The organism is Streptomyces sp. NPDC097617 (assembly GCF_044761485.1).
Lineage (GTDB): Bacteria > Actinomycetota > Actinomycetes > Streptomycetales > Streptomycetaceae > Streptomyces.
In genome coordinates this window covers 1-57671 of record NZ_JBIWCL010000014.1, presented here as the reverse complement: position 1 = coordinate 57671, position 57671 = coordinate 1, and the positions used below count along the sequence as shown (strand labels likewise).

Here is a 57671-nt window from a genome sequence, read left to right as displayed (position 1 = left end):
GGACGGTGAGCTTCTCGTAGTGCCATGTGGTGTACGAGAGCCCGTGCCCGAAGGGGAACAGCGGGGTGACGCGCTGGGCGTCGTACCAGCGGTGGCCGACGTGGACGCCCTCCGAATACTGCTGGCGTCCGCCCACCCCCGGGTAGCGCAGCGGGTCGCCGCCGACCGGGGTGGCCCGCTCGTCGGCCGGGAAGGTCTGGGTGAGCCGGCCGCCGGGGTCCACGTCCCCGAAGAGGAGGTCGGCGGTGGCCCCCGCGCCCTCCTGGCCCGGGTAGTACATCTGGAGGACCGCCCCGGTGCGCGCGAGCCACGGCATGGTCGTACTGGAGGAGGTGTTGAGGACGACGGTCGTACGGGGGTTGGCCGCGGCCACCGCTTCGATCAGCCGCTCCTGCCCGCCCGGCAGTGCCAGGGAGGTCCGGTCCCTGCCCTCGGTGGCGTCCTCGTAGGCGAACAGGACCACGCTGTGGGCGGACGTCGCGGTCCTCACGGCCTCGGCGAGGTCGGCGGCGCGGATCGCCCCGGTGGTGTGCCGGAGCCGGAACCGCTGGCCCTTGTCCCCGCCCTCGGCCGTCACGGCGAGCCGGTGGGTGCCCGCCGTGAGCGCGAGGGTGCGGCGGCGGACGCTCATCCCGTCCGGTGCGGAGCCGAGCAGCCCGCCGGCGAAGTACTCGGCCACACCCTGCCGGACGGGGAACAGCTCCTCCCCGTCGAGGCGCACGACGGGCCGCTTCCCGGTGTAGTGGACGAGCAGGGTCCACTCGTCGTCGGCCGTGAGGCGGAACTCCCCCTCGTGGCTCCAGACCCGCCCGGGGGCCACGGCCCGGTCGTCCAGACCGGCGGCCGGGGTCAGCAGCTTGGCCGGGAGCGGCCGCCCGTACACGTCCTCGCCGAGGGCGTAGTGCACGGCCGCGCCGTTCCCGGCCCGCTTGCGGATGGCGGTGAGCGGGGCCGCGGCGCCGTCGGGGACCACCTGCGCGCTGCCGCCGCCACCGACGAAGGGCACCTGGCCGGTCGGCCCGATCACCGCGATCGAACGGGCGGCGGCGCCGGTCAGGGGCAGGGTGCCGTGCTCGTTGCGCAGCAGCACGGCACCGGCGGTGGCCACCTTGCGGGCGGTCCGCGCCCCGGCGGCGGAGTCGCGCGGGGGCCGGGCGGCGGGCCGCGCCGCCAGCAGCCCGAAGCGGTCCATGGCGGCCAGGATCCGATGGACGGCGAGGTCGACGGCGCTCTCGGGTACGGAGCCGCCGCGCACCGCCTCGCGCAGCGGCCCGCCGAAGTGGGTGCCGCCGGGCATCTCCATGTCGAGTCCGGCGCCGATGGCGGCGACGGTGCTGTGGGTGGCGTCCCAGTCGGACATCACCCATCCGTCGAACCCCCAGCTGCCGCGCAGCAGTTCGTCGAGCAGCGGCTTGCTCTCGCAGGCGTGGACGCCGTTGACCTTGTTGTACGCGCCCATGACGGCGCCCGCGCCGGCCGCCACGGCGGCCTCGAAGCCCCGTAGCTCCGTCTCGTGAAGGGTCTGCTCGGCGGCGATGACGTCGACGGTGTCGCGGCCGTGTTCCTGGTTGTTGAGGGCGAAGTGCTTGACGGTGGCGATGAGGCCCTCGTCCTGGATGCCGCGGATCATCTCGCCCACGAGGTCGGCGGTCAGGTGCGGGTCCTCGGCGAAGGTCTCGAAGTTCCGGCCCGCGTACGGAGTGCGGATCAGGTTCACCATGGGGGCCAGCAGGACGTCCTGGCCGAGCGCCCGGCCCTCGCGGCCGATGACCCGGCCGTACTCGCGGGCCAGCGCCGGGTCGAAGGCGGAGGCGAGCAGCACCGGCGCGGGCAGGGCGGTGGCCGGCCTGGCCACCCGTACCCCGGCGGGCCCGTCGGCGAGGCGCAGCGCCGGGATCCCCAGGCGCGGTACGCCGGGCACGTAGCCAGCCTGCCCGAGGGAGGCGGGGTCCCGGGCTCCGTGCAGCAGGGCGGTCTTCTCGTCGAGGGTGAGCCGCTCCAGGAGGGCGTCGATGCGGGCCGCGCCCTTGGCCTCGGTGGCCGGTGCGGCGGGGGGCGGCGCCTCGGGGGCCCCGGCGCCCGGCGGTACCCCGGGTGCGCAGGCGGCGGCGCCGACGGCTGTGCCCGCCGTGCCCGCCGCCGCGATCAGCCGCAGCGCGGAACGTCTGGACACGGCCTCGCTCATGGGCGCTCCCTGCGGCGTGGATCGGCGGGAGCGGCCCGCGCCGGACCGCTCCCGCGCCCACTGTGCGCCGCCTGCCCGCCGGGTCCGCCGAGACGCGCCACCGGGGCGCCCAGGTTCAGCCCTCCGGCAGCGGCGGAGCGGCGTCGGCGGCGGGCCGACCCGGGTCGGCGTCGGCGGGCGACGGAACCCCGCGCGAGGCCGGCCCGTGGCCGTGGCCGCAGCCGTTGCCGTACGGCTGCCGCTACGCGTTGGGGCGCAGGGTCCAGACGACCGTCATCTCGCCCGTCACGGCCTCGTCCTCGCGCTGGATGGCGATGGTGACGGGGAACTCGGGGCGGCCGCCCGCGTCGAGTTCGGCGACGACCTCCGCGGCCGGGCGGCCGAGGGTGGCGGTGGCGGTCACGACGCCCTTGGCGAGCTTCTTGTAGCCGATCTCGGCCCTCACGGCGAGCGGTACGGCGCGCGAGAGCTGGTCGCCGAAGGCGGCCAGGACGATCGCGCCGCTCGCGGACTCGGCGAGGGTGAACATGGCGCCGGCGTGCGGACCGCCGACGTGGTTGTGGTAGTCGGGCTGGTCCGGGAGCCGGACGACCGCGCGCTCGGGGGTGGTCTCCAGGAACTGGAGGTTCAGGGTCCGGGCCATCGGCACGGTCGCGGCGAGAAGTTCGCCCACGTTCATCTGATCTGCGCTCATGAAACGCGATGTTACCCGCGAGTAGTACGGGTTGGCCAGAGCTCTGCCGGGGGCGGCCGTGGCTCCCCGGAGCATGGGCCACTATCGTTACCGGCCATGTGGCCAGGACAGCAGCAGCCGCCCGGGGGCGAACAGAACCCTCAGGACGCGCAACAGAACCCGTACCAGCAGCAGCCGGGGCAGCCGGGGCAGCAGCCGAACCCGTACCAGCAGCAGCCCGGTTACGGATACCCGCAGCAGCCGGGGTACCAGCAGCCCCAAGGCGCCCCCGGCCAGTGGGGCCAGCCCCAGCAGCCCGCCCCGACCGGCGGGAGCCCGTACTCGACCAAGACCGTGGCCATCGTCGCCGCGGCCGCGGTCGTCGTGGCGGCCGCCGCGACCGGCGCGTTCGTCCTGACCCGGGACGACAAGAAGACCGAGGCCGACGGCAAGCCGTCGGCCAGCCCCTCGGCGCCGGCCTCCGAGGCACCCACCCCGGCCGCCGGCAGCGCGAACCCGAGGGCCGGCGGCAGCGCCCAGGCCGTCATCCCGGGATGGAAGGTCGTCGTCAACACGAAGTACGGCGTCAGCTACGAAGTGCCCCCCGAGTGGAACGTCAACGACTCCGGTGTGTCCCTCTTCTACGAGGACGAGGTCAAGAAGGACGGCAAGCCGGTCATCACAATGTCCGGGACCGCCACCCTCAAGGAGGAGTGGTGCACCTTCGACAAGGACGCGGACGGCCGGGTCGAGAAGTTCTCGGTCGCGGACGCCGGCGTCAAGGGCGCCCAGGGCGCCAAGGACACCGCGCAGGCGGCTACCGACAACACAGGCACCTGGGTCTGGGCGGGCTTCGCGCAGAAGGAGCCCAAGGGCACGGTCAAGGTGACCGACCCCAAGGAGTTCACGACCTCCTCCGGCCTCAAGGGCCACATGGTGGTGGCGACCGCCGCGAACGTGAAGAAGGAGCACAAGTGCTCCACCGACGGCAAGGCGGTCGGCTTCGCCTTCAAGAACGCCACCGGTGACTTCGCCAGCTTCGCGCTCATCAGCGCGGCCGGTGTGAAGGACGAGGTCGGGACCGACGTCACCGACAAGGTCCTCAGCTCCATCCGGCTCACCACCCCGTGATCCCGCGCCCCGGCCCGGGCCGACAATCCGTTTGGATTCTCGGCCCGGGCCGGGGGATAGTCCGGTGGTGAGCACTCCCCGCACCGCAGCACCCCGTTCGCCCGCGAACCGTCGCCGCCCCGCCTGGGCCGGCCGCAACTACAGCCTGCTGACGGGTGCGGCGATCGTCACGAACCTCGGCAGCCACGGAGCGCTCATCGCGGCCGCCTTCGCGGTCATCGAGGCCGGCGGATCCGGCGGCGACGTCGGCCTGGTCGCGGCGGCCCGCACGCTGCCGCTCGTCCTCTTCCTGCTCATCGGCGGCGCCGTCGCCGACCGGGTGCCCCGCCACCGCGTGATGGTCGCGGCCAACGCCCTGAACTGCGTCTCGCAGGCCGCCTTCGCCCTCCTCATCCTCACCGGCGAGCCCCGCCTGTGGCAGATGATGCTGCTGACGGCCCTGTGCGGCACCGGAACGGCCTTCTTCAACCCGGCCGCCGAGGGCATGCTGCTGTCCACGGTCTCCGGCGAGCACGCCAACCGCGCCTTCGCGCTCTTCCGCATGGCCATCAACGGCGCCGGCATCGGCGGCGCGGCCCTCGGCGGAGCGATGATCGCCGCGGTCGGCCCCGGCTGGGTGCTGGCCGCGGACGCGGCGGCCTTCGCGGTTGCCGGCGCCCTGCGCGCCTTCCTCGATGTCAGCCACGTGCCCGACCGGTCCCCCGGCGGCGGCCTGCTGGCGGATCTGCGCGAGGGCTGGGTGGAGGTCCGCACCCGCCCCTGGCTGTGGAGCATCGTGCTCCAGTTCTCCGTCGTGGTCGCCGTCGTCGGCGCCGCCGACGCGGTCTACGGGCCGCTGGTCGCCCGCGACCACCTGGGCGGGTCCGCGCCCTGGGGGCTGGCCCTGGCGTTCTTCGGGGTCGGCACGATCGGCGGGGCCGTCCTGATGATGGTGTGGAAGCCGCGCCGCCTGCTGTTGGTCGGCACCCTGTGCGTGTTCCCGCTGGCCCTGCCCTCGGCGGGGCTGGCCGTTCCACTGCCCGTGTGGGGACTGTGCGCGGTGATGTTCGTCAGCGGCGCCGCGATCGAGGTGTTCGGCGTGAACTGGATGACCGCGATGCACCAGGAGATCCCGGAGGAGAAGTTCTCCCGGGTCACCGCCTACGACTGGTTCGGCTCGGTGTCGATGCTCCCGCTGGCCACCGCGCTGGCCGGACCGGCCGAAGCGGCCTTCGGACGCACCCAGGCACTGTGGGGATGCGCGGTCCTGGTCATCGTGCCCACCGCCCTCGTCCTGCTGGTCCCGGACGTCCGCCGGATGACCCGCAGGGCTCACACCAAGACCATCGCCCCGGTGGAACAGGCCGCGGCCCCGGCCGTGCAGACCCCCGCCGGACAGACCCCCGCCGGACAGGCCTCCGCCGGGCAGGTCCTGGCCCAGCAGGCCCCCGCCGACCCCGTCCGACACTGACCCGAACCCGGCTGCGGCCGCTCACCCCAGGCTGAAGGCGCCCTCCGGCGGCGCCGGTGAAGGGGCCGCGTCCGCGTCGGCCACGGGCGCCGCGCCCTTCCTGAACCGGACCAGCCCGTCCCCGTACTCCACGCGCGCGGGGAAGGCGTCGGCCGCGCACCGCCGGGCCAGCGCCCCCACCTCCAGCGGGGCGTCGGAGGCCAGCAGCACGGCGTTCCCGAAGCGCCGCCCCCGCAGCACCGCGGGCTCGGCGATCAGCGCCAGCTCCTCGAAGACCTCCGCGAAGTTCGCCACCTGCGCCCGCAGGAAGTCGAAGGGCGCCCCGTCGGCCAGGTTCGCCGCGTACACCCCGCCGGGCCGCAGCACCCGTGCGGCCGCCCGCGCGTACTCCACCGAGGTCAGCTGCGCCGGCACCCGCGAGCCGCCGAACACATCGGCCACCACCACGTCGGCGCTCCCCGCGGGCGCCGCCTCCAGCCAGACCCGGGCGTCGGCGGTGTGCACGGTGACCCCGGAGCCCTCCGCGAGCGGGAGGTGCTCGGTCACCAGCTCGACCAGGCCCGCGTCGAACTCGACGACCGTCTGCCGGGATCCGGACCGGGTCGCCGCGGCGTAGCGCGGCAGTGTGAGCGCACCGCCGCCGAGGTGCAGCAGGTCCAGCGCGATCCCCGGCTCGGCCACGCAGTCCAGTACGTGCGCGAGGCGGCGTACGTACTCGAACTCCAGGTGCCGCGGATCGTCCAGGTCCACATACGACTGCGGGGCCCCGTCGACGGTCAGGAGCCACGCCCGGTCCCGGTCCACGTCCGGCATCAGCTTGGCGGTGCCCTGGCCCACGTCCCGGACGACCGGGATCTGTTCGTCGCTCACCGCTCCATTGTCCGGCAGCGGCCGGGCGGCGTTCAGGCAGGCGTCGGGTCGGCTCCTCGGGCCGTCGGCCCCGACCAGACCTCCGCGGCCTCCCGCGCGTGCTCCCCGGCCTGCGCCAGGCCCGCCCGCGCCGCCGGGTCCCGCCGCGCCGGATCCAGCACGTTGCGCCCGAAGGTCTTGCGGGCGGCCGTCGACGGGGTGATCAGGAGCACCCGCGCGCCCGCCGCCCGCAGTTGCTCGGCCTGCGCCGACGGTGAGGGCACCAGCCCGGAGCCGAGCGACAGCGGGGCGATGATCACCACGCGCGCGTACCCGGCGGCCAGGTCCGCGTTGGTGGCGGAGCGGATTCCGCCGTCGATGAAGCGGCGGCCGCCGACCGTGACCGGCGGCCACACCCCCGGCACGGCGCAGCTCGCCGAGACGGCGTCGACGAGCCCGCTGCCGCTCCCCCGGTCGAACGCCTCGAGTTCACCGCTGAGCGCGTCCACCGCCGTGACGACGAGCCGCCGCTCCGGCCACTCGTGGGAGACCAGCCGGGCGGCGAGGACCGTGCGCCGCTCCGCCTCCGCGCCGGTGTCGGCGGCCAGCGCCATGGCGCCGATCCGCTGCCGGTAGGCCGTCGCGGTGCGCGAACGCGCCATCGCGACGGCGAACCGCGCGATGAGGCCGGCGCCCAGTTTCGCCGCGGCCTCCCTGGTGGCCTCGCCGAGCTGGCGCTCGTACAGCTCCTGCGCGGTGAGCAGTCCGGAGGTGAGCTGGGCGCCGACCACGGAACCGGCCGAGGTGCCGACGACCAGGTCGGCGGTGGTGAGGTCCACGCCGGCGCGGGCGAGCCCGTACAGGATTCCGCACTCCCAGCCGATGCCGGTCAGTCCCCCGCCGCCGAGCACCAGTGCCGTGTCGCCGCCCATCTCCGCCCGCCCCTCCGATCGCGCCTGTGGTGACGGCAGTCTGGCGCAGCCGGCCTGCCATCACCACAGAGGGGTCCGGATCGGACCCGCATCGGACCCGGATCGGACCCGGATCGGACCCGGATCGGACCCCGGACGGTGCCCGGAATCAGCCCAGTACGGCCGTCACCGTGCCCGCTCCGACGGTCCGCCCGCCCTCGCGGATCGCGAAGCCGAGCCCGGACTCCAGCGGGACGTCCCGGCCGAGCTCGACGGTCATCGTGACCGTCTCCCCGGGCCGGGCCACGGCGGCCTCACCCAGGTCCACGTCCCCCACCACGTCGGCGGTGCGGATGTAGAACTGCGGCCGGTAGCCGCTGGCGACCGGTGTCGTACGACCGCCCTCGCGCCCGGAGAGCACGTACACCTGCGCGGTGAAGCGGCGCTGCGGGGTCACGCTGCCGGGCGCGGCCACCACGTGCCCGCGGCGCACGCCGTCGCGCGGCACTCCGCGCAGCAGCAGCGCGACGTTGTCCCCGGCCTCGGCGGAGTCCATCGGCTTGCCGAAGGTCTCCAGTCCGGTGACGACCGTCAGGGCGGGCTCGCCGTCGCCGCCGAGGACCGCCACGCGGTCCCCGAGGCGGACGGTGCCGCGCTCGACGGCTCCGGTCACGACGGTCCCGCGCCCGGTGATGGTCAGCACGTTCTCCACCGGCAGCAGGAACGGCGCGTCCGTGTAGCGCACCGGGGTCGGCACGTACGTGTCCACCGCGTCCAGCAGCGCCCGGATCGCCTCCGTCCACCGCGGGTCGCCCTCCAGCGCGCCGAGTCCGGAGACCCGTACGACCGGCGCGCTGTCGCCGCCGTAGCCGTGCGCGGTGAGCAGCTCGCGGACCTCCAGCTCGACCAGGTCGGTCAGCTCGGGGTCGCCGGCGTCGGCCTTGTTGAGCGCCACCACGATGTGGTCGACACCGACCTGCCGGGCGAGGAGGACGTGCTCGGCCGTCTGTGGCATGACCCCGTCGAGCGCGGAGACGACGAGGATCGCCCCGTCGAGTTGGGCGGCCCCGGTGACCATGTTCTTGATGTAGTCGGCGTGGCCGGGCATGTCCACGTGGGCGTAGTGCCGGGTACCGGTCTCGTACTCGACATGCGTGAGGTTGATGGTGATACCGCGGCGGGACTCCTCGGGGGCCCGGTCGATGCGGTCGAACGGCACGAAGGAGGCGCCGCCGCTCTCGGCGAGGACCTTGGTGATGGCGGCAGTGAGGGTGGTCTTGCCGTGGTCGACGTGACCCATGGTGCCGATGTTGAGGTGCGGCTTGGTGCGCACGAATGCCGTCTTGGCCATGATTCATTCCCGTGTCCGGAAGCTGGAGCGGGACCCCGAAGCCGAGCCGACCCTCCCCCTGCGGGGTCCGCCGGACGATCCGGGAAGGGTCAGCTTCGTGCGCCGTCGAATGCGGCGAAGGCAGGTGCGCCTGCGGTTGCGGCAGCCTTCGGCGCGTCCGCGACTGCGGACGGCGCTGCGAGGAAGGCGTACCGGTTCATGTGCCTGATCCTGCCGGACGGTCCGGGGCGCGTCGAATGAATTACCGCGTGCGCAAAGGGCCGCCACGGTGTCCGCGGCGGCCCGTGTGCGCGCCTTCGGGGCACCCGGTATCGTCCATTACGTGCGATCCACCCGAATATCGGCGGCGGTGTCCGGCCGGACAGCGGGAGCGCGCCGGGCGGCCACCGCGGCCGTCCTGGTCCTCCTGGCGGCGGCCGTCCCCGTATCCGGCGCCGGCGCTGCGGCGACTCCGTCCGCGCACGGCCCGTCCGCCCCGCCGCCGCGGTTCGTGTCCGGCCCCTGCCCCGAGACGCCCGAGCCCATCCCCGTCCTGGAACACGCGCGTTGCGGCTTCCTGGAGGTACCCGAGAACCGCGAACGCCCCGGCGGGCGCACGGTCCGGCTGGCCGTCGCCGTCGTTCCCGCCGCCTCGGCGAAGCCCGCCGCGGACCCGCTGGTGTACATGGCGGGCGGACCCGGCGGCGACGCGTTCGGCGACATCCCCTTCCTGGTCGAGGCCGGTCTGAACCGCGACCGCGAGCTGATCGTCATGGCCCAGCGCGGAAACCTCCACTCGCGGCCGAATCTGGCCTGCCCCGAGATCGACCGCGCCTCGGCGCAGGCCGTCGGGCTGCGCTACGACGACCCGTCCGCACGCACCCTGCTGCTGCGCGCGGCCGAGCAGTGCCGCGGCCGCCTCACGGCCGACGGGACCGACCTGGGCGCCTACAACACCGGTGAGAACGCCGCTGACTTCGCCGACCTGCGGACGGCCCTGGGCATCCCCCGCTGGAACGTCTACGCGTACTCCTACGGCACCGATCTCGCCCTCACCTACCTGCGCGACCACCCTCAGGGGATCCGCGCGGTGGCCCTCGACTCGGTCACGCCGCCGCAGACCGTGAGCCTGCCGTGGACCTGGAGCAGCGCCCGCGAGGGGATCGACACCGTCCTGCGCGCGTGCGAGGCGCAGCCCGCGTGCAAGAGCCGCTACCCGGACCTCGACCGCACCCTGGCGGAGCAGGTGCGCAGGCTGGAGGAGCGGCCGCTGACGCTCGAGGCCGTACCGCCGCAGGGCGGGAAGCCCGTGAAGGTGGTCCTCGACGGAGGGGCGCTGCTGAACCTGCTGGTCGGCAACGCGGTCCCGGCGGCCGAGGTTCCGGCGGCCCTCGACGAACTCGCCCGCGGGAACCCGGAGCGTTTCGCGCGGGCGCGGGCGGCCGGCGCGCACCCCGCCGTCGGCGAGACCGCGTACGGCCTGACGGAGTCGGTGGCGTGCGCCGAATGGGCGCCTGGGCATTCGGAGTCGGACCTGCTGAAGGCGGGACGCCGGGCCTTCCCGGGCTGGCCGGACTCGGTCCTGACCCACGCGCCCCAACTCCCCTTCCAGCACGAGGTGTGCCGCGTCTGGAACGTTCCCGACCGGACCGGGTCCCAGCGCGTGACGCCTGTCAGCCCGGTGCCCACCCTCATCGTCTCGGGGACCTTCGACGCGAAGACCGGGGCGAGTTGGGGCGAGCGCACGGCGCGCACGCTGTCCGGCTCGACCGTCGTGAAGATCCCCGGGACCGGACATTTCGTCGTCCCCCAGTCACCGTGCGCGCAGCAGGTGCTGGCCTCGTTCCTCGCCCGCCCCACCGCGCCCGACACCAGCTGCGCCGCCGACGTCAGACCGAAGCCGTTCACGATCGTCCCGAGGTGACCGGGAGGGCCCGATGGCACGCAACGACGCTCACCGCCACCGCCGTACCGTACGACGCCTGCCCACCGCGTCGGCCGGGCTGGCGGCCGGCATCCTCGTGGCCGCACTGGTGGCGGTACCCGTCCACGCCGCCCCCTCCCCGGACACCGGGGCCGCGGCGGCGATCGGCACGGTCCCCGGGGCTGCGGGCGATGCCCGCTACGAGCCGGGCCCCTGCCCGAGAACGCCGGACCCGATCCCCGCGCTCGAGGGGGCCCGCTGCGGCACGCTCACGGTGCCCGAGAACCGCGACGAGCCGGACGGCCGCACGATCGAGCTCGGGGTCGCGGTCGTGGCGGCGGCCACCGACCGCCCGAAGCCGGACCCGATCGTCTGGTTCGCCGGAGGACCCGGTGACGACGCCGTCGGGGAGGCCCAGATGGCGATCGACGGCGGGCTGAACCGCGACCGGGACGTGATCTTCATGTCGCAGCGCGGAACGTACTCGGCCGACCCGGCACTGACCTGCCCCGTCGTCGACGAGTTCACCGCGAGTTCGGTCGGCCTCGTCTACGACGCGCCGTCCACCGGGCGGCTGCACGTCGACGCGACGCGGACCTGCCGCGAGCAACTGGCGGGCGGCGGAGCCGACCTCAGCACGTACGACAGCACCGAGAGCGCCGCCGACTACGCGGACCTGCGCGTCGCACTGGGCCTCGCGCAGTGGAACGTGTTCGGCATCTCCTACGGCACCGACCTGGCCCTGATCTACCTGCGCGACCACCCGGAGGGCATCCGGTCCGTCGGTATCGACGGCATCCTGCCGCCGTCCACGGCGGGCCCCGCCCTCACTTGGGCCAGCGCCCGCCAGGGTTTCGACGCCCTGTTCCGGGCGTGCGCGCGGGAGCCCGCGTGCAACCGCCGCTACCCGGACCTGCCGGCCACCTTCGACCGCCTGGTCCGCGACCTCGAGGCCAGGCCGGTCACCACCAGCGTCGAGGTACCCGGCCGCCCGGAGCCGGTGAAGGTCGTGCTGGACGGCGGCACCCTGGTGAACTGGATGACGTCCGCCACCCACCTGGCGGCCGGAGTGCCCCGCTCCCTCGACGAGTTGGCCCACGGCAAGCCGCAGCGGATCGCCGAGCAGTGGGCGGGCGGCAAGGTCAGCCCCCAGGCCGTCGGAAGGATCGCGCACGGGCTCGCCTACGGCGTCTTCTGCCGCGAGTGGGTGCCCTTCGAGAGCGAGGCCGACGTGCTCCGGGCGGGGCAGGAGGCCTTCCCCTCGTTCCCCCGCTCGGTCCTGGCCCAGGCGCCGCAGCTCCCCTTCCTGTACGGGGACTGCGAGGCCTGGAACGTACCGGCCGCACCGCGCGAGGTCCGTGACGTGACGCGCAGCGATATCCCGACCCTCGTGATGTCGGCCGGGTTCGACGCCCAGACCGGGGCGTCCAACGGACCGTACGTCGCCCGTACGCTGAGCCGGGCCACCGTCGTCACCATCCCCTACGTGGCCCACGTGGCCTTCGCCGCGTCCCCGTGCGCGCAGGAGATCACCCTGTCGTTCTTCGACGCCCCGACCGCCGCGAAGACCGGATGCGTCACCGCCCTCGAACCCCCCGCGTTCGAGATCGGGCCCTGACCACTAGGTGTTCCGGGCGGGAGCCAGGTTCTTGAGCGCCTCGCGCGCGGACAGCGGGGACAGGGCGGCCCTTTCGGCCTCGACGAAGGCGCGTACCGCGTCAGGGTCCGTCTTCGCGTACTCGCGCAGGGCCCAGCCGATCGCCTTGCGCAGGAAGAATTCCGGGTGGCCGGCCCGGCGGCGGCAGTAGTCGAAGAGCCGTCCGGTGTCGGTGGCGGACTTGAAGCGGAGCTGGTGGAGCAGGGCGGTGCGGGCGAGCCAGAGGTCCTCGTCCTCGATCCACTCGTCCATCACGGCGGCGAGCCGCGGGTCGGCGGCCACCAGCGGTCCGACCGTGTGCGCGGCCAGCAGGTCGACGGTGTCCCACCAGGGGACGGTGACGATCAGGTGCCGGGCCACCGGCAGGAAGCCGGAGGAGCAGCGGGAGACGTGGCGGCGCAGGTAGTCCACCGCGAAGTAGTGGTACTCACGTTCCGGGAACGTCCAGCAGCGCAGCGCGAGCGCCGCGCAGTCCTGCTCGGACGGCTTCGGAGTGTCCTTGGTCACGCTCTTCGACAGTTCCCGGCGCAGCGGGGTGGGGATGCCGAGGAAGCACGCGACGTTCTTCATGTACGCGGCCATGGCCCGGGCCCGCACGGGATCGGCGGCCGCCTCGTACGTCCCGGGCAGCCGCTCCATGAGGGTGTCCGCGAGGGCGCTGGGGGGAACCGTAGGAGGTTGCCGGGCGTTCGACAGCATGAGGCCCAGATTACGGCGGGACGCCGCATACGTCGGCTACTCTCCCGGGATGTCCCTCCTCCTCGCGCCGCGGACCCGGCTGTCGCTGCTCGTCGTGCTGCTCGTGGCGGCCGGCGTGTGCGTGCTGCTGTACGAGCCCCAGCGCATCCTCTCGGAGGGCTGGCCCCCGGGTCTCCCGGTGGGCACGGCGGTCCTGCTGTTCGCAGCCGCGTACGGCGTGTGCACGGCCGCCTTCGTGCCGCGCCCCTTGCTCAACCTGGCCGCGGGAGCCGTCTTCGGCGCCCAGTTCGGCCTCGTCGCGGCGGTCGGCGGCACGGTGCTCGGCGCCGCGATCTCCTTCGGACTGGGCCGGATCATGGGCCAGGAGGCTTTGCGGCCGTTCCTGCGCGGACGCTGGCTCCAGGCGGCCGACGGCCAGCTCAGCCGGCACGGCTTCCGCTCGATGCTCGCGGTCCGGATCTTCCCCGGAGTGCCGTTCGTGGTGGCCAACTACTGCGCCGCGGTGTCGCGGTGCGGCTGGGGCCCCTTTCTCCTCGCCACGGCGCTCGGCGTCGTCCCGAACACCGCCGCGTACGTGATCGCGGGGGCCAGCGCCTCCTCCCCCGGATCACCCGCGTTCCTCGTCTCATTCGGCTTCATCGTCGTCTCCGTGGTGGGCGGCGCAGTGGTCGCCTGGCGCAAGCGGCACCGTCTGGCACCCCCTCGGAACCGGGATCTACTGACCGAACTGACGCCCCAGCACCCCCCTGTGGTCAGCGGCGCTTCGCACGGGCCCTAGCATCGGACGCGAACTGCCCGACGATCACAAGGACGAGCGCACCCCGACATGAGCTGGTTCGAATCCCTAATCCTCGGTCTCGTCCAGGGGCTTACGGAGTTCCTCCCGATCTCCTCCAGCGCCCACCTGCGGCTGACCGCGGCGTTCGCCGGCTGGCACGACCCAGGAGCGGCCTTCACCGCGATCACCCAGATCGGCACCGAGGCCGCCGTGCTGATCTACTTCCGCAAGGACATCGCGCGGATCGTCTCCACTTGGTTCCGCTCCCTGTTCAACAGGGCGCTGCGGTCCGAGCAGGACGCCAAGATGGGCTGGCTGGTGATCGTCGGCTCGATCCCGATCGGTGTGCTCGGTCTCGTCTTCAAGGACGCGATCGTGGGCCCGGCCCGTGACCTGCGGCTGACAGCGACCACCCTCATCGTCATGGGCATCGTGCTCGGCGTCGCCGACCGGCTGGCCGCCCGCGACGAGGAAGGCGGCCGGCACCGCGCCATCCGCGAGCGCAAGACGCTCGCGCAGCTGGGCGTGAAGGACGGTCTGGTCTTCGGTCTCTGCCAGGCGATGGCCCTGATCCCGGGTGTTTCCCGGTCCGGCGCGACGATCTCCGGCGGTCTGCTGCTCGGCTTCACGCGTGAGGCCGCGGCCCGCTACTCCTTCCTCCTCGCGATCCCGGCCGTGCTGGCGTCGGGTGCGTTCGAGATCAAGGACGTGACGGAGAACCCGGGTCATATCTCCTGGGGTCCGACGATCTTCGCGACGGTCATCGCCTTCTTCGTGGGCTATGTTGTGATCGCGTGGTTCATGAGATTCATCACCACTAAGAGCTTCATGCCGTTCGTGATCTACCGAATCTTGCTCGGAATCCTGCTGTTCGTGCTGGTGGGAGCAGGTGTCCTGAGCCCGCACGCGGGCGAATCCGGCGGCTGAACCAGGGCCGCACAGGTAGCGCTGTCGAGCATTTCCTAGCGCCTGATTGCAGCACCACGCCATGATCATCTCCCACTTGTCTCCCACTCATCTCCCACTGGGGAGCCGGGATACGCCCCACTAGGATGTGTGCGTCCGCAAAGTAGGGGATGACGCAGAAGGGCCCGTCCAGCAGTGCGGGCCCTTCCGTACAGAGGGTGGAGCGGGTCAGCTGAGGTTCATGTCCGGCCTATGCCGGACCTTCGCCACGAGGAAACGCAGCCGCTCATCCACCGTGTCCCAGGCATCGCCGGTGAGGTCGGCCGGCTGTAGGGTCAGGCGTCCGCGTCCAGGGCGATCCGGGTGAACTCCGAGCTGTCGACCAGGTCCCGAGCGAGCCGGTCGAGGGCGCGGGCGGCCCGCACGTGGCAGGCCGCGTCCAGCACCAGTTGACGCTCCGCACGGCTCGGCGGAACCCGGGAACCAGCCGCGGCACCACCGTACGCCAGGGCACCACTTGCGGGGCCCCTGACCTGTGAGGACAAGGACGGGGGGGGCTTCCACTGCGACCCCGACGACATCACAAGCCTGGTGTCGGCCGACCTCGACCCGGCGCTCAAGCTGGCGTGCACCACTCCTCCGAAGCAGCTCGTCCATGGACCACGTCGTCCGGATGCACACCGAGATGATCACCGGCCTCCGGCTCCTCGGACCGACACGGGCCGAGTGAGAGGTCCGGTCGCTCAACTATGCTGACACCAGCGTTGCGCCCGTGTCCGCGATCCGGGATGAGGGCCCCTGACCTCTTCGAGGCGCCTGGAGGAAGCTGTGACCGCCGAACTCCCCGACTGGATGATCCCGCCCAGGATCAGCGGCTGGGAAGCCGATGACCTCGACCTCCTCGCCCAGGCACCGCGGCACACCGAACTCATCGACGGAGCCCTGATCTTCATGACGTCGCCGCAGCGGTCCTGGCACGCCCGGCTGGTGGAGAACCTGACCTTCGCCCTGCGCCAGGCCGCCCCCGTCGGGTTCGACGCCGAGCGTGAGATGACCGTCAGGCTCGACAAGAAGAGCCGCCCCGAGCCGGACATCCTGGTCACGACCGCCCCGTACGACCCCGACCGAACGTGGTACGCGCCCGAGGACGTCGCCCTGGTCATCGAGGTCGTCTCGGAAGAGTCGGCGGACCGCGACCGTTCCCTGAAGCCCTTCAAGTACGCACAGGCCAGGATCCCCCACTTCTGGCGCGTCGAGGACGAGACCGGCGCCCCCACCGTCCACACCTACGAACTCGACACCATGACCAGCACCTACGTGGCCACCGGCATCCACCGCAACCGGTTGAAGGTCTCCGTCCCCATCCCCCTCGACATCGACCTCGACAGCCTCGTGCCCTGACTCTCTGCCGGACGCCAGGCCACGGCTTCGCGAGCTGGAAGCGTAAGCCGCCTCACGCCCCCGCGAGGGCGAAGGTGAACGGTTCACGGGGCTCGTACCGGCCGGTGACGTCGCGAGCAGGTTGCCGGCACTCGACGACCGCCGAGTCTCCCGTGGCGTGGTCAAACGCCAGGTGCACCGTGCTCCACGTACCCGCGTGGGCGTCCCCCTGTGGGCGTACCTGGAAAAGTTCGGCCTCCAGCGCGTCGACCGCCTCGGCGACGGTGGGGAAGCGGTCCAGGAGGTACTGCGTCCACAGTGCGGCGCTCACGGCCGGCAGGCGCGGGTCACGCTCCCCATAGTCCGATTCGGCCAGCCACGGCAGATGCGCGCCAAGACCCGCCTCGTTGATCCCGTCCGTGGTGGCGGAGGCGTACGCGATGGCCACCGCCCTGCCGTAACGGGCTCCACCGCAGCGGCAGCGGGTCGTCCGCTCCCATGCCCGCCCGCTCCGCCCCGCTTGATAGCACCCACAGGTTGGTGTCCAGGCTCTGCTTCCAGCCCATGTTCCGGCCCACGACGACCGGATGCCCGGCCGCCTGCCACAGCACACACACGCGCACACATGAGCCTCACGCTGGAGCGGCCGGTCGGGACGCGCGTGTCGGACCACCAGTGGGACTCAGGCGCCCTGGACGACTCTCCGCCCGACTGCAGGTCAGCACCGACCACGACAGCCCTGTGGGCTGTCGTGGTCGGTCAGCTCTTCGGCGGTATTCGGACGCGGAGCCAGGCGGGAAGGCATCGAGCGGGCGGGATGATCACACCGCCGCCCGCGTCCCGTTCCCCTCGTACCCGCGGGAGTCACCCCATGCCCACCGACGACCAGGTGGTGTCCTGCCCCTTCGACCACAGTGACGCGCTCGAGTTCGACCCCGCACTGGTCGCGTTGGCGGCTCGCGGGCCGGGCAGCCGGATCCGCCTTCCATGCGGCGAGGCCGAGGCATGGCTGATGACCAGTCACGCCAGGGTGCGTCAGGTGACGCGCGATCCGCGGCTGAGCCGGGCCACGATCGTCGGCCGGGACCATCCGAGGATGGCACCGGAACCGATCGTGTCACCAGAGGCGGTCAATGTGGCGGACACGCCTGTCGGTGTTGCTGCCCCATCTGACGAACTGCGAACTGCTCGCCGTACCGGAGGAGGACCGCGAGGACCTGCGCGCGTGCACGATGCGGCTGCTGCCACCCCACCCGGTTCTGGGATCTGCGTCTGGCCGTCTGTCCGGAAGAGGTGTGCTGAAACACCGAGACCATCCGCCGCTTCCGGTGACCTGGTGACGCCGCCCGCGCACACCCCCCGAAGAGAGGGTCCGCGGACCGTCCGGCGGAGCCGGCCGACGGCCCGTCGGCCGGCCGCGGGACACGTGGTGGCACGACGCTGTGGCACCCGTATGCCCCCACGCACCAGGCCGAGGCCGCCTACCTGGCGTCCGTGATGACCGCGAGGGTCGGCGCCGCTCCGGTCGTCGTGGACCTGACCACGGGGCGGTTCGAGCGCGAGGAGTGCGCCGTGGTCAAGGTCTGCGCACCACACCTGCGCTACAGCGCCCGCCACACCATTCCCCGCCCGCACCCGGCGGCAGCCGCATGAACGTCCACGTCTTCGCCGGCCCCACCATCGGCGCCGACCGCATCCGCGAACTCGTGCCCGACGCGGTCCCGCACCCGCCGGTCAAGCGCGGCGATCTGCTCCGTCTCGCGCTCCGTCCCGGCGACGTCGCGCTGACCATCGACGGCGTATGGCACCAGAGCGCCCCCATCCGGCACAAGGACATCCTCGCCGTCCTGGCCGACGGCGTCACCATCGTCGGAGCCCTCCGGACCGCCGAGCTCGCCCCGTACGGGATGGTCGGCGTGGGCAGGATCTTCGAGGACTTCCGCGCCGGCCGCCTGGACGCGGATGACGAGGTCGCCAGCGCCGGAACAACGAACCTTCTGGCTCACGCTCGAAGAGATCGAGATCTTGCCCCAGCGCGAGGCACTGCTGCGCATCATGGTCCGCTCGACCCGCCTCGACGGCGCGTGGGACGTGTGGCCGGCCAGCCTGGCGGAGGTCGAGACACTGCTTGACACATCTGTCCAGACGGGCGAGGAGGTGGCCCCCGCGTACCGGATCAACACGGCAGTCGCGGCCGACAACCCCCAGCACACCACCGCGCACCTGGACCCAGAGCGCCTCGCACAGCACCTCCTCACCACCTGGGGCCTGGACCACCGCGCGGACGTGGCAACCCGGGACGCCGCCGCCCGGGACCGCGCGTTCCGCGACTTCGCCGGAGCCGTCGAGGTCGATCGCGCGTTCTACATCGGGGCACGAGTAAGCACCGCGCCACCAGTCGCAATCGACGTCGAACCTCTGATTTGAATCAAATAGAGCTGGCGTGCAGCGTGTTGGCAAGACGATGGAGACATGTCGATCTGGTCTCAGGTTACTGGTCCTGCTCGTGCCCACTGGAGACGCGTTCTCTCACCTGCCGGGGCTGCCATAACCAGCTGGGACAGAACCCAGCAGCAGTCGGTGGCCGTTCTCGCGCAAAAATTCCACGGCGCCATTTTACGTCGGCCTTACTGCTGGGCCACCGCCCGTGGGGCTGCCGGACGACCGCTCTTCCTGCCAACCGAACGAAGACTGACAAAGACCCGGCCGAGTGGTGCCCACCGCCCTCCAGTTACCACTGCACAGGTGACTGGCCGGGTTGAGACCAAGCTCCGTTGGGGCATTGGCCGCCGACGACCATGAGCAGCAAGCTCTGCTCGGGCTGGCGGAGGGCTGCCTCGGCGCAACCGTCGACTACGAGACCAGCCCCTAAGCTTGTTCTTTATCTTCTGGCTCAGCGCCCGTTCCCTTGCGACCTCGTCCCCATCTGATCCGACCTGGTCCGGAGCGCATGTCGAGGGCAAGGAAGGGCGACGGCTGGCCTGCTGGCCAGTGTGTTATCCAGGTGTGGTGACGACTTCCAGGCCTTCCACCAGGCTCTTTGACGCGGTGCTGTGCGACTTCGACAACGTGATCCGCTTCTACGACACGACGGAGCTGGCGAGGTTGGAGCGTGCAGCAGGGCTGGAGCAGGGCACCACCATGAAGGTGGCGTATGCGCCGGAGATTGACCTGCCCCTGCTCCTGGGAAAGATCACTCAGCACGAGTGGGTGGAGTCCATCGTGCTCGGCCTTACGGCCCGGGTTCCCAAGACGACAGCACGCGAGCTGGCTACGACGCTCGCCAAGGCGCCCTTCTGGGCCGACGAGGCGGTCGTGGACCTGCTTCGGCGCGTGCGGGCCCGTGTGCCTCTCATCCTCGTAACGAACGCGACGCTCGATTTTGACAACGACCTGGCGTCGTTGGGACTCTCGGATTTCGCAGACCATGTAGTCAGCAGCGCCCAGGTGGGGGTGGCAAAACCGGACCGGGAGATCTACGAGATCGCGTCCGAGCGGGCCGACGTCGCCATCGACCGGTGCCTCTTCGTGGATGATCGCCTGGAGAACATCGAAGCCGCAGTGGCACTTGGAATGATGGGCCTTCACTACCGAGAGCCTGCGGATCTCGAAGAGTCCGTCAGTTGCCTATTGGACGGCCCGCAGCTCACTCACGGCCAACGCTGAGAGGACGTTAAGTCCGTTTCTGGTAGCGGCCGCGACCGGGTTGGGTGAGGAAGCCTTGGCGGGTGAGTCGTCCGAGGCGGCTGCGGGTGACGTTGACGGATGCCTCGTCGGTGGGCATGTCGAGGAGTTCGTGCAGCTCGCGGGCCCTGAACACCTGGTCGGAGTACTGGTTGAAGGCGTTCACGATGGCCTGGTAGGTGGTGCCCGACTCGGGCGGATCGGGTTCGGTCCCGTTCGGTGCGAGTTCGGCGATGATCTTGCGGGTGGTGGCCAGGTCCGCAAGACGCGCTTCGGTCTCTGCGAGGGTGGCACTGAAATGCGCGATCTGATGGCGGAGCTCATCCGCGCGGGCCCTGGCCTCGTTCTCCCGGATGTGAAGGTCCACCAGTAGTTCGGTGATGCTCACGCGGCCAGCCCGATGGTGTCGCGCCAGGCCGGCGTGGGTGTGGTGAGGCGGCGGGCCATGTTCGCGGTGGAGGCCCAGTAGACGCGTGAGGCGGAGGTGTCAGGGCGGTGGTCGTACTCACGGGCCAGACGCCGGTGCAGCATCAACGTGCCGTTCGTCTGCTCGACCACCCACCGCTTGTGCTGCGGGACGAAGCCCTTGCCCTGATCGGCGGGGTTGCGGCGGACGACCCCGACGTCGATGCCCAGCAGGGCGCCGTGGATGATGACTTCGTCCTTGAACCCCTGGTCGACCAGGGCTTTCTCCAGGCGCATTCCGCAACGCTCGGCGGCCTGGTCGAGGAGGGCGGTGCCGGCGGCGTTGTCGTGCGCGGAGGCGGCCATGACGACGACGCCGATGATCAGTCCCAGAACGTCGACGACCAGTCCCCGTTTGCGGCCGGAGACCTTCTTGTTCGCGTCCAGCCCCGTCGTGGTCCTGGGGACACCCGCCGCGGCGCGGACGGACCGGGTGTCGATGACCACGAGGGACGGGTCCTCTAATCGGCGGGCTTTCTCCCGGACCTGGCAGCGCAGGAGCTCCTGGATCCGCTGGTCAAGCCCGTCCTGACGCCACAGACCGAAGTAGTGGAACACCGCCGACCAGGCGGGGAAGTCATGCGGCAGCAGTCGCCACTGACAGCCCGTCCGGTTCTGATAGAAGATCGCGTTCACGACTTCCCTCAGGTCGCAGGACCCCGGATCCCCGGTCGCCGACCGTGCCACCCTGCCCTGCTTCCAGGCGGTGATCATCGGCTCGATCAAAGCCCACTGCCCGTCCGACAAGTCGCTGAGGTACGGCTCTCTCTTCACGCCCCGCATCTCAACATGGACATGCCCATCGGGCAGCCCGGACGGCGATCAGTACCACGATCGAGCGATCACGAACCGAGAAAGACCGGACTTAACGACCACTGAAGGAGTGAGGTCAGCTCGTCATGAGACTCAAAGCGGGTCATGGATCTCACTCTTGCACACCCCCCTTCGCCCATACGTTCGGATGTCACGCAATCGCGGTCAGAGCCGTTTTCAAAGAGTCTCATCACAGCGGCGTAAAGGACTGTTCTGCTGGCTTGGCAGACGCCGCTGACCTCGGCGAGGCCCTCCTTTTGACCTTGTCTGGGAGAACCCGCTCCTGGTGGGGCCGCTGCGGATAGGGTCGGAGCAGCTCGTGCCAGCATGGGTGTACAGGCCCGGTGCCCAGAGCGCTCTGGGGGCAGTACCACCGGGCTGTACCAGTTCCAGGAACGGAACCCCGTCCACCAGGAATTCCAGAACAGAGGGCGTTTCACCCCGGCCTTGCCCCCCCCGCAGGAGTGGGGAGCCACGCGAAATTCGATCGAATGCATGCCGGTCACAGTAGCTGGTGTCCGGTCCGGCGTTCGGGCGCGCAAGCGGTCCGCCGAGTTGAGCATCGGCTACTCATGCGGACCACCCGGCAGCCGTGTTCACTGTGACCGGGCGTCGATTCGTACCGGACGCGGAAGACCAGGCAGCAGGGGGAACAGGTCATGCAGGAACCGCCAGCCGAAGTGGGACGCACCCAACGGGTCCAGGTCCATTTCGACGATCTGGATTTTCTGGGAATGGTGCACAACTCGCGCCATGCGCTCTTCGTCGAACGAGCCATCACGGCCTATTGGCAAGGGCAGGGCTGGAGCACGGATCGTGACCGCTCACGGTATCGCGACACCCATCTCGTCGTGCGTGAATTCCTCGTCACATATGAGGAGCCGATTCGAGGCACGGGGGACGTGGGCGTGTGGTTCCGGATATCCCGGCTCGGCCGCACCAGTGTGACGTACGAGTTTCAGGTGAGGTCCGCAGACGGCCGCTGTGTTCATGCTCACGGTTATCGGGTGCAGGTGCGGATCGACCCGGAAACGCTGAAGCCACTCGCCTTCAGCGACGAGCTTCGGGAAACCGCGCGCCGTCTCATGGAGGGGCCGGCCAGGCGGTAAGTCGGTTGCGTGCACAGGCCGGCCACTGGCACGGTGCGGATCTCATCCCTGCCACGAGGTACGCATGACGATCTACTTCTACGGTGCCGAGGAAGTTCCCTACGGCTGCTTCTCCACCTTCTCCGCACACGGCGTGGACCTTGACGGGCACTGGTGGCCGACCACGGAACACTACTTCCAGGCACAGAAGTTCACCGGCACCCGCCACGCCGAACTCATCCGCCGGGCCCGCACCCCGCTGCGCGCGGCGGAGCGCGGCAGCCAAGTTCCGCACGCACGCCGACATCGGCGCGATCCTGCTGGCCACAGGAGACGAAGAGATCGTCGAGGACACCACGTCCGACCACTACTGGGGACGCGGCCGGACGGGGACCGGAAATAACATGCTCGGCCGGATCCTGATGCGTACGCGCCGCCGGCTGCTTGCCGAACAGGGCGAAGCGGATGACGGGCACGTTCGCCGGGGACACCTCAGCCGGCCGTGAGCCGCTCGTCCAGGTCCTGCCCGAAGCGCGTCCGGTACACGCCGTGGACGAGGGCGCCCGGGGACCGGTAGCCGGTGTGCTCCGGGCGGCGGACCTGCTCGTCCCACTGCGTCACCTCCCGCATGAGGGGTGAGGAGCGGCCCAGATACGCCTGTGCGGCGTCCGGCAGTTCCCAGGCACCCTCGACGGTCGAACTCCAGAACGCGCGCCCCTGGCCGACCACCCACATGCAGAGATCCTCGGTACTGTCCTCGGACCAGACGGCTCCGTCGACCGTCACGCCTTCCGAGAAATCGATCAGAGCCTCGGCGGCCTCCAGGTATCCCAGCGCGTAGTCCTCCAGGACGCCTCTCGGCTGCGACTCCAGCCATGACTCGAGGGCGGACAGGCTGGGCCTGGCCGTGTCCAGGACCTCCCAGAACCAGCCGGGGACGTCCTCCATCTCTTTTCTCCTTCCCCATCTCCGTCAACTCATCCTCGCAGGGATCACGGGCGTTCGAGCCATGCGCGTGCCTCCTCCTCCCTGCCGGTCATGCGCAGCAGGACCCCGTAATTGCTCCTCCCGTGGGGACTGCCGCCATGGGCGGCCTGCCTCAGCCACGGTTCGGCGCCAGCGAGGTCACCTCGCTCGGCGAGCAGCACGCCCAGATTGGCAACGGCACTCGCGTGCCCGGAATCAGCAGCCCGGCGGTACCAGCGCTCGGCCTCCGTCACGTCCGAACCTGCCAGACAGACCGCCAGGTTGTACGCGGCAAGGGAGTTGCCTCGGCGGCTCGGCGCCACCAGTACCGTTCGGTGGCGGGGTCGCCGTGGAGGGCGTGGTGGGTGGCGAAGTTGTACATCGCGCGCGGGTCGCCGCCCTCCGCGGCACGTTCGTACCAGGCGAGTGCGGCTTGGCTGTCGCCCCGGTCGGCGTGGAGGACCGCGAGTCCGAACGCCGCCTCCGCATCGCCCTCGTCGGCAGCGCGGCGGTACCAGGGGCCAGGCGTCCTCGTCGTCCCCGCGACTGAACATCGCATCGGCCAGGGCCACCATGGACCGGACGTGGCCGGCCTCGGCCGCGCGGTGCCACCACGACTCGGCCTCGGCGGAGTCGTCCCGGTGGCGGCAGAGCAGGAGGCCCAGGTTATACATCCCGCTCGGATGGCCGCTCCGTGCGGCACACAGGTACGCGTGTTCGGCCTCGTCGACGCGGTCCTGCCGCATGAGCTCGGTGCCGAGCCGGTTCATGGCGTCACCGTCTCCCGCTGCCGCTGCCGCTGCCGCTTCCGCTTCCGCGTTCGTGTCGCCGTTCGGTGCCTTGTCCACCGGTTCAGCCTTCGTGAATGAGCGGGTGCGCGGGTGCGCGGGTGGTCCGGTGCCGGGGTGGCCGGGCCGCGGCCCCGGACGGTGCCCGTGTCACAACGGAAGGAAGTCCAGGTAGACGAGCCTCTCATGGCCGTCGAGGTGCTCCTCGGCCTCCGTCAGCCGCAGCCGCCGCGGCGAGTCCCCGTAGGGCCCGTCCGGCAGCGGGACCGTGCCGGTCCACGTGGTGTTCGCCGCCGGGCCGGTGGCCGTGAGCGTGGTGTGGGCGCTGCTGATCTCCGCCCAGCGCAGATGGGGGTCCGGGAACGTGGGCGCGGCCTGTTCCACCAGTGCCCGGATCGTCGGCCGTGCGGTACCCGCCGACGTGGCGGTGTAGGCCGGTCCGGTGACCGTCACGGTGAGTACGTTGCCCGAGGCCACCACGGTGGCGGTCCGTTCCGGGCTGAGCTGTGCCATCGGGGCCTGGACGGTCTTGGACACCCACAGGCCGTCCAGCGACTCCGGCTGGTACCGCACCAGTGCCAGCCGCAGGAAGGGGAACCAGGACGCGGGTGACTGCCCTGCGGCGGTGCGCAGTTCGATGTCGCAGTACCAGAGGTCGCGTGCGGGGTCGAAGGACACGTCGTGACCGGCGACCGTCACCGTCGCACCGGGGTCCTCGGCCGGCGCCAGGCTCCTGGAAGCGGTGGCCCGGGGGAACGCGTTGCTGCGCGGCCACGGTGCGACGGTGGTCGAGACGGACGACGGGTCGGTTCCCAGCGTAGTGAGGTAGGGGTGCAGCGCCTCCGCCGGATCCGCGGTGCCCGACGCGGTCACGACACCGAGCCGTTCCCCGGGGCCGGACGACCACCAGGGCCGTTCCAGGTACACCCGGACGGCGTTGCCCCGGCGCCGGCTCGCTCCCGCGGCCGGCCGGTCCCAGTGGAACAGCGGGACGACCTGCCGTACGACCGGCGGGGCGGGGCGCGCCGAGCTCCGGACGTGCCGGACCTCCGGTGCGGACTCGCGGTGGATGCCGGGCGCCACCGCGCTGACGACGAGTTCGGCGTCGTCCGCCGGACCGCCGTGGGACGTGCGCGTGAGCAGTCGGGTGGCCGCGTCGTACACGTAGTCCCCGGTCGCGGTGTCCGCGTCGGAGCTGCCGGGTGGCGCGGGTGTCAGCAGCCTTCCCGTGGCGGTGTCACGGACCTTCACGGTCGTCGCCTCGCAGGGGCCGAGGGTCGCCTTGCCGCGGTCGAGCCGGATCGTCGTCTCCTCCCGGAAGTGCTCGGTGTAGCGGCTGGTGGCCAGGGCCGTGTACGTGATGACGCGGTGCCGGGTGTCGTCCAGTTCGTGCGCGGCGTCGACGGTGATCTCGTCCGGCCCGGGGTCGGGGTCGGGCTGCCGCGTCACCCGCGCGGTGAGCGGGGTGGCCTTGAACGTCCGGGAGGTCACCGGATCGGCGGTGCCCGGCCCGTCGTCCACGGGGTGTTCCCACGTGGCGAGCAGGTCGAGCGTGCCGGTGGATCGCCGGTCGAGCAGGATGGCGCCGCCGAGCCGCACGGCGGTCCCCCCGGCCGGCCGGTCCGCGGCGGTCAGGTGCTTGGGATCGGGCCGTTGCAGCGGGGTACGGACGGCGTGCACCGCGGTGAGGCGGGTCGCGGGGGTCAGCAAGGGGTGGCGGCCACCGGTGGCCGCCTCGCGCACGGCGTCGAGGGAGACGCGCCGACCCGGGTTCGGGGAAGCGTTCCGGGCGGTCACCCAGTCCTCGATCCACTGCCACACGCCCATGGCCGCGAGGTCTTCGGCGGCGAACTTCGACGTGAGCCTCAGCGGGTACTCGTGACCGGGGGCGAGCCGCAGTTCGAGGGTGCGGCCGCTCCACGCCCATCCCGGGGCGGCGGCGCGCACCACCCGGAGCCGGAAGGACCGCGATTGCGGCCAGGTGCCGAGCGCGTCCGCCGTCAGTGTGGTCGTGGTACCCGGAAGGCCGCGGACCAGGAACTGCCGGGCCAGCGGATCGGGCAGGTAGGGCACGTCCAAGCGGTCGGTGTCGAAGTACCAGGAGTCCTCGTAGGGTTCGGACTCCCGGTGGGCCGCCGGCAGGTCCTCCAGCCGTGCCGCGTCCCGCTGGGCGAGCACGGCGTACAGGTCCGGCCGCAGTGGGTGCCCCGCGGTGTCCGCGTCCAGCAGGCCGTGCTGCTCGGCCAGCATCTGGGAGGCGCGCGGCGGCATCACATGGCGTTCGGACGGCGCGGCCGTGGTGTCGTCACCGTCCTCGCTGCGGATCACCACCCGGCGTACGGCCTCCCCCGGTGTGTGCGGGGTCCGCAGCAGGACCTGCGGGCCAGGTACGGGTTCGAAGCGCCGGTACACGACGCCGTCCGTCCGCAGTTCCGGCTCGTTGGGGAACAGCTCTTCCTCGGTGAAGGCCGTGCTGTCGCCGGCGAGATCCACGCTTCGGGCCCGGAAGCGGTACGCGTGCCCGAAGCGCAGCCGGGGCAGGCTCCCGCCCGGCACGGTGAACTGCGCGGTGACGGGGAAGTCGGGATCCTCGGCCGGTTTCGTGGCGGCGAGGGTGCCGTCGGCCCGGAGGGAGCGGCCGACCCGGTCGACCGCCAGGCTCCAGCCGTTCCACCGCATCAGCGGTTCGCCCAGGTACAGATCGGTGTCGCCGTCCTCGCCCGAGGTGGTCGGTGCCACGGTGACCTGCCCTTCCTCGGTCACCGTGACCGTCAGTCCGTCACGGCGGAAGACGTACGCGCCGTCCCGGTTCATGAGCGACCGCCACGACGTGCCGGCCGAGTCGTGGACGTCCCAGCGCTCCCCGCGGACGAGGTCCTCCGCATAGAGGTCGAGTACGGCGGCGCGCGGGGCGCCGTCCCTGCCGTACGCGGTGGCGTCGGCGCCGGCCGCCCGGTCCAGCAGGTCCACCAGCGCTGCGGCCCGGCCCCGTCTGGCCACCGACAGCCCGGCCGACCGCAGCGCGGGCAGGGCGAACCGGTCGGCTCCGGCGAGGCTGCGCTTGCCGCGCGGGCCGCCCCTGACGATCCGTGAACGTGTGACCGTGTCGGCGAACTGGCGGGCCAGCAAGGCGCCGCCGTCGGGGTCGACCGGTACGACCAGGAAGCGGTCGTCGCGGCCGACCCGCAGCATTCCGTGGGCGGTGTCGCCGGCCGCGGCGTCGCGCGGCACGGCCTCGAAGCGGTTCCCCCCGATCCGGCAGCGGGTGCGGGGCAGGACGTCGACCCGGACCCCGCCGGAAGGCAGCTTCGGCGACCAGGTGACCTCCAGGGCCGCCCAGGTCTCACGGGACGCCCCGGTCAGCAGGGAGCGGACGGCCGGGTCGCTCGCCTCGAACTCGACCACCAGGCCCAGCATCCGCTGCAGTCGGCGGTACTCGCGCGTGGCCGCGACCGCCTCGTGGAAGTCCAGGCGCCGGCGGGCCTGGGGGGCCAGGGCACCCGAGCCCGGCTTCCTGCCGCGCCGGTGGAAGCGGTCCACCTGGAGGAAGGCCCGCGCCAAGCCGTCGGCGGAGTCCGCCTGCGAGGGGTCGTAGCCGATCGCCCGGTGCCGTACGAGCGCTTCCTCCAGCGCGGTGACGGTCGCATCGAGCCGCCCGTGACCGCTCTTGCGGTGGCTGTCGACTGTCACCTCCTCGAAGCCGATGGGGCCGAAGCCGCTCCCCGCGGCGAGGTCCTCGTACGTCGGCGCCTCTTCGGGGGACAGGGCGCCGAACCGCCCCCAGCGATCGGCGAGGAAGGCGAGCACGTGGCTGACGGGGTAGGAGCGGACGAGGCGGCCGGTGTGGTTCTGGAAGGCGTGCCCGTGGACGGTGGTGCCGGGGCTGAAGAGCGCTGCCCACCGGGCGCTGTCCGGAGCCGACACCAGGCGTACAGGCGTGGCACCGGTCTCGGGCAGGTGCAGGCGAAAGGCGGCGCCGGCCAGGGTCGCCGGCCAGTCCGTCCAGTCGGGGAAGCGGGCGAGGGTGCTGTCCTCCCCGTCGGTGCGCAGTCGTGGTGCGATGTGAACGGCGAAGGCGGCGCCGCCGGATCCGGCTCCGCGCGGCAGCACGGTCCACATGACGCTCTGTCTGGGCATGGTCAGGCTCCCACGGGTGCGAAGGCGGTGCAGTACGAGGTCCAGTCCTGTTGCCCGTAGGCATCGCGGAAGCCGTGTCCGGCGGCGGCCGCGGCGACTGCGGTGGACGGTGCCGGCTGCGACGGCGACCGCCGCGCGGACCCGGCCGACACGCGCGAGGCGCGCGCGCCGGTGGTGCTCCCGGCTCCGCCGCCGGCCAGTTCCCGCCGCACGTGGAAACTGACCGAGGTCTCGAAGAGGCAGAGGTCGATCGAGAACGTCACACTGGCCTCGCCGACCAGTCGGTCGGGGCCCGAGTAGTAGGTGAGGGCGAGGTAGCAGTCCAGTGACGCGGAGACCAGGCCGAGCACCTCGACCTTGCCGCCGAGCCGGATGTAGGCGGAGAGTTCGACCTCCTGGCCCGTGCCGTCGCCGACCGCGACCGTGCGGACGCCGAAGTAGATGCCGAACTTGGCTTCGACGTGGCCCGAGACCACGCCGGCCACGTCGAAGGCGGTACCCGCGCCGGCCTCCAAGGCGACTTCGAGGCTTTCCACCCCGTCGGCGCCCGCCTCCAGCGCGAAGAAGCCACCGCCGCCCAGGAAGGAGACGGTGAGGCCGAAGGGTGCGTCACGGCTGTTCAGTGCGAACCGCAACCGCACCGGTGACCCGTCGAAGGGCAGGTACAGCCCCGCGAACAGGGTCATGGAGTCGAGGGCGAAGACGCCGAAGGACAACGAAGGCAGGGCGAGGGACAGTTCGGCCTGTATCTGCGGGCCGACGACGGCCACCGACAGCGGCGACGCCGGGCCGCCGCCCGCGGGAGGGGTGTCGGCAGCCGCCGCGCGGGCCGGGAAGAGCGGCTTGCGGGCCGCCTCCCTCGACGCGCGCGAGGAGGTACCGCCGGCGGCGGGTGATGTGCCGGGTGTGCCCGGTCCCGACAGCCGGCAGAGCCGGGCCACCTCTTCCAGGTACTTCAGCGGGCCGTGGAAGGACACCGCTCCCAGCTCACAGTCGATGTCGGCCTTCTGGCCCTTGGCCGCGGTGAAGCGCAGCGACCTGATCCCGACGGTGACGAAATGGGCCGCGCCCGAGTCCCCCCAGATGTTGAGCGACACGTCGCTGAGTTCGCCCCGGACGGAGTAGGTGGCGTCCAGCGGCGGCAGCAGCCGGACGACCGACACCGCCTCGATGTCGAGCCTGCCGTGGGCGCCGGGCACGAACATGCCGAGCGATCCCGGACCCGCCTTCAGTCGGGGGCTCCACGTCAGCCGCGCTTCGGCCCGCTCCGGTCGGCGGACCCCGTCCACGACCTGGTGGAACTCCTCGGAGACCACCGTGAGCGCCTGTTCGGCGTTGGCGGCGCCGTCGGCCGGCGCCCGCAGGACGTCCTGGAGTCTGATCCCGCCGAGGATCCTGGCGTCGAGCGCGTCGAACATCCGAGCCGGATCGAACCGCTCGCGGGCGGCCTGCGCCAGGTCTCCGGCGACGGGGCCGAACTTCCGGGACAGGCCGTCGAGGACCAGCCCTGGCGTGGCGATGCCGCCGCTCTTGTCGGCCGCGAACTCCAGGGCCTGGGCCGTGGCGCCTTCCGCCTTGGCCAGGTAGACGCCGGCGCTGTTCCGCGCCGAGCCGAATCCGTCGCGGAGGTAGTCAGGGAAGTAGGCCAGGACCGCCTCCTGCGGGTTCTCGGCCAGGGCGCGGAGCGCGCCCGGCAGTGCGGCAGTGATACGGGCCACGGCGGGGAAGGCGGGCACGCCGGTGGTGGCGGGGTCCGCGGCCGTGACGGCGAATGTCAGGGTCCCCACCGCCAGGCTGGTGTCCCCCGGCTCGGCGGCGGCGGCCAGGGCCAGCATCGGGCCGCCGATCCGGCCGAGCCGGGAGGCATCCGTCGGTGCCGTCGTGGTGTTGTACTGCCGGGCGACCGCCGTTCGGAAGGCGCTGTCCGCCGCGCCCCGCTCGTTGACGAAGACCACCGGGGCGGTGAACGGGACCCTCCTGCCTTCCCAGTCCACCCCGACGAAGTCCAGGGGCAGCGGCACGGAACCGGACTTCGCCAGGAAGGCGAACGCCCGGTCGGAGCCCGCGGCCGGAGGGGCCGAGGACGGGACGTAGCCGTCCCCCGCCGGGGAGTCCAGGCCGGTGGTGGTGCGGGTGAGCGCCCGGATCCGGCGGAACGGCAGGGCCCGGCCCCCGGCCGGGGTGTGCGGGTCCGCGGCGAAGTCGCGCTCCGCCTGGAGAACCACCAGGAAGACGCGCGTCCGCAAGTACCCGCCGACGGCGCCGCCGTCGTCACGCGCGATCTCCCGCTCGGTCACCTGCACGAACGCCGCACGGTGGCCGAAGGGCAGGAGGTAGCCGTGCTGGACGACGCGCACCTTCTGGTCGCGGCCCTGGGTGAGCAGGTGCGACCACTCGGCGAGGCCGGAGGTGAATCCGCTGCCCGTGGTGTCCCAGGCGCCGTGCGCGTCCAGGGTGGCGCCGAGCGCGGAGAGTGACAGGGCATCGGCCTCGATCGGCGCGGGCAGTGCGGAGAGCGGCGAGGCGAGGGAGAAGTCGGACGACAGCCGCACCAGGTCGTACCGGTTGCGCGGTGACAGGGACGAGGGAAAGGTGCCGGAGTCGGGCACCGCGCCGGGAGAGGCGAGCCAGCCGGGGAACCGCGGGTCCGTCATCCACACGGCGCGCACCACCTGTGACGCGCCGGTCTCGGCCGCCACCCAGCGCTCTCGGTCCTCGTCGTACGTGCGGGTGCCCAGCCGGGTGTGCCACAACTCCGTCCAGCCGCTGGGCGATTCGGGGACGGCGGCGGCTTCCGCATGGCACCATCCACCGCCGCTGTCCGGCGACACGATCACTCCGTAGGGCACTTCCAGCGCCGTCTCCCCGCTCGTGGGAGCACGCAGGATCCCGATGAAGTCGCCGGTAACCGCGCGTCTCTGGGCGTTGGGGACGAGTCTCGGGCCGAAGCCGGCCCAGCCCAGCAGGGCTTCGGTGGTGTAGGGCAGCGGCAGGTGGTCGCTCACGTCGAAGGCGAGGCGGCTCGCGCCACCCCACTCCAGCCGGACCGGTGCCTGGCCCAGCGGCCCGGGGTCGGGGAAGGCCTGCTCCTGGGCGGCCTGGGGGCCGAAGTCCACGACGAGGTAGGCGGGCTGGTCCGCCATCGCCTTGGTGAGCTGGGGTGCTGCCGGGTCGGCGATGAGCAGGTTGACCAAGGAGATGCGCAGATTGAGCATGTCGTCGCGGCGCCGCAGGTACGTGGTTCGTACGGGCAGCTCGACGGATCGGGCGGCGGGGCCGGCGAGGAGTCCGGCCCCGCCGGCCACGGCGGCACCGATGACGACGCCGGCTGCGCCGGACATTCGCAGGAACAGCCGGCGGGGCACGGCCCGGTGCGGCGGCGGGTGGGCAGGCACGGTCACCTTCCGTTCTCCGAGTGCCCCGCAGGTCCGTCCGTCGGTCCGGGGCGCATGGGGAGAGCGTGGTGTCCTTCGGTGAAGCGTTCGAGAGTAGCGGGTACTCATGCCGCTCCTCAGGAGGAGGCGGCCTCGGTCAGCACGCGTGCGATCAGTGACAGCCCTCGTTCCAGATCGGGCGCCGGAAGATGGGTGTATCCCAGCACCAACCGGGCGGGGGACGGTGAGGTGGTGCCGCCGGGCGGGCCCGGTGACGGCGGCGATGACGGTACGAGGACGCCGCGGCGCCGCAGCTCACGGGTCACGGTCCGGCCGCAGACCGCCGGTGGCAGCACGAGGACCGCGGGCAGACCGGCCGCCGTACGGGTCAGCACGCCGGCGTCGCCGAGCCCGCCCAGCACTCGCCGGACGGTATCCCGCTTGCGCCGGTACAGCGGGGCCATCCGGCGCCCGTGCCGGGCCAGGTGGCCCTCGTCGACGAGGTGGCGCACCGCTTGCTGGACGATCGGCGGAGGAGGCTCGTTGACCTGCTGGAGGAGACTGCGGCTTACGCCCAGGGACGCCGAGAGGATGACGTAGTCCACCTGCAGTGTCGGGTCGAGCAGTCTGCTCAGCGAACCGAGGTACATCGCCGGGGCGTTCCGGGCTCCCATGGACCACAGGCTCGGCGGCGGGGCCTCGTTGCGGAAGTCGCCGTAGAGGTCGTGTTCGAGGAGCACCCCGCCGCTGCGCCGGGCCCAGGCCAGCCACTGTCGTCGCCGGGCCTGCGACATGGACGCGCCGAGTGGCTGGTGGTCCGGATCGACTGCGAGATGGCGTACGGAGTCCGGCACTCCGGTGGCCAGCAGCCCTTCCTCGTCGGCCGCTGCGGGGGACAGCGCCACGGCGCCGCCGAACGCCCCCCGGATCTCGCCCCAGGTCGGCCCGCCGCACGCCAGACCGCCGTCCCGCGCCGCGATCACGTGGGCGGCGCAGCGGGCCGCTGCCTGGGTGCCTGCGGCGATGACGACCTGGTCGGCCTCGCAGACGATGCCGCGGCTGTCCCGGACGTACGCGGCGACCGCCCGTCTGAGGCCCGCCTCGCCGAGCGGGTCCTGCACGGGGGGAGGCGGCCGGTGGCCGGCTCGCCGCCATGCCGCCCGCCATGCGGGGAGGGGGAAGTGCTCGGTGCCCCGCCGCCCGGGGGTGAAGTCGATGACGCGCTCCGCGTCGGCCGCCCGGCGGACGGGGACCGCGGCGGGCGCCCCGGCCGTGGGTGACGGACGGTTCACGTAGGTGCCGGACCCCTGGCCGGTCCGGATGTGGCCGGCCGCCGCGAGCCTCTCGTAGGCGGCGACCGCAACGGACCGCGAGACCTTCAGCGAGTCCGAGAGGGTCCGGGTGGACGGCAGCCGGGCACCCGCGGGCAGGACGCCGTCCCGGATCAGGGCGCGGATCCCGTCGGTGATCTGGTCGCGCAGCGGACCGGGCCGGCCGGGGTCGACCGAGATCGGGAGGTTGATGGGTTCGCTGGTACGCATGGTCCTCTTGCATCGCAGGTAGGGGCGCGGCCGGACCGCCGCCGTCAGCGGGCCGGGGTGGCCGGTGGGGTGGGGCGGCTCCATGTCGGCGCGCACCGTGCCTCGTTGGTAGTCGGCCCGGCTCCGCGCGGCGTGAGTAGCGCGTACTCCACCTGACTCCCCCGTCACGGGCACTCCGGCGAGGGACGTGGTGCTGTGCAGCGGACCGCGGGTACCGGTTCCCGCGGCTGCGCGGCGGGCCGCTGGAACTGGTCCGGTGGAATCCGGCCTGAAGTGGTACGGCCTGGCCGGAATCCATTGGCCAGAGTCGGCCCGTGTACCCGGCCCGCACGGGCCGGCTCCGACCGGAAGGATCCAGGTGCAACCACCCTTGTTCGTCCTGCCGCATGAACGCCGGGCGGCCCGGACGATTCGTTCGCTTCGACGGCTGGGCAGCGCCTGCGCCGTCGGCGGCCTGCTCGTGGCCACCGTGGCCGGTACCGGTGCGGTGGCCCGCGCGGACCCCCCGGCGGGCCCGCGGCCGACGGCGTCCGCCGGGCCGGGGTGCTCGCTGCCCTCGGACGGCGAGTTCGCCAGTTGTGTTCAGGTACAGGCGTCGCTCGCGAAGTCCCCGGCGGTGGGCGAGACGGTCGATGTGCGCGTCGAGGTGCTGGCGCAGTTCACCAGGGAGGCGGTGCAGGTCCAGGTCGACCTCCCGGAGAACCTGGCGTGGGAGTCGCTGCCGACGGGGATGCGGGAGGTCTCCGGCGCGAAGGCCTACGGGCAGGTGCTGCACCGAGCCGGCGGTGGCATCACGCTCTCGGCGGACCGGCCGGTGGTGTTGACCGGTAAGGTGAGGGCAACGTCCACGGGCCGGGCGCAGATCCGGGCCCGGGTGACTGCGGGAGACCTGCTGGGCGAGGCCGCGGAGACCCTGGTGCAGGCGACGGTCACGGCGGCGGGGGCGGCGCCGACGGCGGCCGCCCCCCACCACGCCGTGCGCGCGGCCACCCGGAAGGCCGCCGCGGGGGTGGCACCGCAGAAGGCCGGACTGGGCCGGAAGGCACAGCGGTTCGCCCCGGTCGCGCAGGACCCGCCCGCGTCGCGGGCGGCGAGGGCCGGGGGAACCGCGGACGGCGGGCCGGGTCCGGGCAGGGCCTGCGTCTCCGGCGGCTGGGAGTACCTCGCCAGGAACGGCAGCTCGCACGCGAGCATGAACGTCGAGGTGAAGGCGTTCGACGTGGATGCCTCCGGCGAGTCCCTGCTGGCCGTCGGGGTCACCGACCAGGAGGGCAACTACGAGCTGTGCTTCCCCGCCGTGGAAGAGGACGGCAGCGGGCAGGACGTCGTCCTCGCCTACCTCACCGAGAACAACCTGTGGGCGCTCAGGCAGACGGGGTCGACGGAGACGGGCACGGGGACGGGGACGACCTCGACCCCCGGTGACCGTGTCTTCGAATGGGGGAGCGAGGTCTTCGGGAACGTCACCGCCGGGCTGAACGTGGGGGTGAGGAGGCCGGCCGAGCCCACGGACAACCTTGCTCTGGAGACGTTCGACGCGGTCAACGACGTGGCGCTGTGGAGGACGGCGGCCGGCTGCTGGGACGAGAAGGACACGGTCTGCCAGCAGATCGTCCTGCACTGGTCCGCGGCGTCCACCGAGGGCACGCTGTACTCGTTCCGGGACAACGCGGTCCACCTCAACAGCGTTCGCGGCGGCGAGCGGATGACCGTCGCCCACGAGATGGCCCACGCCATCATGGACATGTCGTACCGGCTGCACGACGAGGTCGCCGACCACTCGGACCCCATGGAGGGGCTGGGCAGCGGGTGCGCGAACCCGCACTACGCGGAGGACGCCTCGACCTTCGGCTGCGCCTGGCTCGAGGGTTTCGCGGACTGGGTTGCGCTGAGCGTCTACCAGGTGCACGACTACTGCATCCAGAGCGGCTGCATAGCGTTGGAGACACCCACCTGGGCCACGCCCGGCTGGAACGAGGGCATGACGGTGGAGGGCCGTGTGGCGGCCGCGCTGCACGACCTGGAGGACGCCGCGAACGAGAAGTACTGGGACCGGACCTCCGAAGGCCCGGCCGCCATCTGGCACACGATGCAGCATCACGTCAACGTCTCCTTCCCGGCGTTCTGGGAGTCGCGTAGGAGCGACGGGTACCCCACCACGACGAGTTCCGTGCTGGCGACGCTGTTCCAGAACACCATCGACCTGGGCTTCCGCGACCCGCTGACCTCCGATGTCCCGGTCTACCGGCCGCACCCGGCCACGGCGCACAACTTCCGGTTCGACACCGTCCGGCACGGGTGGTCCGTGATGGCCGTCCGGCCGGCCGGCACCGACTACGACCTGCGGCTGTTCGACGACAGCATGCAGGCGACCAGCCTGGGCGAGAGCAACATGGCGGGGCCGTCCGAGGTCGACTTCGTCGCCGTCGACTCCAGTTCCGGTCGCCGCGCGCTCGGCGACTACTACCCGCGGGTGCCGTCACCGGGGCCGGGCACGACCGCGTACCGGGCCGAGTTTGCCGAGGCGCCCGCAGATCCGCTCGTACGCGAGGTGCCCCGCACGGTGTCCATGGCACCGGACGACGTCGCCGCCGTGTTCAACGTCGCGCTGACGGGTGAGCGGGTGCGGCTCACGCTGACCCCGGAGAACTCCACCCAGGACGGGGAGCTCTACGTGATGTGCTCGACCGCGGACGCGACCACGTGGGTGGCGAACCGGGCGCACCACGTGGCCCGGGCGAACGCCTCGGGACGCGGCGGGACCGAGACGGTCACCTTCGAGGCGACGGGCAGTTGCGCCGTCGTCGTGATCAACAGGGCCGGGAAGGGCAAGTACCGGACCCTCCTCCACGTCGTCGCTCCGATCTCGTAGGCGGACCGGCGAAGGACGACCCCCGGGGCATGGAACTCCTCCCAGTCCCGAAGCATCGACCAACGGAAGGTCACCCATGGAATCCACATCGATCAACCACGTCGACATCTCCCTCGAAGACGCCGCGGCGAGCCCGTCTTCCGGGCTCCTCGCCACCGCACGGGAGGTCGGGTCGGCAGCCGTGCTGGGCGCCGGGACGATCGGCGCCAACCACAACGAGATAGTGATGGCCGACCACGGCGAGATCACTCTCCAGCCGCCTACCGCCTGATGCGCACGGGTACGTCACCGAGCGTCGGCGGCCGGTCTTCCGATGAAGGCGCGGCAGCGTACGCGCTGTCAGGAGTCCGCCGCTCGGGGCGTACCCGCGCCGTGGGGAGTCGTTGATGGCAAGGCCTTGGAGCGCAGCTATCCGATTCGCGCACCATCGGCGCCGTGGTCACCCCCTCGGCCTCCCTCCCGCCGCCCTCGTGGTTCTCGCCGCCGAGTTCATATCCACCGTGGGCTCGGGGATGACCTTTCCGTATCTGGTCGTCTACCTCCACGAGATCGGCGGTATGTCCGACGGGGAGGTGGGATCGGCGCTGGTCATACGTGCCCTGGCAGCCGTGCTGGGCGCCGTGGCCGGCGGGGCGTTGTGCGATCGTTTCGGACCGGCCCGCACCACAGTGGGCGTTGCGGCGATCGCCGCGTCCGCGGCGGTGCTCATGGCGGGCAACCACACGAGCGCCCTGCAGGGCGTGGCCGGTGCGATCGTCTCCACTGCCGCGGGGGCTGCCCTGGTGCCCGCACTCGACACCCTCCTTGCCGTGGCGGCGCCGACCGGCGCCAGGAACAAGGCGTTCTCCTGGCGGAACACCTGTGTGAACCTCGGAGCGATGGCCGGCGTGACCGGTGCGTCGATCACGCTGGAGGTCCTGGGTGTCCGCGCGGGCCTGCGATGGGTGTACCTCGCCGATGCCGCCTCCTATCTCCTCCTGGCGGTGCTCATCAAGCGGGTGGCTTCCCGGTATCGGGCGGGTGGACGTGCTCCAAGGCCGCCGCTTCCGGATCCGGCGCGGAGCGACGCCGTGAAAGCGCCGGGATACGGTGCGGTCGTCCGAGATCCGGCCATGCGCCGCCTGTTCGTTCTCGTGCTGCTCATCGTGGCGGCCGGATTCACGCAGTTCCAGGTCGGTCTGTCCACGGTCACCTTCGAGACGCATCAGGTGAACGTCCTCGGATGGATCTTCGCCGTCAACATGCTGGTCATTGCCGCTCTCCAGGTACCGGCACAGAGAATCCTGGTGGACTTCCCCCATGCACACGTACTCGCCGGTGCGGTCGTCTGTATGTCCTTGGCGTGGGCCGTGGTGGCTGCCACCCCGGTCCCCGGGGCGCTGAGTCTGTTCCTGGCCGCAGCGCTTTTCGCGCTCGGCGAGGTCGCTTACACCCCGGTCATGGCAACCCTCGTCAACGACCTCGCACCGAGCGGACTCGGCGGGCGGTACAACGGAGCGCATGCCCTCGCCTGGACCGTCGGGTTCGCTGTCGGGGCCGCGGCCACGGGGACGCTCCTGGGAGGCAGCTCCGGGCAGCTGTTCTTCGCCGCGTCAGCCCTCGTTCTCGGCCTTGCGGCACTGGGCGCCCTAAGACTGGGGCGGCTCGGGAACTTCCCGGGGCCGGCACACGGGGAACGGCCGCACTAGATGACCGGCGACGACGGGTCCCGAGGGTGCCGAGCTATGGCCGAAGCCCGACGGGCGCTGAAGGCAGGAGGGCCCGAGCGAGCGGAGCAGCTGCTCCGGGCGGCGCTGAGAGCCGGAGCGCCCGCCCGCGGAACTGCCGATCGGCTCCACGCGTACGTGTTGTTGGCGCATGCCTGGCGCACGCGGGGCATGTACCGTCATGCCGGCCTTCTGCTCGCCATGACGCTGCCGGCCGCCGAAGACACGACGGGCCCTGACTCGCCCCTTGTCGCAGCCCTCTGCAACGAGTGGGGCGTACTGGGCAAGTACGTGGGGGATTTCGACGAGGCAGAGGCGAAGTACCTACGGGCGCTGACGATCTATGAACGCATATTCGGCGGCGACCACGACACGGTGGCCACGGTCTGCCACAACCTGGGAGGTCTGGCCCACACGCGAGGTGACCCCGCAGCGGGTGAGCCGTGGGCTGCCCGCGCCGTCTGGATCCGGACCCGGATCCATGGGCCTGATCACATCCTGACCGCCCTCGACACGGCCGCCTGGGCTGCGCTGTTGGAGGGGTGCGGCCGCCCGGACGAGGCAGCGCAGTGCCTGCAACGGTCGCTCACCGTCTTCCGCAACACCTACGGCCCGGAGCACTACGAGGTTGCGGTCACCGTGCACAACATCGGAGCTCTGCAGCACCGGCGCGGGGACCTGGCCAACGCCGCCTCGAACTACCTCAGTGCCTTGCACCTCAAGGAGCGGCTGCTCGGCACCGATCACCCGGACCTCGCGACGACGCTGGCCAACCTCGGGGCACTCCACCAAGCGCACGGCGAGACGGAGCGGGCAGCAGCCTGCTACGAGAGAGTGGTCGGCCTGCTGTCCCGGCATGTTCGTGGCGACCACCCCACACTGCGACTGGCGCGAGCGGCACTGAGCCGGCTCACCGCGGAGAACACCACTGGGTGGATCCAGGCTGAGTAGGCGCTGCTCACGACACCCGGCCGCGTACGCGCAAGACTCCGGACCAGCACCTGGCGTCCTACCTCGTCCAACCCGCGCCAGGAATTTCGGAACAACCCAAGGAGTGCGTTTCCGTCATGCTGAAGAGAAAGTCTTCCGTTGCGGCTGTGGCAGCGGCAGCCCTCTTGGGAGAGATGTTTTCCGCATATTCGATGTCCTCCATCATGCACAGCCCTGCCGTAGCTCGTTCGATTTGGCCAGTCGTATGGACTGGTACAGCCTTCACCTTGAGCCTGCTCGTCTCCATTGTTCTCGCCACGCGCGGAATCACCGTGATGGGCACTGCATCCATGGTCGCGGCAGGGTTGGGAATCCTGGCGTCGGGGATCGCGGGCGGCGAAATGATCAGTATGCTCATGGGGGCGGTATGTGTTGCCGTCGGACTGTCGTTCATGTTTCTCCTGGCGAGGGTCTCCCCTCTCTCCCTGTTCGGGGAGTTGGCGCTGCATGCGGTCGCCGACAGGGGGCCAAGAGAGCGTCTGACCAGGCTGTGCCGCATCACCGATCTCGATGAACGCCTCCTTCCCCTGCTGGAGGACACGGTGCACAAGTACTCGCTGGGGGACCTCCACGCCGCGACGAAGCTGTGCTGCGAAACGCGGTATTCGGACCATGGCATGCTCCCGCGCGGTACATTCGCCGGGCCGCCTCCCGTGATCGAGGCATGCATTCTCACCGAGAACCTGGTCATTGTTCTGATAGCGCACACCGAAGGGAGCGGAGTCGCCCTCGTGGGGAGGCTGCAGCAGACGATGGTGAGCGAGCCGTCCCGCCGGGAGGACAGTACGGGAGCGCGCGAGGTCTATGTGAGGTCGGCGTGGCTGGATTCCATCGAGTCGTCGAGCTACCCCTTCCCCCTCGACGACAGTGCTGCCGGCAGGGAATTCATGGAAGGGTTCCGTGAAATGCTCACCGCGACCCGGCACACCTGACGGACCCTCGCGGGCGTCATGGCAGCAGTCGGTCGGTCAACTCCTTGCGCGTGGTGATGCCGAGCTTGTTGTAGATGCGTTGCAGGTGGTTGTCGACGGTACGCACGGAAATGGTCAAGGCAGCGGCGATGTCCTTGCTGAGCATGCCCCGGGAGGCGAGCAGCGCGATCTCGCGCTCCCTCCCGGTGAGCTGTACGACAGCCTCACACACCATGAGAGCAGGGGTCCTGGCTCCCTCGCAGCGGGCCGCGAGATCCTCGGCACGGACGGCGGCGGCGTTGGCCCGACGGTTCTGCCCCTCCGCTCTCAGGATGGAGGCGGCGGTGCTCGCCGCCTCAGCCGCCAGCAGGTCCGCCCCCATGATCTCCAGCGCGTCTGCGGCGACGAGCAGGCCCTCAGGGTCTCGTGTGGACCATGCGACTGCCAGATCCGCGCGGGACCGGTGGAAAGGCCCGGTGCACTCCGCCGCTATCTCGGTCAGCCGCCCGGCGGCTTCCCCAGCCTTCCCGAGCCGGACGAGATCGGTCAGCAGAATCGCTTCGGACGCGGTCTCCCCGCGCTCGAACGCCTCCCTGGCAGCCGCTGTCAGCACTGCTCGTGCGCGGGTCAGCTCACCGCGGGCGACGTACAGCCAGGCCTCGCCGAGCCTTTCCTCGGGGAAGTACCCCGCGACGGGAAGCCGGCCGCGTTCGGCCAGGGCCGCTTCCGCCGCTTCACAGTCTCCCTGCAGGGCGGCGGCGGCCGCCACACCCGCCAGCGCCATCGACAGCACGACCGGAGTGTGCGGGCGGGACGCCCGGGCCACCTCCGCGAACCAGCGCCGCGCCTGGGCCGGGTGTCCGGCAGACCATGCGCCACGCGCCAGATAGAAGGCCAGCAGCCGACGGTCCGCGGTCGCGCTCGCGTCCGTAAGGCCCCCGAACGCCCGCCCGCCCACCTCCTGGGCCTCGGCCAGGCGACCGCTCTCCGCCAGGGCGAGAACGAGAACCGCCCAGTGGCTCACCTCGTGCGTGGCCGGGGAGTCGGTTTCGCCGGCGGCCGAGCTGAAGGCCAAGGCACGGCGGATCCAGCCCTCGGCCTCCTCCCCACGACCGGTGACCGCGAGAGCGGTGGACCTGGTCAAGGCGGCCCACAGCCATGCCTGGGCGTCCGGTGCGTGCGTGCCCTCCGGTTCGAGGTCCGCGGTCAGGGCAAGGCTGCGCCTGACGTCTCCCACGGTGAGCGCGCTGGCAGCTTCGTTGAGCAGCAGGACCCGGTGACCGAGCGGACTGGTGACCCGGCCACGGGCGGACTCGATGACGTCGAGAACCTCTGCATAGGGTGTTCCCAGCCCCCACAGGAGGTTCTGTGTCCGGACCGGCAGCGCGGACAGGACTTCCTCTTCGGTCGTGGCCATGGCGTCGGCCTGGGACAGCACGTGATCGGCCTGCTGGTAGTCACCGGCCTCGTACAGCGTCTTGCCCAGCAGCAACTGGACCTGGAAGCTCTGGTGCTGCTGCGGGATCGCCCGGAGGAGAGCGAGCGCGCGGGGGTACTCGCGGGCGTGCGCGGCCAGGACCGCCGCGCGGACGAGCAGAGCCGGGTTGGCCGTGCCCGTAGCCGCGAGCTTGTAGGTGGCGAGGTGGACCGCGTCCTCCCGGCGACGGGCCCCGCTCTGCTTCAGCAGATGGACCTGCCGGAGCAAGGTGTCCCTGCGGCACTGGGCAGTCATGTCCGCGCGCAGCACCTCGCCGTAGAGGGGGTGGGCCAGCCGGACCGCTGAGCGTCGTTCCTCCTGGACGACGACGATCAGTCCCAACTGCTCCAACTCGCTGAGTACTTGCGGTTCGGCTTCCCTTTCCAGGTGGCCGAGGGACAGCGGCTCGCACAGAGACAGAACGTTCAGCACCTGTCGGCCGGCAAGTGGGGCGACGGAGAGCCGGGAACCGATCAGATCGGTCAGGCGCCGCGTGCCGGGCAGCCGGTCCGCGGTCATGTCCCAGATCTCGCCGTCGCAGGTCAGGACTCCGGCAGCCACGGCCCCCACCACCAGCTCCCGCAGGTAGAGGGGATTGCCGCCACTGCTGGCCAGAAGGTGGTTGACCGCGCTCCTCCCGACCGGCCCCTCCAGGACCCGCTCCAGCACCGTCACGACCTGCTCACGGGTGAACCCGGCGAGGTCCACCTGCCGCACAGCGTCGCCGTGCCCGAGCGCGGCCACCGCCAGCGCCTGGCCTTCTCCCGACCGAACCGTTCCCAGGAGGAAGATCACCCCGGCATCCATCAACTGCCTCAACAGCATCGCCGAGGTCGCGTCGAGCAGGTGGACGTCATCGACCAGGATCACCATGCGGGGTCTCGCCGTACCCGGCTGCGACAGCAGCCGGGCCACGTTGGCGAATCCCGAGACCGGGTCGGACAGATCGACGCCGTCGGGCAGCAGGTGAGCGATGGCGCCAAGGGGAACCGAAGCCGCCGCCGCGGTGGCAACCGCCCTGCCGATCCGGTGCCCGAGCGCGGCCGCACGGTCCAGACACTCCTCGGCCAGCCGGGACTTGCCCACTCCGGCCGGCCCGAAGACCAGGAACCCGGCGCTGCGAGGTTCCGACAGGACTTCGTCGAAATCCTTCAACTCGCCCTCGCGCCCGACGAGCGGCCAACGCTGCAGCACGCCGTTTCGATTCATTCCTCTGTCCCCGTTGGTTGACCCTTGCCCGCCCTTGCCCGCCATTTCGCGTGCGGCAGTTTCTCGTTTGATACCGCCGAAGAAGGGGGCCGGAGGAGAAATGCGCAAAACGGGCTACTTAAACACGCTGCGCCACGCCTCGGTTGCGGAGTGCACCCATTGCTGGACGACGGTCCGCGGTGAGCGTAGGCGGTGAGCACGGGATGACCTGCCGTCAGTCAGGTGACGGGCACTGGGTTGTGGCGTCGGCAGAGCGGACGGCACATCCACGGCTCGGCTGGATCATATCCGAAGGCGAGTAAGCCCAGTTCTCCACCCCTACCGACTTGCCTGTGTTTCGACAGCACGGCGAGCGGGGCGACCTCGTCGATACCTTCGGGGCGTGCGCGGTGGCGTCTGCACGCCGGGAGCCACCCCCGCGAAAACGACAAAGACCGAACCGGACCTACATGAATCAGGGTGAACAAAATATGGCATTCGGCATCAAATTTCAAATGCAGGTCACATTTCCCTCCGCTGAGGATTTCGAGGCGTGGTGCGGACAAATCCTCATCGAGCAGCGGACACGACTTGAACCTCTCCCCCGGTTCTCGGAAAAGTTCGATCCATTCGATGAGGATCTGCTGACGGATCTCATCATCGAGGATGCCACGACCCTGGAAGAAGCATTGGGTGAACTTCGAAGCGTCGGCCACGAGATCACGGCAGAGGACATCACGGAATGGATGCCGACAGTAGACGATGAGGGAAATACCGGCATCTACCTCCTGGAGGCCCGAAAGCTGAGGCGGGACTCCCGGGTCGAGGCCCTCCTGGACCACCTGCGCACCAATCCGGCCCCGAGCCTGCTGCGGGTCCACTGCATGTCATTGCACCATCATGCCGATATCGTGACGAGCGGGGCCTTCCGCGACTATGGCACATATTGCGAGTATCGCCTTCCCTTGATCCTTGCCGGGACTGCCGCCAAGGAGTTCGGCGGCGCGGGCCATGTGTCGTTCTTCGGGGTCGAGGACATGGAGCCCGTGGCACTTTTCGTAGATTTCCACCAAAAAGCTGTTGAGATAAACGAACCCGACGTCCAGAATGCGGCCGCTTGGAACATTGACGAACGTTTCGCCGAGCGGAACGCCGCCGGCCGCCCGTCGCGCACTCGGGGCGCTTGTCCTCCGGCACACAAGGCCCCGGAGCCAAGGCCCGTGGACTCCGGGCGCACACCGGGATGAGTAGTGCTTGCTCATGTGCCGAGGATCCGGTGCTCGGTTGACTTCGCCGAGGCAGCCGGCCACCCGGTCGTGGTGCGGCCGCCCTTTCCGGCTCTGAGCGCAAAGGACCCCCCTGTGCACGACCCGCAAGCCCCGCGCCGCGGTCTCACCCTGCTGACCGCCCCCGAGGCACGGTCCATCGACTACATCCCCGCTGACGAACGTCACGGCAAACTCTGGCACCAGGGCCCGTTCTGGTTCTCCGGCAACTTCGTCCTGACCACTCTCGTCATCGGATTCATCGGGCCCTCGATCGGCCTCGGCCTGGGCTGGTCGGTGGCGGCTGTGATCCTTGGTGCCTGCTTCGGCACGTTCTTCATGGCAGTCCACGCCAACCAGGGGCCCCGTATGGGCCTGCCCCAGATGATCCAGTCCAGGGCCCAGTTCGGAGTCCGGGGAGCCGTCGTACCGTTCACGGCCGTCATCTTCGTCTACTTGGGCTTCAACGTCTTCAACACCGTACTCGCCGCCCAAGGACTGTCACGGATCGTCGGCGGCGGCCCCTGGCTCTGGTACCCCGTCCTGGCTGTCGTGTCGGTGGTGCTGGCCTTGGTGGGTCATGATCTGATCCACTTCGTACAACGCGTCTTGACCGGGCTCCTCGTCCTCGTGTTCGGGGTACTCACCGCCGGAACCGTCGTCCAGTGGTGGGACGCGCCGGTCGTCGCCCCTGCGACGGGCAGCCCGTGGACCTCGTTTCTGACCGTCTTCGCGGCTGCGGCCGGCTACCAGATCAGCTACGCCGTCTACGTATCGGACTACTCCCGGTACCTGCCCGCGGACGCCAACGCCCGCTCGGTCATCTGGTGGACCTACGCGGGCGCGGCCGGCTCCGCGGTGTGGCTGATGTCCCTGGGCGCCTTCATAGGCAGCCGCATGTCTGGCGACGATGCCGTCAGCGGCCTGCTCCGGACCGGTAACGGCATCGTCTCGGGCTTCGGCTCACTCGTCGTTCTGGTCTCGGCTCTGGCCCTGATCAGCGTCATGGGCGTCAACACCTACGGTGCGATGCTCACCGCAGTGAGCGCGGTGGATGCCTTCCGGCGAGAGCGGCCGACGAGCCTCCTGCGGGCCGCCGTTGTCATATCCGTCGGCGCCGTGGTGCTCGCGGCGGCCCTGTCCCTGCCCGAGGACTACTTGGCCAGCTTCAGCAGCTTCGTCCTGCTGATGCTCTACTTCCTGATCCCGTGGACCGCGGTCAACCTCGTCGACTACTACGCCATCCGCAAGGGTCACTACGTGATCCGTGACATCTTCGACGACCAGGGCGTCTACGGACGCTGGTCCTGGCGCGGCCTGGCCTCGTACGTCATGGGCCTCGTCGCCATGGTCCCGTTCATCTCGACCACCTTCTTCCGCGGGCCGGCTGCGGAAGCCATGGACGGCGCCGACGTCTCGTTCGTCGTGGGGCTGCTCGTGAGCGGTGTCCTCTACGCGGTGCTGGCCGGAAAGCGCGATGCCACGTCTCCCCTTCGCGAGGGCCGTCCGCTGAAGTCCGTACGGCCTCTGTGAGCCGTCCGCGGCCCGGCACGGAGGAATCAGGCGGTGCCCGTGGACCCGCGGAAGCAACGGCCGATCCGACCGCCCTGATCGATGACGTCAACTCGCGCATCGTCCAGGCGCTCAGCGGGCACGACGCTGCCGAACTGCATGCGGCCGCGGCACGCACCGGTATCGACGTCGGCGAAACCTACGCCGGTCGCCTCTGGACGGGCGGCGTCTGCCCGCTGGTGCGGCGCTACCCCACGGGCGAAGCCCTGATGGCGGCGCTCACGAACGGCAGTCCCGATGCGCTGAACGCGGCCATCGAGGTCCTCGCCGTCGTCGCGCCCACCGCAGCCATGTCCTTCGCGCTGGAAGTGATGCGGATCGATCTCGGCGGTTTCACCTTCGGGCACGACCGTGTTCCTTTCGAACTCGTGATGCGGGGACGCGCCGAGAAGATCATCAAACGCGAGCCCTCCTTCGCGTCACCTGAGATCCTCCTCGACATGCTCCGCCGCCGGTCACTCGCTCCCGGCGAGATCCCGAAGGGCAAGTTCGCCGGCATACCGGTCTCTGCCCTCATCGCCTGCGTGAGCGCCGGCGAGCTCCGCTTCGACCAAGCCGAGAGCGCGGGCCTCTTCAGCGAGCATCCAGCCCTTCGAGAAGGCGCGGGGCTGCTCGACGCGCTCCTGAAGACACACTGGTTCGCCGCGGCGGACGGCCATGACGGAGACCTCGCGCAATGGCTCGCGCACCGCCTGGCCGCGGCCGGCTACACCCCGGCTGTTCCCGCGTTGCGCGAGCTGTTCACTCGGCAGCGGCGATTCCTCACCAGCGCCGGAAGAAATCTGCTCGAGATCGGGACGCCGGAAGCTCTCGAGGCCGCAGCCTCGCCCCTGTCGCTGGAGGGCGTCCCGATCAACGAGTACGACCGCCACGATCGCCAGACGACCGCGATCGATGCGCTGCTGCGCGCCGGTGCCTCGCGCGCCTTCGAGGTCCTGGCGCCTCTGTTCGAGGAGCAGGTGCTCGGTTCCGGTGACATCCGGAGCGAGTCCGCCAGGACCGTGCTCGAAAAGCTCACGCCCGCGCAGGCTGCGGCCGAGCCGCGCTGGATCGAACGATGCCTGATGGCCGCGCACGACCGCGAGCTCGGCGTAACCGCGCGGGCACTCCTCGACCAGCTCGGCCCCGGGCTCGTGGACGAGGCCGCGGCACGTGTGAAGAAGCGCAGGCGGATGGCGGCGGCCAGGAGCACGGTGAAGGCACCTGCGGGCCATCTCGTCGAGCGCTATCGCGCCGGTGAGCACGAGCGCGTGTGGGAGGAACTGCTTGCGCTTGACCGAAAACCGCCGAAGGCGCTCGCCGCGCAGGCCGAGGCCGTGGCGATGGAGACGATGGAACGGGTGCGGTGCGGCGTGGAGGCCGTCGTCGCACGGCTGCGCGCCGAGGCGTACCCCTTCCACAAGGAGGCGCGCGCCCTCGTCCCACCCCCGCTCGACGCGCTCCGGTCGGTGAAGAGGTTGGAGAGCCTCACGGGCGGACGACGCCTGCCGCTCTCGCTGCGCGCCTTCTATCTCGTGGTCGGCTCCGTGGACCTGTCGGGCCGTGCGGACAGCTTCCGCCACGCCCCGGACAGGCACGGCCTGAAGCCGAAGCAGGGCGAGATCGTCAACGTCCCGGAGAAATACCCGTTCATGTACCTCTCGCACTTCGATCCCCTGGTGATCCTTCCCCTCGAAGAGGCTGTCGCCGAGGCCGAGACGTGGGCGCGCAAGGAGCGGGCACGTGTTGGCATGCAGGCGCCACTGGACCTGGCCATCAGCCCTGGTCCGTCGTTCAAGGCGAACCCCGGCGACGCGCAGCCGGAACCGGTCGACACGGTTCGCCTCCCCGGCCCCTACGCGGACGTGGAGCTTCGCCGCGGGCGCGGCGGAGCCGTCCCGTTCGTCGAACACCTGCGGGGCTGCCTCGCATGGGGCGGATTTCCTGGCCTGGCCGGCACGAGTGTCCGGCCGCAGGCCGCCCTCGACGCGCTCGCGCAATCCGTCGCCCCCTTCTGACCCAGGGCGTTGTCCGCATGACGAATGCCGCGCGGGAGAACGCAACCCGCTGAAGTCAGGCCCTGCGCATCGAAGTTGAGTACCGGTTGCTCAGGAAGGGCGAACGGGCGTGGCGCAGGATGATCGGAGTACGGGTGTCGCGGAATGCAGGTTCGGCCGGCGACCCTGCCGTCTCTTTCGGCTCGTATGTTGCGTCCCTGTCAGTGCTCGCGGATGACTTCGAGGAACAGTGCGCGGAATATCGATCAATACAAGTTGTGGTGTCAGGACATGAGCGACGCCTACTCACTTCTGCGGAAGGCGGCAGCCGCCGCCGAATCCGGCGAACTCGATCTGCTCGCGGCGTACTTGGAAAAGGCGGGCGAGTTCTCCAAGGGCAGCCCGGGCCTGAGCGACTACTTCCTCGCCGGTTTGGCCACCCGCCTGGGCCGGGACCGGCCCGTCAATCTCTACCTGCGTACAGAGGGCATGCCCCAGATCGACCTGTTCTACCTGATGCATCAGCACCTGCCGTTCCTCCAGGCGGGGAAACTCGCCAACGACGCCCTGCTGGAATACTGCGCGGACCAGCAGACGGCCACCCTTCTCGCACTCGGAATCGGTCAGGGCCGTCAGGAGTTGGACCTGGTGGCCCGCGCGGGGCTGGAGCGAGTGACCGTCGTCGGTGTCGACGTTGCCGCAGAGAGCCTCGACGCGGCCGGCCGGGCCATGAACGGACCGGAAGTACCTGCAGGAACCCGGGTCGACTTCCGTCCGGTTCTCGCCGCGAGCGAGGACATGGACGAAAGCGTGTGGGCAATGATCGAGCATGTGCCCCGCCCTCTGCTCGTCACGGCCTCCTTCGCTCTCCACCACATGCTGAACCGCGAAGGTGAACCGGACGCACGCGCCGCACTTCTGCGGAGACTGCGCGCGCTGGAGCCGACCGCGCTGGCGCTGTGTGAACCCGACAGTGATCACCACCTCGTCCCGTTGCAGGTCAGGCTGGCCAACGCCTGGCACCACTACGGCACGGTCTTCGCCGCGATCGACGCCACCAGCGCCACCGACGGGGAGAAGCACGAGATGAAGCGGTTCTTCGGCCGCGAGATAGCGGATGTCGTGGGCGCCACCTGCGAGACCACGCGTTACGAACGGCACGAGCCGACGCACACGTGGCTCAACCGTCTGACCGCCTGCGGTTTCGCCCCCGTCGCCCTGCCCCAACCCTCTGCCGAGCAGCCGGCGGGCTTCACGGCCATCGCCCATCCCACCCACCTCGAACTGGCCTACCAGCACACCTCCGTCGCCGCCGTGATCGTGGCCGAACCCGCTCACTGACCAGCGGCTGCGAAGAGACAGGCCGTCCCAGTAAGGACGAACAGCCCAACGAGCCCTCATATGGTGAATCGGATCGATCAGTGAACAACTTTCATGGATTCCTGACCAGGCATCAAATCGAAGAGGCGATCGCTGATCGCGGAGTGGAATACGCAGAGCAACTCGTGAGCGACTACGTGACGGCCATCGGAATCTTCACGCGCGAGGCCGAAGACGATGCCACCAGATTGGAGGCGCTGAAGAACCAACTACTGAGGCTGACGATCGAGGCGCAGCGGGAGTCGTTGCCGGCCCAGCCCGACGGGACGCGGCCGAAACCGCGCGCCGGGTGAGTACCAGTTGCTCACGCGCCCGGACGCAGCCGGCCGGTTGACTGGCTTCAGCAGCCAACCAGTCGGCTGCCGATGCGGTGGGAGGCGTACCCCCAGGCGCGCACGGTGACGATGCAGGTGAGGGAACAGTGGACAACGTGGACATGGGCGCAACTCGGCAGTGGGAGGTTCCCGGCTACATCCATGGCAGGGAGTTGGGCGCCGGCGCTTGCGGGAGGGTCGTCGAAGCTCTGGACCAGGCTTCCGGCACCCCGGTGGCGATCAAGTATCTGACCCACGGCGCGCGCACCGCCTTCCGCGCCGAGGCCCGCCTGCTGATGGGCTTGCGGTCGCCGTACGTGGTGCGAATCGACGACTACGTCGAGCACCTCGAAGGTGCCGCCATCGTCATGGAGTTGGTGGACGGCGTCTCCCTCAGGACGCTGTTGCGCCAGGAGGGCACCACGGGTCCTGAGGCGGCGCTCACCGTGCTCAAGGGCTCGTTGCTCGGCCTCGCCGCAGCTCACGAGGCGGGACTGGTGCACCGGGACTACAAGCCGGAGAACATTCTGGTCAGCGTTGACGGCTGCTCCAAGCTGGTGGACTTCGGGATCGCGGTGGCCAGCGGGGATGCCTCCGACATCGCCGGCACCCCGCCCTATATGGCTCCCGAGCAGTGGACCGGGCGTACCGTCACCCCCGCCACCGATGTGTACGCCGCGACGGCCGTCTTCTTCGAGTGCTTGGCCGGTTCCAAACCGTACCCGGGCACCACGGCCGCCGAACTGGCGGTTCAGCACATCGAGGCGCCCATACCCGACGACCGGGTTCCTGAGGCGCTGCGCCCGCTGATCCGCCGTGGCCTGGCCAAACGGGCCGTGGAGCGACCGCCGAGCGCTGCCGCGTTCGTCCGAGAACTGGATGCGCTGGCGTCCAGCGCGTACGGCGAGGACTGGGAGGTGCGTGGGCAGCGCAGAATGGCCGCGCTCCTCACCCTCCTGCCGATGCTGGTGCCCTCCCCGGACGGCGTCGTGTCCGCGACGACGACCTTCGCGGACACCACCCTCGCCACGACAACCCCGGCAACGGCAACGGCAACCGCCACGGGACATGCTTCAGCGGCGGCATCGGATCGGCCGCGATCCCCGGGCCGCGTTCTCGGCCGACGCCGGTCGACGGTCGTCGCCGCGTCTGCCGCCCTTCTGCTCACCGGGGTCCTCGCCCTGTCCGCGATCGCCGAGGGGGACGACACGGAGGCCGGCGCCACAGGCTCCGCTCCGCACTCCGCAGACGCTCCCGACGCCGTCGGCTCGGCCGTCTCGCCCGGCGTGTCCGGCTCCCCGGCCGGCACCCACCCCACGGGGCCCCGCTCCACCGTCGCCCCCGGTTCCGAGCAGTCGGGGACTGCCAACGGAGCCGCTGCCGGCGGCGGGACGATCAGCGGCACGGACGGTCCCACGGCGGCTGGGGGTTCGTCGTCCGCTCCGAGTGCAGGACCCGCTTCCACGGAATCCGCAGCACGGCCGGCGCCCTCCGCCACGAACTCGGCCCCCGGGACACCTCCCGTTGCACCGCCCGTGGTGTCCCCCACCGTGCGGGTGCTGGCCGTGTCCCTTTCCCAGTACGGCTGCTCCGGAAGGTTCGGCACGCAGGCCGTCGCGTCCGTGAAAACCGACGGCGCCTCCACCGGAACGCTGATCCTCACCTGGTTCCACAGCAACACCCGGGGACCGGGCCCTGCCGTGGCGACGGACAGAATCACCCTCCCGGCCGGGCAGAGCTCGTTCAGCAAGACGTACGCCCACTCGTTCGGATCCGGCGATCCCTACCTGTACTGGGGTGTCGAGGTGTCGAGCAGCCCGGCGCCGGCGACGGGCGGCGGTACGTACAAGGTGCTCCACGCCGATGACTGCAACCCGGTCCTCTGAGCGGGCCGGCCATGGACCACAGACCGCACGACGAAGAGCTGACCGTCTCCGTCCCCCGCCCGAACCCGACCGACGAGGCGACCACCGCCACCCTCCTGGACGATGCCGCCTGGGGCATGCCGCCCCCCGACGGGGGCATGCACTCCACCGCGCCCGCACCCACGTCCACCGTTCCTCCGTCCGGCGGGCTGGGGAACCTCACGGCAGCCTGGCACGGCACCGATACAGAGCCGCCTCCGGGCCCGCCGTACACCACCAGTGCCAAACGTAGGCGCGGCGTCCCGCGGGGTTGGATCGTCGTGGCGGGGGCCGCGCTCGCGGCTGTGCTCCTCCTCATCCGGCAGCAGACCGGCGATCCGCTGTCGGTAACGGGAGTCACCCTGCGCCCCAGCTCCTCGGCTGCTGGATGCGACACCGTCGTAACAGTGCTGGCAACGATCCGCAGCAACGGCGAAGGCGGAACGGTGAGCTACCGCTGGCACCGCAGTGACGGCGCAGTCACCAGCCCGGTGCAGCAGCGCATCGCGCCCGGAGCACGGCTGACCGAGGTCACGCTCCACTGGGCCTTTCACGGGCCCGGCTCTATGAAGGCCACCGCTGTGCTCGAGGTGCTGTCGCCGAACCCCGCCCGCGCCGAGACCGCCTTCACCTACGCCTGCCACGGGTGACTCTGCGATGTCAGAGCGTGGGCCTATCGTCATGGGTTCAGGTCGGATCCGTCCCCATCCCCCTCGACATCGACCTCGACAGCCTCGTGCCCTGACTCTCTGCCGGACGCCGCGCCACAGTTTCACGAACTGCGAGCTGCTTCACGACCCCGCGAGGGCGAAGGCGTCCGCAGCCGATCGGGGCCGTATGAAGGCGTACTGCAACCCGAACCAGAGCGCTCGCTTCGCTGCCCGGCGGTCCAGTGCTAGGTGTTCGCGTAGGGGTTGATGATGCGGTGCGGGCGCCGGGCGGTCGCCATGACGTTCTCCGGGAAGCGGGGGCCCGCGACGTAGTGGCGACCTTTTGTCTGCCCGATCGCGGTCAGCACGCCGGCCTTTGTCAACGCCTGCAGGTCCCGGGTGGCCTGCTGGGTGTTGATCGCTTCCTGCCGCTCGTAGCGTGAGCGGCGTACCCGGCCGACCATGGCCACCTCGTGGAGGGCTGTGACCTGCCGCTCGCTGATCCCGTGCCCCTCGGCGTGCTCCATCAGCTCGATCCAGACCCGGTTCGATCGGTCGACCCGATGCTGCACCCGCTGCGCCTGCTCGTGGTAGGCGCGCAGGTTGAACTTGATCCAGGGCAGGGTGTCGCGTTCGGGCGAGTACACCGGGCCGCCGACCTCTCGGAGCACCTTGTAGTACTCCCAGGTGTTGCCGGGCATCCCGAGCCACTCCTCGATCGAGGAGAACTCGGGCGCGAGGACACCGCCGCGGGCGATCAGCAGGGTCTGCACGGAGCGGGACAAACGGCCGTTCCCGTCGGACCACGGGTGGATCTTCACGAGGTTCAGGTGGGCCATCGCCGCCCGGATCAGGACGTGCGCTTCGGTGTCGCCGTCGTTGAGCCAGTCCACGAGCTCGGCCATCAGGCCCGGCACGAGCTCTTGGTCGGGGCCGTCGTAGTCGGTGGCGAGCTCGTCGCCGGGCGCGGTGATCCGGATCGAGGTCTTGCGCCACTGCCCGGCGGTGCGCAACGGGTGGTGGTGGCCCTGAAGCATCCAGTGCAGCGCGTTGAGCAACTCCTTGCTGTACCGGAAGTCGGTGACGTCGTGGAGCGACTGGATGTACGTCATCGCCTGCTGGTATGCGAGGGTCTCCGCCTTGTTCTCCTCGCTGGCGTCGACCTCACGCTCGCCGTCCATCAGGTCCGCGACGTCCTTCGCGTCGACTTGATAGCCCTCGATCGTGTTCGACGCCGCGATGGCGCTCGCGGTCAGCGCCTTGCGCAGATCCTGGGCCCACTTCATTGGCGCCTGCTGTACCGCATCACGCAGCTGCATGCGCAGGCCGTCTACCTTGTGCAGGACCTTGAGGTCTGAAGCGTCGAGGGTGGGAGTCCCATACAACATGACTCAATGATACCAGCTACCTATCATTCCAGCATGGCTGGATGCCCAGCACGATGGCCACGAGGACGAAGAGGGTCACGGCGCGGCACCAACGGCGGGCGAACTGTCGCTCGCCGTTCACGCCGGGTTGGCACGGCAGGCAGTAGTGCGCGAAGACCGCGGCCTCGTCCTCGGCGGGCAGGACGTCGTCGCCAGCTGCTGTGCCCACGCGGCGGCGTGCAGGAGACGCATCACGGCCCGGGAGCGGTTCGTGAGCCTGAGGCAGCGTCCGTGCCGGGGCCACCACTCGAGGACGGCCAGGAACCCGGAGTCACAGAACGTGGCCCGGGATGTGTCCAGGACGAGGCCGGTGTAGCCGTCGGTAGCCGCCGAGGCCAGGAAAGCCCGCAGCGGGGCGGCGCTGAAGTCGTCGTCGGTGAGGTGAACGACCAGGGTCGCCGAGGGTGGTGCACGAGTGGACGGCTATGACCCCGGGCGCGGTGTCCGCGCCCGAGTCGCGCACGGCAGGAGGGGCCACCAGTGGAGCGAGGACGGCGGGCAGTATCGGGGCGATGCTTGAGCTACTCACATCCCCATCAACGCCACCCGCCCGGCGCCGGTACACGAACCACGCCACCCTTTCACCCCATCTGACCAGCACAGATCCGCGACAGGGGGAATCAGTCCACCCAGCTGAGGCAGTCAGGCGCCTGCGGCGCGACCGGTGTCGACGCTCCGGGACTTCACCCCACGGGGGCCGCCAGGGTGCCGCGCTCGTGACGAGACGGATCAGCTGGCGGGTTCCGCCGGTGCGTGAGCTGCGTGCCAGGCGTCCCAGATGTCGCTGCGGAGTCGGCCACGCGGCGGCACGTCCATACCCCGGTCCCGCACCCACTGGCGTACCTCTGCCACTGGCGGTGTGGCTGTCGAAGAGTGCGCAGGTGCAGGCTGCCGACGGGTGGGGATGGCTACGCCGAGCGGGGGCTGCGGGAGGTTGCCGATGGGGGTGGGGCGGAAGCCTCGGCGTTCAAGGACGCGGCGGCGCTTGTGGTACATGCGCTCCAGCCAGGGGACATCGGCATCGAGGTAGTCGTGCGCTTCGACGTGGGACTTCTTCGTTTCGGTGTTCCGCATGATTCGTCCGACCTGCTGGATCACCCGGCCTTTGAATGAGATTGGGCTGGTGAGGAACAGGGTGTCGAGCCGTGGGGCGTCGAAACCTTCACCGGCCAGCTTGTCGATGGCCAGGAGCACCAGTGGTCCGGCGGTCTCGTCGGCCAGGGCCGCGCGGACGCGGGCGCGCTCGGCCGGTGGCATGCCGCCGTGCAGGAGCAGCGGTTCGATGCGGTGTGCAGAAAGAGCTGTGGCGAGTTGGTGGAGGTGCTCGACGCGGTTGGTCAGTGCCAGGCTGCATCGACCGCGGCGGGTGGCGTCGGCGATGTCGGCAGCGATCTGGGTGTTGCGGTCCTGGCATCCGGCGAGTTCGGTGTAGATGGCCTGGAGGGATGCGCCGTCCTTGCCCGGCTCGGTGGTGGTGAACGAGGTGGGGTGCACCACGAGGTGCTTGTCGAAGGTGCTGGCTTCCTCGATCTCGTGCCGGATGAGCCCGCACTGCATGGCGATCAGCGGGTCCATCTGATCGGCCCGGTACGGGGTGGCGGACAGTCCGATCCACAGCTCGGCGCGCGCCTTGCGGATCGCGGCCTCGGCGCCCTGTGCGCCCACGGCATGGCACTCGTCGACGACGACCAGCCCGTACTTGTCCAGTGGATCGGCGGGGGCGTCACGGTGGCTGAGCGTCTGCAGCATGATCAGGTCAACGGCGTGGCCGCGGCGGTCCATGCCCCCGCCCAGCGAGCCGACGCGGCCTTCACCCAGAGCGAGGAACTCGGCCAGGCGCTCCTGCCACTGGGCCAGCAGCTCGGATCGGTTGACGATGATCGCGGTGGGTTTCTGGTGATGGGCGATCAGCGCGCAGGCCATGACGGTCTTGCCCGAGCCCGGGGGCGCCACGAGCACCCCGGTGGGGTGGTCCTTCATCGCGTCGACGGCCTGCTGTTGCACCTCGGTCAGCCCTCCGGTGAACCGGGCGCTGACAGGTGCGAGGTCGGGCAGGTCGCTGGTGATGGTGAGGGTCCCGCCGGCCGAGGCGACGAGCTGCGTCGCCTCGTCGCGCAGGCCGCGCGGCAGCTTCAGCCAGTCCGGGTCGGTGGCGTCGAAGGAGCAGACCAGGCGCGGGGTGTCCCAAGTCGAGTACCGCTGGCTCTGGCGGCGGTAGAACTCGGGGTTGTGGAACGATGCCGCGTGCTTGAGCGCGGCGAGCAACGGGGACGGCAGTCCCTCGGTAGGGATCGCGAGCATCGACGACAGCCGCGCCGTAACGGTCGCGGGAGCCTTGCCCAGGGCGCTCCGCCGGGGTTTGGGCGGGAGAAGCGGTGCCGCTGTCGCTGTGGGGCCGGCCTTGACCTGGCCAAGCTTGTCGACGAGCGCCTCGACCTGGTCGGGGCTCAGCCGCTCGGCGCGGGCGAGGTGGGCGAACTGGTCCCGGTGGGGTGTCCAGGTCTGCGGGTCGCAGAAGACCGTGGTGCCCTTGGGACGGGAGGCGCCCTGCAAGGGCAGCGCGATCAGGTTGCCGAAGCGGGCGCTGCCCTTCGCGTTTGTCGGCATCAGGTCTTGGGCGGGGAAGAGCCGGTCGTAGCTGGCCAGCGTCATCTGCCCGCGGGCGTCGATCGCGCGGCGCAGCAGCGCCATGCCGAGCGCGCGGGCGGTGGCAGCGGCGACGGGGGCGGTGAAGAAGGTCCATACGTGCGCGCCGGCCCCGGACCGGGAGACCTCCGAAAGGGCCGGCACACTCTCGTCCCGGCAGGCGGCGGTGTAGGCGGCGGCATCGCCGCGCCAGTCACTGCCGTCCTTGCCGTCGAAGTCGACCGCAAGGAGCCGGCAGGTGTCGTCTGCCAGCAGCGGGTACAGCCCCAGGTGAGTCTCCCTGGTGCCGGACTCTGGGCGGGAGAGGTGGTTGTAGATGGCCCTGTCGGTCAGGGGCCGGAACACCCGCTCGGCGTCGTTCTTGTTCTTGGCGAAGGGGTTGTCCTCGGCGGGGCTCCAGCCCGCCCGACCAGACTTCACGCTCACCCACCGGGTGGCGTAGACGTCCTCGCGGCCGGCGAACAGGGCACGGAACAGCGCGATCTTCGCCTCCGTGCCGGAGGTCGCGTCCGCGTACGGCAGCCGGCCTTCGCCTCCCACGACGGTCGGCGCCAGGGGTTCGGGGACCGGGGGCAGCGTCTGCGGGACATCGGTGCTGGGCACGCCCAGCTGAGTACGCAGGCGCTGGTTCTCGGCTCGCACCTCGGCGAGCTCCGCGCGTAGCTCGACGTTCTCTTCGAGCGCCACATCGAGGCGGATGCGCAGTTCGGCCAGGTCGTTACAGTCGTACCAGTCCTCCACCCCTCCATGATCCGGATTCGCGTCCGTGGAGAGGTCGTTTTCGCGTAGATTCCCACGGGGTGATCGAGCCGATGGCCTACCCGTCCGGCGCCGGTCCGCCGGCCGCCCAGGCTTGCCCGGCCGCGAGGTACCGGCAGGTGGCGATGCGCGGCCAGCCGGGACGCGGCGGCATCCGCGTCCCGGGTGCGGACTGCCGGTTCCAGGCGCGCGAACCGCGGGGCTTGTCTGTCCCCTTTCAGCCGCGTGGCCGGGGCCATTTCTCCCGCAGCCACGCCAGGTCGGTCTCGGTGCGGATGCGGGCCGCTTGCTCACGGGTGAACACCGCGTTCGTCTTGGTCAGGACCAGGGTGTAGGGGCGTCCCTGACGCCGGGTGGTGTGGGACACGGGCAGGCCGGCCAGATCGATACGGCTGTGGATGTGGCGGCGCCGCTCCTTCGCGAGCGGCCAATCCATGACCCGACGGGTGCGGGAGGTGAGGAAGGCGTCGAGGTCGGGGCAGAGGCCGCAGCCGGACCGGCAGGTACCGGCCGGGGTGAGTGACCAGTCGTCCGCCGCGCGTACGGGGCGGTTGACGGCCGCGGTGAGCCGAGCCTCGCAGTGGTCGGCGAGCGTCTGGAAGGCGTGGGCCGCGGGTGCCCCGTCTCGTACGGTCGTCGGTCGGCGGGCCGCGGTGCGCAGGGCCGGGAGCAGGCATTCCAGGGCGGTGTCCGGCAGGCCGCGCAGCGCGGTGACGATCGTGACGGCGGTTTTCGGGTCGCACGCCTGCAGGATGCGGGCCAAGGGAGCTGCCAGCCGTTCCATGCCCGCGCGGCGCTCCGCCTCGCGGCCCACGTCGAGCCAGCCGGTGAGCTGCTGCTCGGCCGCTTGCCAGACGCCCTCGACCAGCAATACCGCCACCGCGTCTCCGTCACCGTCAGCGGTCCGCAGCGCGGCACAGAGGCCGGGCAGAGACTCGAGCCACGCTGCGCGATCCGCCCCGGTGTACGCGGCGACCGGGCCGAACCAGCTGCCGACGGCCCCGCGCGACCACGTCCGCCCGTACCGTGCGGCCGCTTCCGCGAGATCGGGGACGTGTCGCTCGCCCAGGGTCTCCACCCCGAAGGGCGCAAGGAGCATCGCGGCGGTGTCCGCTTCCTCCAGTCCCACCGCGACGTGCAAGGCGGCAGTGAAGAGTGGAGCGGCCGCTTCGCCCGAACCGCGATGCTTCCAGATCGGGGCGAGCGACCGGGCGAGCGTACGCGCCAGCTCCAACTCCCCGGTGTCCAGGTGGCCCTGGAGTTCTCGCAGGGCTCCCTCGGAGCCGGCCTCGGCGCGTGCCGCGAACGAGCGTTGCCGGGGCCAGAGCACCACTGCGGCCCGCCGGTACCAGCGGTCCAGGGTGTTGCCGTAGTTGCCCATGTAGCCCTCGTACTCGGACTGGTAGGGCGTGAGGTCCTTGTTCTCGGTGGTGGCGCACACCTCGGCGTAGGAAACGGGCAGGGAGATCTGCTCACCGTCGGCGCCGTCAGGGCGGGTCCACCAGTCGAGGGTGATCTCGTCGTCGATCAGGTCGCCCAGTTCGTAGTCGGAGAAGTCGCCACTGCGGCGGCGCTCGGCCCAGGGCTGCCCGTCGGGGTCGAGGAGGCACTCACCCACGCACTCCTCGTCCTCGCAGCCGTCGAAGTGCTCGACATCGCCGTAGTAGTCGTAGCGGTCGTAGGGCGGTACGGCGTCCCAAGTCTCTTTCACCTCGGCCAATGCGAGGACCGCCTCGCAGCCTGCCTGCCCGGCGGCCTGGCGGAGCCGGGTGGCACGCGTGGCGTCGGCACCCTTGAGGCGGTCCCAGTCGGTCATGTCCCTTGGAGTGGTGTAGCTGATCTTTGGGTGGTGTCGGGTAGCTGGGTTCCGGTGTCTGGATAGAGGCTGTCCATGCTTTCGATGGA

The 57671-nt window shown here is 70.9% G+C and carries 44 protein-coding genes and 1 pseudogene (1 of these 45 running past the window's edge); 25 read left to right on the top strand and 20 right to left on the bottom strand.

Annotated features, from left to right (window positions below; genetic code table 11):
- Both ACIQZO_RS22315 and ACIQZO_RS22310 read right to left on the bottom strand, forming a co-directional pair.
- On the bottom strand, positions 1 to 2185 hold the 5' portion of the coding sequence (locus ACIQZO_RS22315; RefSeq protein WP_403628624.1) for a beta-glucosidase. It extends 326 nt beyond the left edge of the window; 2185 of the gene's 2511 nt are visible here — the first part of the coding sequence; its start codon is at positions 2183 to 2185; its stop codon lies off the left edge, out of view.
- Positions 2186 to 2426: 241 nt separating this feature from the next.
- Complete coding sequence (locus ACIQZO_RS22310) at positions 2427 to 2879, bottom strand: DUF4442 domain-containing protein (protein ID WP_327363359.1); 453 nt, start codon at positions 2877 to 2879, stop codon at positions 2427 to 2429.
- A 96-nt stretch (positions 2880 to 2975) separates the two neighbouring features.
- On the opposite strand from ACIQZO_RS22310, the gene ACIQZO_RS22305 reads away from it, so the two are divergent.
- Together ACIQZO_RS22305 and ACIQZO_RS22300 are read left to right on the top strand one after the other, a co-directional pair.
- Entirely contained in the window at positions 2976 to 3989 is a 1014-nt protein-coding gene (locus ACIQZO_RS22305) for a hypothetical protein (RefSeq protein ID WP_403628621.1), read from the top strand.
- A gap of 67 nt (positions 3990 to 4056) precedes the next feature.
- Positions 4057 to 5439: an MFS transporter gene (locus ACIQZO_RS22300; RefSeq protein WP_403628619.1), complete on the top strand. Its 1383-nt coding sequence runs from the start codon at positions 4057 to 4059 to the stop codon at positions 5437 to 5439.
- Between the two features lie 21 nt (positions 5440 to 5460).
- Here ACIQZO_RS22300 and ACIQZO_RS22295 read toward each other — a convergent pair whose 3' ends face one another.
- The 3 genes from ACIQZO_RS22295 to tuf all read right to left on the bottom strand — a co-directional run bounded on the left by ACIQZO_RS22295 (position 5461) and on the right by tuf (position 8550).
- Positions 5461 to 6252, bottom strand: a complete 792-nt coding sequence (locus tag ACIQZO_RS22295) for a spermidine synthase (RefSeq protein ID WP_403629018.1) — start codon at positions 6250 to 6252, stop codon at positions 5461 to 5463.
- Positions 6253 to 6341: 89 nt separating this feature from the next.
- Positions 6342 to 7220 carry a patatin-like phospholipase family protein gene (locus ACIQZO_RS22290; protein WP_403628616.1) on the bottom strand — a complete coding sequence of 293 codons (879 nt, stop codon included), beginning with the start codon at positions 7218 to 7220 and terminating at the stop codon, positions 6342 to 6344.
- Between the two features lie 148 nt (positions 7221 to 7368).
- A complete protein-coding gene (gene tuf, locus ACIQZO_RS22285; RefSeq protein ID WP_403628614.1) occupies positions 7369 to 8550 on the bottom strand; it encodes an elongation factor Tu in 1182 nt (393 codons plus the stop codon).
- A 322-nt stretch (positions 8551 to 8872) separates the two neighbouring features.
- On the opposite strand from tuf, the gene ACIQZO_RS22280 reads away from it, so the two are divergent.
- Positions 8873 to 10453, top strand: coding sequence for an alpha/beta fold hydrolase (locus ACIQZO_RS22280; RefSeq protein WP_403628611.1), 1581 nt, complete (start codon positions 8873 to 8875; stop codon positions 10451 to 10453).
- Between the two features lie 13 nt (positions 10454 to 10466).
- Positions 10467 to 12071, top strand: a complete 1605-nt coding sequence (locus ACIQZO_RS22275; protein WP_403628609.1) for an alpha/beta fold hydrolase — start codon at positions 10467 to 10469, stop codon at positions 12069 to 12071.
- Between the two features lie 3 nt (positions 12072 to 12074).
- Here ACIQZO_RS22275 and ACIQZO_RS22270 read toward each other — a convergent pair whose 3' ends face one another.
- Positions 12075 to 12809, bottom strand: a complete 735-nt coding sequence (locus ACIQZO_RS22270) for a DNA alkylation repair protein (RefSeq protein ID WP_403628607.1) — start codon at positions 12807 to 12809, stop codon at positions 12075 to 12077.
- Positions 12810 to 12858: 49 nt separating this feature from the next.
- On the opposite strand from ACIQZO_RS22270, the gene ACIQZO_RS22265 reads away from it, so the two are divergent.
- The 3 genes from ACIQZO_RS22265 (at position 12859) to ACIQZO_RS22255 (ending at position 15894) form a co-directional block, all read left to right on the top strand.
- Complete coding sequence (locus ACIQZO_RS22265; protein WP_403628604.1) at positions 12859 to 13587, top strand: TVP38/TMEM64 family protein; 729 nt, start codon at positions 12859 to 12861, stop codon at positions 13585 to 13587.
- A gap of 48 nt (positions 13588 to 13635) precedes the next feature.
- Positions 13636 to 14514: an undecaprenyl-diphosphate phosphatase gene (locus ACIQZO_RS22260; protein WP_403628601.1), complete on the top strand. Its 879-nt coding sequence runs from the start codon at positions 13636 to 13638 to the stop codon at positions 14512 to 14514.
- A gap of 831 nt (positions 14515 to 15345) precedes the next feature.
- Positions 15346 to 15894, top strand: a complete 549-nt coding sequence (locus ACIQZO_RS22255) for a Uma2 family endonuclease (RefSeq protein WP_403629015.1) — start codon at positions 15346 to 15348, stop codon at positions 15892 to 15894.
- Between the two features lie 52 nt (positions 15895 to 15946).
- Here ACIQZO_RS22255 and ACIQZO_RS22250 read toward each other — a convergent pair whose 3' ends face one another.
- Positions 15947 to 16321 carry a linear amide C-N hydrolase gene (locus ACIQZO_RS22250; protein ID WP_403628599.1) on the bottom strand — a complete coding sequence of 125 codons (375 nt, stop codon included), beginning with the start codon at positions 16319 to 16321 and terminating at the stop codon, positions 15947 to 15949.
- Between the two features lie 1046 nt (positions 16322 to 17367).
- Between ACIQZO_RS22250 and ACIQZO_RS22245 the strand changes: the two genes are divergently transcribed.
- The 4 genes from ACIQZO_RS22245 (at position 17368) to ACIQZO_RS22230 (ending at position 19539) form a co-directional block, all read left to right on the top strand.
- On the top strand, positions 17368 to 17526 hold the full coding sequence (locus ACIQZO_RS22245) for a hypothetical protein (RefSeq protein ID WP_403628597.1): 159 nt from the start codon (positions 17368 to 17370) through the stop codon (positions 17524 to 17526).
- The gene (locus tag ACIQZO_RS22240) at positions 17523 to 18005 is read left to right on the top strand and encodes a TfuA-like protein (RefSeq protein WP_403628594.1); all 483 of its coding nucleotides are present in this window, start codon (positions 17523 to 17525) and stop codon (positions 18003 to 18005) included. The genes ACIQZO_RS22245 and ACIQZO_RS22240 overlap by 4 nt, the downstream gene beginning before the upstream one ends.
- A complete protein-coding gene (locus tag ACIQZO_RS22235) occupies positions 17899 to 18300 on the top strand; it encodes a hypothetical protein (protein WP_403629044.1) in 402 nt (133 codons plus the stop codon). Before ACIQZO_RS22240 ends, ACIQZO_RS22235 begins: the two co-directional genes overlap by 107 nt.
- A 582-nt stretch (positions 18301 to 18882) precedes the next feature.
- Positions 18883 to 19539: an HAD-IA family hydrolase gene (locus ACIQZO_RS22230; protein ID WP_403628591.1), complete on the top strand. Its 657-nt coding sequence runs from the start codon at positions 18883 to 18885 to the stop codon at positions 19537 to 19539.
- A 7-nt stretch (positions 19540 to 19546) separates the two neighbouring features.
- Here the strand turns inward: ACIQZO_RS22230 and ACIQZO_RS22225 are convergent, their stop codons facing one another.
- Positions 19547 to 19945 carry a hypothetical protein gene (locus ACIQZO_RS22225; protein ID WP_403628588.1) on the bottom strand — a complete coding sequence of 133 codons (399 nt, stop codon included), beginning with the start codon at positions 19943 to 19945 and terminating at the stop codon, positions 19547 to 19549.
- Complete coding sequence (locus ACIQZO_RS22220) at positions 19942 to 20796, bottom strand: IS5 family transposase (protein WP_403628586.1); 855 nt, start codon at positions 20794 to 20796, stop codon at positions 19942 to 19944. The genes ACIQZO_RS22225 and ACIQZO_RS22220 overlap by 4 nt, the downstream gene beginning before the upstream one ends.
- A gap of 698 nt (positions 20797 to 21494) precedes the next feature.
- Here ACIQZO_RS22220 and ACIQZO_RS22215 point away from each other — a divergent pair.
- Positions 21495 to 21944 carry an acyl-CoA thioesterase gene (locus ACIQZO_RS22215; protein ID WP_403628583.1) on the top strand — a complete coding sequence of 150 codons (450 nt, stop codon included), beginning with the start codon at positions 21495 to 21497 and terminating at the stop codon, positions 21942 to 21944.
- Between the two features lie 64 nt (positions 21945 to 22008).
- A pseudogene (locus tag ACIQZO_RS22210) lies at positions 22009 to 22429 on the top strand (NADAR family protein).
- Here ACIQZO_RS22210 and ACIQZO_RS22205 read toward each other — a convergent pair.
- From ACIQZO_RS22205 to ACIQZO_RS22180, 6 genes are all read right to left on the bottom strand, one after another.
- Complete coding sequence (locus ACIQZO_RS22205; protein WP_403628581.1) at positions 22416 to 22871, bottom strand: hypothetical protein; 456 nt, start codon at positions 22869 to 22871, stop codon at positions 22416 to 22418. The pseudogene ACIQZO_RS22210 and the gene ACIQZO_RS22205 sit on opposite strands and share 14 nt — an antisense overlap.
- A gap of 44 nt (positions 22872 to 22915) precedes the next feature.
- Positions 22916 to 23143 carry a tetratricopeptide repeat protein gene (locus ACIQZO_RS22200; protein WP_403628577.1) on the bottom strand — a complete coding sequence of 76 codons (228 nt, stop codon included), beginning with the start codon at positions 23141 to 23143 and terminating at the stop codon, positions 22916 to 22918.
- The gene (locus ACIQZO_RS22195; RefSeq protein ID WP_403628574.1) at positions 23140 to 23448 is read right to left on the bottom strand and encodes a hypothetical protein; all 309 of its coding nucleotides are present in this window, start codon (positions 23446 to 23448) and stop codon (positions 23140 to 23142) included. Before ACIQZO_RS22195 ends, ACIQZO_RS22200 begins: the two co-directional genes overlap by 4 nt.
- A 379-nt stretch (positions 23449 to 23827) precedes the next feature.
- A complete protein-coding gene (locus tag ACIQZO_RS22190) occupies positions 23828 to 27814 on the bottom strand; it encodes a hypothetical protein (protein ID WP_403628572.1) in 3987 nt (1328 codons plus the stop codon).
- A gap of 2 nt (positions 27815 to 27816) precedes the next feature.
- Positions 27817 to 31215: a hypothetical protein gene (locus ACIQZO_RS22185; RefSeq protein WP_403628569.1), complete on the bottom strand. Its 3399-nt coding sequence runs from the start codon at positions 31213 to 31215 to the stop codon at positions 27817 to 27819.
- Between the two features lie 110 nt (positions 31216 to 31325).
- The gene (locus tag ACIQZO_RS22180) at positions 31326 to 32825 is read right to left on the bottom strand and encodes a PLP-dependent aminotransferase family protein (RefSeq protein WP_403628567.1); all 1500 of its coding nucleotides are present in this window, start codon (positions 32823 to 32825) and stop codon (positions 31326 to 31328) included.
- A gap of 262 nt (positions 32826 to 33087) precedes the next feature.
- On the opposite strand from ACIQZO_RS22180, the gene ACIQZO_RS22175 reads away from it, so the two are divergent.
- The 5 genes from ACIQZO_RS22175 to ACIQZO_RS22155 all read left to right on the top strand — a co-directional run bounded on the left by ACIQZO_RS22175 (position 33088) and on the right by ACIQZO_RS22155 (position 39229).
- Positions 33088 to 35601, top strand: coding sequence for a hypothetical protein (locus ACIQZO_RS22175; RefSeq protein ID WP_403628564.1), 2514 nt, complete (start codon positions 33088 to 33090; stop codon positions 35599 to 35601).
- A gap of 76 nt (positions 35602 to 35677) precedes the next feature.
- Complete coding sequence (locus ACIQZO_RS22170) at positions 35678 to 35872, top strand: hypothetical protein (RefSeq protein WP_403628561.1); 195 nt, start codon at positions 35678 to 35680, stop codon at positions 35870 to 35872.
- Positions 35873 to 35987: 115 nt separating this feature from the next.
- The gene (locus tag ACIQZO_RS22165) at positions 35988 to 37289 is read left to right on the top strand and encodes an MFS transporter (RefSeq protein ID WP_403628559.1); all 1302 of its coding nucleotides are present in this window, start codon (positions 35988 to 35990) and stop codon (positions 37287 to 37289) included.
- Positions 37290 to 37478: 189 nt separating this feature from the next.
- Positions 37479 to 38258, top strand: coding sequence for a tetratricopeptide repeat protein (locus ACIQZO_RS22160; protein ID WP_403628557.1), 780 nt, complete (start codon positions 37479 to 37481; stop codon positions 38256 to 38258).
- Positions 38259 to 38524: 266 nt separating this feature from the next.
- Positions 38525 to 39229 (top strand): hypothetical protein, encoded by a 705-nt coding sequence (locus tag ACIQZO_RS22155; protein ID WP_403628554.1) that lies wholly within the window; start codon positions 38525 to 38527, stop codon positions 39227 to 39229.
- Between the two features lie 16 nt (positions 39230 to 39245).
- Here ACIQZO_RS22155 and ACIQZO_RS22150 read toward each other — a convergent pair whose 3' ends face one another.
- On the bottom strand, positions 39246 to 41894 hold the full coding sequence (locus tag ACIQZO_RS22150; protein ID WP_403628551.1) for a LuxR C-terminal-related transcriptional regulator: 2649 nt from the start codon (positions 41892 to 41894) through the stop codon (positions 39246 to 39248).
- Between the two features lie 470 nt (positions 41895 to 42364).
- On the opposite strand from ACIQZO_RS22150, the gene ACIQZO_RS22145 reads away from it, so the two are divergent.
- The 7 genes from ACIQZO_RS22145 to ACIQZO_RS22115 all read left to right on the top strand — a co-directional run bounded on the left by ACIQZO_RS22145 (position 42365) and on the right by ACIQZO_RS22115 (position 50934).
- Entirely contained in the window at positions 42365 to 43120 is a 756-nt protein-coding gene (locus tag ACIQZO_RS22145) for a hypothetical protein (protein WP_403628548.1), read from the top strand.
- A 114-nt stretch (positions 43121 to 43234) separates the two neighbouring features.
- A complete protein-coding gene (locus ACIQZO_RS22140) occupies positions 43235 to 44671 on the top strand; it encodes a purine-cytosine permease family protein (RefSeq protein ID WP_403628545.1) in 1437 nt (478 codons plus the stop codon).
- Positions 44668 to 46707, top strand: a complete 2040-nt coding sequence (locus ACIQZO_RS22135; RefSeq protein ID WP_403628542.1) for a hypothetical protein — start codon at positions 44668 to 44670, stop codon at positions 46705 to 46707. Before ACIQZO_RS22140 ends, ACIQZO_RS22135 begins: the two co-directional genes overlap by 4 nt.
- A 270-nt stretch (positions 46708 to 46977) precedes the next feature.
- Positions 46978 to 48027: a GRAS family protein gene (locus ACIQZO_RS22130; RefSeq protein WP_403628540.1), complete on the top strand. Its 1050-nt coding sequence runs from the start codon at positions 46978 to 46980 to the stop codon at positions 48025 to 48027.
- Between the two features lie 80 nt (positions 48028 to 48107).
- The gene (locus ACIQZO_RS22125; RefSeq protein ID WP_403628537.1) at positions 48108 to 48359 is read left to right on the top strand and encodes a hypothetical protein; all 252 of its coding nucleotides are present in this window, start codon (positions 48108 to 48110) and stop codon (positions 48357 to 48359) included.
- Between the two features lie 143 nt (positions 48360 to 48502).
- Positions 48503 to 50266 (top strand): protein kinase, encoded by a 1764-nt coding sequence (locus tag ACIQZO_RS22120; RefSeq protein WP_403628535.1) that lies wholly within the window; start codon positions 48503 to 48505, stop codon positions 50264 to 50266.
- A gap of 11 nt (positions 50267 to 50277) precedes the next feature.
- The gene (locus ACIQZO_RS22115) at positions 50278 to 50934 is read left to right on the top strand and encodes a hypothetical protein (RefSeq protein ID WP_403628533.1); all 657 of its coding nucleotides are present in this window, start codon (positions 50278 to 50280) and stop codon (positions 50932 to 50934) included.
- A gap of 245 nt (positions 50935 to 51179) precedes the next feature.
- On the opposite strand, the gene ACIQZO_RS22110 is transcribed toward ACIQZO_RS22115, so the two are convergent.
- The 4 genes from ACIQZO_RS22110 to ACIQZO_RS22095 form a co-directional block, all read right to left on the bottom strand.
- A complete protein-coding gene (locus tag ACIQZO_RS22110; RefSeq protein WP_403628531.1) occupies positions 51180 to 52322 on the bottom strand; it encodes a Fic family protein in 1143 nt (380 codons plus the stop codon).
- 16 nt (positions 52323 to 52338) lie between these two features.
- Positions 52339 to 52530: a hypothetical protein gene (locus ACIQZO_RS22105; RefSeq protein WP_403628529.1), complete on the bottom strand. Its 192-nt coding sequence runs from the start codon at positions 52528 to 52530 to the stop codon at positions 52339 to 52341.
- 560 nt (positions 52531 to 53090) lie between these two features.
- Entirely contained in the window at positions 53091 to 55748 is a 2658-nt protein-coding gene (locus ACIQZO_RS22100) for a TOTE conflict system archaeo-eukaryotic primase domain-containing protein (RefSeq protein WP_403628527.1), read from the bottom strand.
- 235 nt (positions 55749 to 55983) lie between these two features.
- The gene (locus tag ACIQZO_RS22095) at positions 55984 to 57582 is read right to left on the bottom strand and encodes a hypothetical protein (protein ID WP_403628525.1); all 1599 of its coding nucleotides are present in this window, start codon (positions 57580 to 57582) and stop codon (positions 55984 to 55986) included.
- Between the last annotated feature and the right edge of the window lie 89 nt (positions 57583 to 57671).

What these genes read in the sequence shown, in the direction of transcription:
- ACIQZO_RS22295 (WP_403629018.1), bottom strand. Translation starts at nt 6,252, where the DNA reads ATGCCGGACGTGGACCGGGACCGGGCGTGGCTCCTGACCGTCGACGGG.
- ACIQZO_RS22255 (WP_403629015.1), top strand. Translation starts at nt 15,346, where the DNA reads ATGATCCCGCCCAGGATCAGCGGCTGGGAAGCCGATGACCTCGACCTC.
- ACIQZO_RS22215 (WP_403628583.1), top strand. Translation starts at nt 21,495, where the DNA reads ATGCAGGAACCGCCAGCCGAAGTGGGACGCACCCAACGGGTCCAGGTC.
- ACIQZO_RS22160 (WP_403628557.1), top strand. Translation starts at nt 37,479, where the DNA reads ATGTACCGTCATGCCGGCCTTCTGCTCGCCATGACGCTGCCGGCCGCC.
- ACIQZO_RS22290 (WP_403628616.1), bottom strand. Translation starts at nt 7,220, where the DNA reads ATGGGCGGCGACACGGCACTGGTGCTCGGCGGCGGGGGACTGACCGGC.
- ACIQZO_RS22150 (WP_403628551.1), bottom strand. Translation starts at nt 41,894, where the DNA reads ATGAATCGAAACGGCGTGCTGCAGCGTTGGCCGCTCGTCGGGCGCGAG.
- ACIQZO_RS22095 (WP_403628525.1), bottom strand. Translation starts at nt 57,582, where the DNA reads ATGACCGACTGGGACCGCCTCAAGGGTGCCGACGCCACGCGTGCCACC.
- ACIQZO_RS22305 (WP_403628621.1), top strand. Translation starts at nt 2,976, where the DNA reads ATGTGGCCAGGACAGCAGCAGCCGCCCGGGGGCGAACAGAACCCTCAG.
- ACIQZO_RS22195 (WP_403628574.1), bottom strand. Translation starts at nt 23,448, where the DNA reads ATGCGATGTTCAGTCGCGGGGACGACGAGGACGCCTGGCCCCTGGTAC.
- ACIQZO_RS22165 (WP_403628559.1), top strand. Translation starts at nt 35,988, where the DNA reads ATGGCAAGGCCTTGGAGCGCAGCTATCCGATTCGCGCACCATCGGCGC.
- ACIQZO_RS22270 (WP_403628607.1), bottom strand. Translation starts at nt 12,809, where the DNA reads ATGCTGTCGAACGCCCGGCAACCTCCTACGGTTCCCCCCAGCGCCCTC.
- ACIQZO_RS22110 (WP_403628531.1), bottom strand. Translation starts at nt 52,322, where the DNA reads ATGTTGTATGGGACTCCCACCCTCGACGCTTCAGACCTCAAGGTCCTG.
- ACIQZO_RS22145 (WP_403628548.1), top strand. Translation starts at nt 42,365, where the DNA reads ATGGCATTCGGCATCAAATTTCAAATGCAGGTCACATTTCCCTCCGCT.
- ACIQZO_RS22265 (WP_403628604.1), top strand. Translation starts at nt 12,859, where the DNA reads ATGTCCCTCCTCCTCGCGCCGCGGACCCGGCTGTCGCTGCTCGTCGTG.
- ACIQZO_RS22190 (WP_403628572.1), bottom strand. Translation starts at nt 27,814, where the DNA reads ATGCCCAGACAGAGCGTCATGTGGACCGTGCTGCCGCGCGGAGCCGGA.
- ACIQZO_RS22115 (WP_403628533.1), top strand. Translation starts at nt 50,278, where the DNA reads ATGGACCACAGACCGCACGACGAAGAGCTGACCGTCTCCGTCCCCCGC.
- ACIQZO_RS22205 (WP_403628581.1), bottom strand. Translation starts at nt 22,871, where the DNA reads ATGGAGGACGTCCCCGGCTGGTTCTGGGAGGTCCTGGACACGGCCAGG.
- ACIQZO_RS22240 (WP_403628594.1), top strand. Translation starts at nt 17,523, where the DNA reads ATGAACGTCCACGTCTTCGCCGGCCCCACCATCGGCGCCGACCGCATC.
- ACIQZO_RS22260 (WP_403628601.1), top strand. Translation starts at nt 13,636, where the DNA reads ATGAGCTGGTTCGAATCCCTAATCCTCGGTCTCGTCCAGGGGCTTACG.
- ACIQZO_RS22170 (WP_403628561.1), top strand. Translation starts at nt 35,678, where the DNA reads ATGGAATCCACATCGATCAACCACGTCGACATCTCCCTCGAAGACGCC.
- tuf (WP_403628614.1), bottom strand. Translation starts at nt 8,550, where the DNA reads ATGGCCAAGACGGCATTCGTGCGCACCAAGCCGCACCTCAACATCGGC.
- ACIQZO_RS22275 (WP_403628609.1), top strand. Translation starts at nt 10,467, where the DNA reads ATGGCACGCAACGACGCTCACCGCCACCGCCGTACCGTACGACGCCTG.
- ACIQZO_RS22310 (WP_327363359.1), bottom strand. Translation starts at nt 2,879, where the DNA reads ATGAGCGCAGATCAGATGAACGTGGGCGAACTTCTCGCCGCGACCGTG.
- ACIQZO_RS22130 (WP_403628540.1), top strand. Translation starts at nt 46,978, where the DNA reads ATGAGCGACGCCTACTCACTTCTGCGGAAGGCGGCAGCCGCCGCCGAA.
- ACIQZO_RS22120 (WP_403628535.1), top strand. Translation starts at nt 48,503, where the DNA reads ATGGGCGCAACTCGGCAGTGGGAGGTTCCCGGCTACATCCATGGCAGG.